Below are 57,671 nucleotides of genomic sequence, written 5' to 3' on the forward strand. Positions count from 1 at the left end.
GGAATTTGATCTAAACCAGTCACAGGGGTTTTTATATTTCTATGAACAAGAAAAGAAAGTGCTCCTGGAATAGGCAACCCTATAACCTGTTCTTTCTCCATGTCTACATAACCAAATCCCCATATAGGGGTATATTCTTCAGTTTTAAATACACCTTCAAAAGCTGCTAACTTAGCGGGCTGATTTTTAGCGACTCCTCTGGCAGTTACATCTGCAGACCAAAGCTGTAAAATTAAGACTATAGCTGCACAAATCGTTGCTAACTTCATTCCTTGTTTAGCAAACTCGTTATGACGTTTTTTCCAGAGATAATAAGCCGATACACCTATAACAAGAAAAATTCCAGAAAGCCAGGTTCCTAAGACTGCATGAATAAAACGGTCTACGGTTGTTGGAGAGAAAACAACTTTCCAAAAGGAAGTTAAAGCAGGAATCAACTTTCCTTTATGCATGGCCATCTCGTAGCCTGAAGGAGTTTGCATCCATGAATTAGCGCAAATAATCCAAAAGGCACTCATATGAGCTCCTAAAGCTACCATACATGTAGAAAAGAAATGCATTTTCTTAGAGACCTTATGACGACCGAATAACAAAATGCCTAAAAACCCCGATTCTAAGAAAAAAGCAAAAATACCTTCACTACCTAACAAGGTACCGAAAATATTTCCTGTATATTCAGAGAAATTTGCCCAATTAGAGCCGAAAGAAAATATCTGCATAATTCCCGTAACAACTCCAAGAACAAACGTTAGAGCAAAAATCCCGATCCAAAACCAAGTCATTTGCTTATAAACTTCCTTTTTTGTGACCAAGTAGAATCCTTCCATAATCACAAGCATCATGCTTAACCCCATACTTAGGGGGACAAAAAGGTAATGAAAAGCTACAAACAATCCGAACTGTATTCTAGATAAGATAATCGCGTCCATAAACTTCCAGAACTGGATATAAAATTAGAAATTGTAATGTGAACGATGAAACAAAGTATTGCAACTATAAAATACTTTGCTGTTAACCTTTTTGTTCGTATGCTAAGATATAGGCTACCTTCCCTAGGACAATAATCGTGCACTTTGTGCAACTTTTTGCAGTATACTACCCAAGGACCTAGTAAAACTATGCCCTTTGATATTACTTATTATACAACCCCTTTGCTCGAAATTATTTTAATTTGGGTAATGCTAAACTACCTATTAAAATTTTTCTGGGGCACCCGGGCTATGGATGTTGTCTTCGGTTTGCTTGCCTTTCTATTTCTATTTGTCCTAGCCGATAAACTACACCTTCCTATCATCCGCAAACTGATGCTCCACGTAGTCAATATCGCAGCTATTGTAGTTTTTATTATTTTTCAACCAGAAATACGCCTTGCCCTATCTCGTATACGGTTTCATGGGAAAAAATTTTTTATAGACAGTCAAGAGCAGTTTGTAGAACAATTAGCTGCAAGTATTTATCAGCTATCAGAACGCCAAATCGGTGCTCTTGTTGTTTTGGAAAATAAAGATTCTTTCGATGAATACCTAAGTTTTTCTTCAGTAAAAATCAATGCAACTTTCTCTGAAGAGCTCCTGGAGACGATTTTCGAGCCTTCATCTCCTTTACACGACGGTGCCGTCATCCTAAGGGGAGACATTCTAGCCTATGCTCGGGTTGTTCTCCCTCTTGCTCATGATACAACGCAGCTGTCTCGGTCTATGGGGACCAGGCATCGAGCAGCTCTAGGAGCTAGCCAACGATCTGATGCACTTATTATCACAGTATCTGAAGAGAACGGAAGTATCTCTTTGTCTAGAGATGGTCTGCTAACACGAGGAGTAAAAATAGATAGATTCAAAGCAGTATTACGCAGTATTCTCTCTCCTAAAGAACACAAGAGAAAACCCTTATTTTCTTGGATTTGGAAACGATGATAAAATTTTTATCTCAACTCTTTATTCGAAATTGGCCTAGAAAAGTTGTTTCCTTAGGTTTTGCTATCATCATTTGGATTCTAGTAGGACAAAGTGTTACGATCACACGAACGCTCACTAACGTCCCTGTTCGTATCGTAGATCTAAATCCAGACCAAACGGTTCTTGGACTACAAAAAAATGGATTTCTTATTAAAAAGGTTTCTTTAACAATCACAGGAAATAAAAATACTGTTCAAGACCTCCGTTCTTCAAATCTAGAAGTTGTAGTCAGCGCAGCAAACCATACAGAAAGTTGGATTGCCACTATAGATAAGCATAATCTTGTAAGTGTAGATCATGAGATCAACCTACGCAAAGACATCCATAGTGTTGATGCTAATGATATTTTTGTCCGACTTACACAATATGTAACTGAAGACATTTTATTAACTATAACGACACCGATAGGGAGTCCCCCAAAAGGATACGAGTATTTAGATGTCTGGCCGAAGTACTTGAATCAAAAAGTCAGCGGTCCCAAAGAATATGTAAATGCTTTGAAAGAGCAGGATCTTGAATTAACTTTTAATTTGAATAAAATTTCATTCGAAGAATTAGAAAGAAACCGCATTGCTCAAGGGAATCATGACGAGATTATTTTCCCTATTCCTAAGGAATGGAAAAAAATTTTGATTCCCTTTGAAAATACTTATGTAGATCTTAACGACCCTCAAGCAGATTTTCTCCGCCTTTTATTTTTAAAACGAGAATGCATTCCTCTAAATTTAAATTTACCAGTTTTTCTATTCTTTCCCGTAACCTTCATCCAAACAATAAATCCTCTAGAATATACCTTAGATCCAGTCCCACCCATTATTTCTAATCATGGAATCTATCAAATAAATATTCCTCTTTATGTTAAGGATGTAAGTAGACAATTCTTAGATGTCGTAAAGAACAATATGGCCTTGACAATCGTGATGCCTTCGCCGCATGACCCTTCTTCGATCAACTGGGCTATAGAATTTTTAGATGAAAAAACTTTAGAAAATACATTCCTTCAGACTATCATAGCCCAGGAACATGGCATTCTACATGATATTGCCTTGATTGATGAAGCTGGAATTCGCCATAGGTTTCGGGAATATTTAAGGAAACTTGCGCTATTTACATCTGATGGCGAATCCCTAAACCTTGTGGCAAAAATCAAAAATAATAAAGTCGTTATTCAAACTAAGTCAAAAGAAACAACTAAACTATACAAAAAAGATAACTAATTCAGTATAATCATAAGATTTACGGAGAAATTTATGTGCGTAGATTGTATTGGACTTGGATTTGAAGCAGCAATCAATACCCTATGTTGTTGTTCCGATGACTCAGTATTCAAAGGGAGAGTAGCAAAAATTTGCGCTGGACTCTTAGCTCTTACTGCCATCGTCTGTTTTATACTTATGATTTTGATTTGCACTGGAGTCATAGGAGCTTCTGGAATGAGTTTCGGAATGAGCAATGTTGCAGCATGCCTGATTTTAGTTGGCGTAGCATTGTTAAGTATTTTTCTTTCTGGCGGATGCTTCGCTGCAAAAAAAGAGATTTCAAAAAACAATTATGTTTAAAATGCTTTGAAAAAGCCAAGTTAACTTGTGGGAAAAAAATTCCATCAGATCAAGAGAGCAATTCTAGAAGCGCCTTTTTATTACCTAGTGTCTGGTGTTATTGCTATATGCAAGCGTATTCCAACATCTTTTTTAACCAGCTTAGGAAAAGGCTTAGGTTTTTTCGCCTTTTATATCATCAGTGATTACCGCAAAACAGCTCTCACCAACTTAGCCCTAGCATTTCCTGAAAAAACTTTTGATGAGCGTTATAAAATAGCTCGTCAATCTTTGCAGCACCTTGTAATTACACTCCTAGAGCTACTGGCAATGGAGAAACTTGTCAGAAATATAGAGCAACTAATTACCATCATCACGTCCTCAACGAATCCCAAGGGATTTTCTCTTGAAGAGCTCATGTCTGATGAAGATTTAGAGCAAACTTTTAAACAGCTAGGGAAGAATCAGGGTCTCATTTTATTTTGTGGCCACCAGGCAAATTGGGAGCTGCCTTTTCTTTACATCACTCGAAATTATCCTGGGATAGCCTTTGCTAAACCTATAAAAAATCAAAGGCTCAGCAAGAAAATCTTTGCTCTTAGAGAGGTCTTTAAAGGCAAGATTGTGCCTCCAAAACACGGAATCCAACAAGGCATAGAAGCTCTGAATCAAGGTAAACTGGTAGGAATTGTTGGAGATCAGGCCTTATTGATATCTCCATACAGCTATCCTCTATTTGGCTCTCCAGCATTCACAACGACATCACCAGCCCTATTAGCTTATAAAACAGGACTTCCTGTTGTTGCTATTAGCGTCTATCGTCAATCTAAAGGCTTCCAAGTGATTCCAAGTGCAAAGCTTTATGCAGATAAAAGCCTTCCTATGAAAGAATCTGTAAATGCCCTCATGGATCAAATGATGGGATTTTTAGAAAAAGGGATTGCGAGTCATCCAGAACAATGGATGTGGATCCATAAAAGGTGGAAACGAAAGATCTCTAATTTAATAAGGAAGAAGTACCGCTATAGCCATATTTTGGTTATTGTGGATCAAATTTCCTCGGATCTTCCCTTCCTCAAATCTCTGGCAACATGCTTTTCAGGAGCAACCCTTAATCTAGCGTTAAAAAACTTTAATAATTTTGAAAAACTTCAAGAAATCTTACCAGGTTACTCCTTTCTGCAACTCCAAAATGATGAGGATATTCTAGCACTACCTAATTGCTATCCTGCTGTTTTTGATCTCAGTAACAACCTAAAACATTTATACAAGCATTTTAGAAAAACAGGTTCTCATGCCATTTACTCTAAAAAATTTTTAGAAAAAACTTTAGATAATCCTAGAGCACCTTTAGAAAATTCTTTAAGAATCTTTTATTCTAAAAACCTTAAACATAAAGAAAAAAAAAGCGTGCGATAAAAAAATATTCAAGGATCTTTCTTTATGAAAAGATCTCTAAATTTTCCACGAATTCAGGAAACTCTTCATTCCAGGCACAAAAACTTTAGGCTCCAGGAAATTCCGACCCAGTTAAAATATCATTCACAATTGTCAACGTGAGGCTATTTGTTTCTTCCATACACGCTCCTCTGCTAAGCACAAGAATTCTATCATAATTAGAAAGAATCCCCTGTTCTATGCCGTAAATGCAAGCCTGATGCCTCCACACAGCTCTATCACTTTCTTGGGTAAGCATAGGATAGACTCCCCATTCCAAAGCTAAGCGATAATACACAGAAACGTTTGGAGTCACTGCAATGATAGGGAATTTCGGACGATATTTAGACAAGAACATCGGAGAGCTTCCTGATTCAGTATAAACAATAAGAGCTTTGGCTTTAGCCCTCTCTGCAATCTGAATGCCCGCCAATCCAATGGCAGAGAGATAAGGGGACACGTGGACAGCGCTGTTGCTATCATCTAATTTTAAGAACAAATCATAGGAAAGATTCTTTTCTGTTTCCAAAATTACAGAGCGCATGATTTTCACTGCAGCTATGGGATGTTCTCCGGACGCAGTTTCTCCTGATAGCATCACTGCTGAGGAGCCATCATAAATTGCATTGGCAATATCAGAGACTTCAGCTCGTGTGGGTAAGACATTACGAATCATAGATTCTAGCATCTGCGTCGCAGTAACACAGAAGCGACCTGTCTCCCTAGAAACTTTAGCCATCATCTTTTGCAAATTCGGAACTTCAACAACAGAAAGCTCAATCCCTAAATCTCCTCTAGCAATCATAATTCCGTCAGCAAGATTAGCAATCTTAGAGAAATTTTCTACTCCCAAACGATTTTCTATCTTTGCAATGATGGGCATCTTAGAACTGCCGAGATCTCCTAAACACTTACGCATAGTTTCAATATCTTCACCATAGCGCACAAAAGATGCAGCAACCACATCCACACCTTCCTCTACCCCAAACTTAAGGTCAGCAATATCTTTTTCTGTCATAAAAGGAAGAGCAACATCAATACCTCTAATACTCACAGACTTGTGAGATTTGAGAATACCGTTGTTCATAAATTCTAACTCCAAACAATCGGTCTCTGAAGAGACAACAACAGCATGGATGTACCCGTCATCTATTAAAACATCAGCACCTTCGGGAACAAAGGGAAATATCCCCTTAGGGTAGAGAGAAACTCCCCCTTGAGGACTCCCATCGATATCGGTATTTACAAGCGTAAGCCTTTGTCCCTGGGAGACTGGAATCGGATTAGGAATATTCCCTAAACGAATTTCAGGACCTTTAGTATCTAGCATAATCGCTAAAGGAACTCGCTTTTGTTCTCTTAACTCTTTTAGCATTTCGATAGTCTGTCGATGAGTTTCATGGGTCCCATGACTAAAATTTAATCTTGCTATATTCATCCCAGCATCTACAAGCTTTGCTAACATCTCTGGACTATTTGTTGCTGGCCCTATAGTGCAAATAATTTTAGTGCGTGTAATCATGCTGTCCTATTGTCTATTCAATGAAATGCTCATTATATAATGAGATATTTTAAATTCTTTTTTGAATAAAAATTTTCTTTTATTCAACTCTAACTCTCAAGAGGAGGGTGCTTGCAGGAATATACAATATTGCGGTTTAATTTGTACTTGAAATCCCAAGACACTGAGGTTACTAACACTCTTTTCACAAGCTTGGACAACACACCTTTCTAAGTTTATTACGAGAATTCTTTATGAAATTACTTCCTGTATATCTTTCTGGTATCACAGTTAGAAATCTTAAAAACATTTCTGTCCACTTTAACTCGGAAGAAATCATTCTACTGACAGGAATTTCTGGATCAGGAAAATCTTCGATAGCCTTTGATACAATATATGCTGCAGGAAGAAAACGTTATATTTCAACACTCCCAACATTCTTTGCTACTACAACAACCCTGCCAAATCCTAAAGTAGAAGAAATTTATGGTCTCTCGCCAACAATAGCAATAAAACAAAATCAATTTTCAAACTATAGTCACGCGACTGTGGGAAGCACTACAGAGCTTTTTTCTCATCTTGCTCTCCTCTTTACCCTAGGAGGACAAGCTCGAGATCCTAAGACACAAGAAATCTTAGATTTCTATAGTAAAGAGAAAATTCTTGCTACCTTTACAGAGCTACCCGAAGGCATCCAGCTCACTCTTTTAGCGCCTCTCATACGTAAAGATATCGCTGCAATCCAAGATTATGTCCAACAGGGATTTACAAAAGTACGTTTGAACAACAGGATCCACCCTATTTATTCGTTCCTAACTTCTGGAATTCCTGAAGACTGTGCTGCTGATATTGTGATCGATACGCTAATCAAAACTGAAAATAACATTGCAAGGCTCAAAGTTAGCCTATTCACAGCTTTGGAATTCGGAGAAGGTCATTGCTCGGTTCTTATTGGTGAAGAACTTATGACATTCTCCACAAAGCAACAGATTCATGGTGTTACCTATACTCCTCTAACTCCACAATTATTTTCTCCCCATACCCTAAGTAGCCGTTGCTCTTGCTGCCAAGGGTCTGGAATCTTTATCTCTATTGATGATCCTCTTCTTATCCACGAAGATCTTTCTATTAAAGAGAATTGCTGTAGTTTTGCTGGAAATTGTTCCTCCTATCTCTATCATACTATATATCAAGCCCTGGCGGATGCTTTAAATTTTAGCTTAGAAACTCGATGGAAAGATCTTCCTTCAGAAATTCAAAATATCTTTCTCCGCGGGAAAAATAACTTAGTTCTTCCCGTACGACTCTTTGATCAAACCTTGGGGAAAAGAAATCTCACCTATAAAGTATGGAGAGGTATACTGAACGATATAGGAGATAAGGTCCGCTATACAGCGAAACCCTCTCGTTATCTCTCTAAAGGGATGTCTGCACATTCCTGTTCCCTATGTAAAGGCACAGGCCTAGGAGACTATGCTTCCGCAGCTATCTGGGAAGGCAAGACATTCGCTGAATTTCAACACATGTCTCTAAAGGCCTTGCATACATTTCTCTCTGAAGTGAAAGCTCCTTCCCCGTCTATTCAAGAAGTCTTGCAAGGTCTAAAGCAAAGACTCTCTTTCCTTATAGACTTAGGTTTAGGCTACCTCAGGCCAAATCGAGCACTGGCAACTCTTTCTGGAGGAGAACAAGAACGTACATCAATAGCAAAACATCTAGGAGGAGAACTTTTTGGAATTACCTATATCTTAGATGAGCCCTCCATAGGACTCCATCCGCAAGACACGGATAAACTAATCGGCGTCATTAAAAAGTTACGAGACCAAGGCAATACGGTTATTCTTGTTGAGCACGATGAGCATATGGTCTCTTTTGCAGATAGGATTATTGACATTGGCCCTGGAGCTGGAATTTTTGGAGGCGAAGTCCTCTTTAACGGGAGTCCTCAGGACTTTCTAACAAATGCACAATCTCTGACAGCAAAATACCTACGCCAAGAGCTTACCATTCCGATTCCAGCATCTCGTGAAGCTCCAACATCGTGGCTCTTGCTAACACAAGCGACGATTCATAATCTTAAGAATCTTTCTATTCGTCTGCCACTAGCTAGGCTAGTCGCAGTTACAGGAGTATCAGGATCAGGAAAATCCTCTTTAATTAATGACACACTGGTGCCTACTATAGAAAGCTTCCTAAAGCAAGAAAACCCTAGAAATTTACATTTTGAAGGCGGTAGCGTAGGCCGGTTGATTCACATTACCCGAGATCTTCCAGGACGTTCGCAACGTTCAGTGCCTTTGACATATATTAAAGCCTTTGATGATATCCGCCAACTCTTTGCTTCTCAACCTCGTAGCATCCGTCAGGGACTTACAAAAGCCCATTTCAGCTTCAACCAGCCCCAAGGAGCTTGTATCACATGTCAAGGGCTAGGAACTACGACAATCTCTGATGACGACACACCAATCCTGTGTTCCGAATGTCAAGGAAAGCGTTATCAACCACAAGTATTGGAAGTCCTCTATGAAGGGAAGAGTATTGCTGATATTTTAGATATGACAGCGTACGAAGCAGAAAAATTTTTCACTTTACTTCCTAAAATTCATGAAAAGATCCATGCTCTATGTTCCCTACGCTTGGATCACCTACCCTTAGGGAGGCCCCTCTCTACATTATCTGGTGGAGAAATCCAAAGGCTAAAACTCGCACATGAGCTTCTATTTTCCTCTCCCAGGCAAACACTATATGTCCTAGATGAACCTACCACAGGCCTTCATACCCATGATATCCAAGCATTGATTGAGGTACTTCTATCGCTAACATATCTAGGTCATACTGTGGTTGTTATCGAGCATAACATGCATGTTGTCAAAGTCTGTGATTATGTTTTGGAATTAGGTCCCGAGGGGGGAGATCTCGGAGGGTACCTACTTGCTTCCTGTCCTCCTATAAATCTTATCCAACTAAATACCCCAACAGCAAAAGCACTGATCCCCTATATACAAGACTCCCTAGCTGTACCTTTAGTAAAGTCGGAACCTACGCCCCCGCCATCTCCTAAATCTTGTGATATCATCATTAAGGATGCCTATCAAAATAATCTCAAACACATAGATCTTTCTCTTCCGAGAAACTCTCTCATAGCAATTGCAGGTCCTGGAGCATCAGGGAAGCACTCTTTAGTCTTTGATATACTCTATGCATCAGGAAATATCTCTTATGCCGAGCTCTTACCTCCTTACATTAGACAAGGTCTGCTTAAGGAGACCCCTTTACCCTCTGTAGGAGAAGTCAAAGGACTTTCTCCCGTAATCTCTGTAAGAAAATGTAACTCTCGCAACCGCTCCCACCATACAATAGCTTCTGCTCTAGGATTAAGCAACGGTCTAGAAAAACTCTTCGCCATATTAGGCGAACCTTTTTCCCCTCTTACAAGAGAAAAACTCTCCAAAACCACCCCCCAAACGATTATCGATAGTCTACTCACAAGCTATAAAAACGACTATGTTACTATAACCTCTCCTATTCCTCCCGATACTGATCTAGAACTCTTCCTTCAAGAAAAACGAAAAGAAGGATTTTTAAAGTTATATTCCGAAGGAAACATCTATGATTTAGACGAGAAACTGCCTAGAAATCTCATAGCACCTGCTATAGTCATACAACATATAAAGGTGTCGCCAAAGAATATTTCTGCGTTATTATCCGCAGTATCGGTAGGTTTTTCTCTATCTTCAGAAATTCGCATCTATATCCTTCAGAAAGGAGAGCCTCTCAAACTGTCGTATTCTTTAGGCTGGAAAGACAGCGAGGGGAGAATCTATCCCGAGATTACCCATGAACTTCTTTCTTCTGATCATCCTGAAGGTCGTTGCCAAACTTGTAGTGGTCATGGCAAAATTCGGAATATCTCTCTAGAGAATCATAAAGAAAGGATTGCTCACTACACTCCTCTAGAATTTTTTAGTTTATTCTTTCCTAAGCGCTCCACCGAATCTCTACAAAAGTTTCTGAAAAAGGAGAAAGTCCCCTCTGCTAAACCGCTAAGCACCTTAACTGTCCAAGCTTTTGAAATGTTTTGCCAAGGTTTCTCAGAATTTCCAGGAATGAATGCCCTACTTATGGAGCAACTGAATAACGAAGCCGACTCTCCCCTTCTAAAGCCTCTTCTTATTCTTACTTCCTGTCCTTTATGTAAGGGCTCAGGCCTAAATGATTATGCAAGCCATGTTCGCATAAAAAAGACTTCTCTTTTGGATATTTATCACCAAGACGCAACATTCCTAGAATCTTTCCTAAAAGATATAAGTACCGAAGATACAAAAAGTATCATCCAAGATCTGATGAATCGGCTAACTTTCATTAGTAAAGTAGGGCTCAACTACATTACCCTTGGACAAAGACAAGAGACTCTGAGTGATGGCGAGAACTACCGCCTATATCTCGCCAAAAAGATCTCCACACATCTAACCAATATTGTCTACTTATTTGAAGAACCTCTTTCTGGACTGCATCCTCAGGATCTCCCTACAATTGTTCGTCTACTTAAAGAACTCGTGGCAAATAATAACACAGTCATTGCTACGAATCGCGCCTATACCCTAGTCCCTTATGCCGACCACACAGTCTTCTTAGGTCCAGGATCTGGACCTAAAGGAGGATTTCTGATTGCTTCTGATATCGAGATTTCTCCTTCTTTAGACCCTCATTCTAACGTTCCCAAAAAGGCACTTCCTTTTACAAGTAAAGCAAACGATAAAATAGAATCTGATGATATTTTAGAGGTCAATCTATCCATACACAATATCCAGAATTTGAAAGTATCCTCTCCCCTACATGCTCTGGTTGCCATTGGAGGCGTTTCGGGATCTGGAAAAACCTCTCTACTTTTAGAAGGTTTCAAAAAACAAGCTGAGATCCTTCTTTCGAAAGGAACCTCAGCATTTTCCAACCTTCTAGTTATCGACTCTCATCCCATACCTTCGTCACAACGTTCTGATATCAGCACATATTTTGATATTGCTCCCTCCTTAAGGTCGTTTTATGCTTCGCTGACACAAGCTAAAGCCTTAAATATTTCCCCCACTATGTTCAGTACAAATACAAAACAAGGACAATGTTCAGATTGCCAAGGACTTGGATATCAATGGATCGATCGAGCTTTTTATGCTTTAGAAAAGCGCCCTTGCCCGACCTGCTCAGGATTTCGCATTCAACCTCTTGCTCAGGAAGTCATTTACGAAGGCAAGCACTTTGGGAAGCTTCTGCAAACTCCTATTGAAACTGTAGCTGCCCTATTCCCTTTTATTAAAAAGATACAAAAACCTCTAAAAGCACTTCTTGAAATAGGCCTTGGATATCTTCCCATCGGCCAACAACTCTCCTCCTTATCTGTAAGTGAAAAAACAGCACTGAAAACGGCATATTTTCTATACCAAACTCCAGAAACTCCCACCCTATTTCTAATTGACGAACTATTTACTTCTTTAGATCTGAAAAGAAAACAACATCTTACAGAAAGACTTCGATCCCTTATAGATAATGGCCACTCGGTAATCTATATAGATCACGATGTGGAGTTATTAAAATCCGCTGACTATCTTATAGAGATAGGCCCTGGATCAGGCAAACAAGGAGGTAAACTTCTTTTTTCAGGATCCCCTAAAAACATTCACACCAGTAAGGACTCGCTACTCAAAACATATATCTACAATGAGTAACTCTATCCTGAATAACTTAGAATCTGAAAGCGTGTCAGACTATCCTAGCCACTACAAATCACTCAAAGCTGAGATTCTTCAGTTAAGAGATGATATATCTTCTGGCACAAATCGCGCTCTTCGTGATTTCCAAGACAATGGAGATAAAGAAACTTTTGTCGCAATAACAAACGCCGCTCTTGATAACTAAGAGAATCTTTGAGGAGACCTAAACGCTTGCAATCTCTAGCCAATAAAGAGGTAGGAAAAATGCGATCTTCATGACAACCATCGAAATGCTGCATTGCGACCTCATAACCCTGTATAAGAGCAAGATAACATCCATAAAGAACGAATACTTCTTCTTGATCATCTTTCAGCTGCCTCTCTTTATAATTTTCAAAAAGTTTTTTTAGCTCGCTCTCATTGCGACTCCAAAGATGAGCTCGAATTTCGTGATTTAGAAAGTAGTCATTATAAAATTTTTTAGAAATTTTCAATCGGATGATATCCAAAGCACGGAAAATAGCATTGCCTTGAGATTCCATAAGAGAATGATTAGCAAAAAGATCGAATATATAAGCCAGGAGTATTGGAGAGAGCTGATCACTAGAGACAAATATTTTGGTCGGGTCTTCCTTTTTAAAGATACTCTGAAGAGCAAAAAGAAATTTTCCTAGCTCCTCAAAAGAGACTCCGACGATCTCTTCTGAAATTTTCTTATTCTGGCTAGACTCTTTAAATATATCGATACAAGAAGAGAGAAATTCCCATTGATGAAGATCACAAGCAACATAGAAAATCTCGACCAAAGCTCGAATATCATTTTGATCCCAAGCTCTATGAAATAAGCTATTAAGATGGAGTGTGAATCCAGACCAATAACTTAAAAATAATTCCATCTTAGAAGAACGAAACTCTAAGACCGTCGGATCAAGGCGACAAAATAACGTAGCACGAGATTTATCCTGTAACCAAAAAAGTAGTTTTTCTTCCTGCCCTGGCGTGATTGCATATGGAGCTACTTGCAATACTAAAATCATAAACACTAAAGCAATGCGATCACGTTTATAAAAGCTTTCATGCAGTCGGTACACGACGTGGTCTTTAAGTCTAAAGATTTCAGGATGCTGTGAATAGCGCTTCAATGCTAATAGCAAGCTTTTGATTTCTTCATTGTATTCGCGAAGTCTCTGATATACGAGAGCCTTTCCAAGATATTCTAAGGGAGCAGCAACACCATCATGTAATTTTGAGAACTCTTCAATAGCTAAAGAAAATTCCTGTTCATTATTATTTGTAGAAGCCTTCTCTAAAACTGTAATTCCTCCTCGAAACCTTGCTTCGTAACCTTCTTTACGTCCTGGGAAAGATTCTGCGATTCTTCGATAAAGAACCAAAGCTCGATCATATAACTTTTCTGCAAGAAAAGCATCGGGAACAGCAAGACAGCTGACCCTCAAAGAACCACTACTTTCAAAAATGCCTATATCTCCCAGAATATCTTCCATATCCCGAACTATGATCGCTAATCGCCCACTACGACTTGGCAAATAATCCATATGGATAAGCCAAGTCGTAGTGTCGATAAACAAGGACAAGCCGTGATTATGCTTTTCTAAAGTTATCAAAAAAGTGTCCTTATCACATTCTAAACCTTGAGAACACTTCTGAATTTCTAGGCTATTTTTCACCAGAGATACAGATAAGATTCCATCTTTAATATGCAACCAAAAGCCATAGCCCTGATAAAAATCTCCTCCTAAAGCATTTTCTGAAGTGGGAAGTAGAATTCCAAAACCCTCATCCAGGCCTTTTTTAGAAAGAGTATATTCTAAACGCATCTCAGAGAAACTCTCAATACTAGAGATTGCTAGACTGTACCATGATGCTGGAGAGACTTCCAACATTGGAAAATACTTAGAAAGTAAAATAGGCTCGTTTAGCTTCCAACTACAGGATTTTTTAGGGGATAACGCCGTTGTTAAAGTCCATCTGGGGCTCCCTCTCAGATGACTCTCTATATCTTCCTTAAGCTCTGTTATTGAAGAATAGCGTTCTTTAGGATCTACAGCTAATGTTCTCATCACTACAGCGGAGAGAAACGGAGGAATTTCTCGATAGGGGGCGACCTCTTGAGGGTTGGGAATCCCCTGACCATCAATAACAATTTTCTTTCCTTTCTTCCTTCTATAAGGGAAGGAAAGAGTGAGCATCTGATAAAGCACCACTCCCAATGCATAGATATCTGTACTTTCAGAAGCAGGATGACCAAGGAGCCTTTCAGGAGCCATATAGTCTGGAGTCCCCACTATTCTCCCTGGAATTGTCATTTTTGAAAAAAGGACCTTCTCTTTTCCGATATCTATGTCAAGAAGGTCATCTTCTTCTCCACGAGCAACTGCTGCTCCCCAATCTAAGATTACAACCTCACTAAAAAGACCTAATAGGATATTGTCGGGTTTAAGATCGCGATGAAGAATGCCCCTAGAATGGACATATTCTATAGTACAGCAAATCTTATGAAATATAGAGAGAAATACTCCTACAGAAGTTTTTTCTGCTAATTCCTTAGAGAGGGGTTCTTTTTGCCAGACACTCTTCAATAAAGTTTTTAGTGTGTATCCCTCTATGTAGGGCATAGTATAGTATACAGGATCTTTCTCACTATAGATAGTGTAGACAGGAACAACACCAGGATGAATAAGGTCAGCAGCAATTCTAGCCTCTCGCAAAAATCTCCTTTTCAATAGAGGATTTTCTGCAAGATCTTCGCGAATTTTTTTAAGAGCTACTTTGCGGGAACATACAGGGTCATAGGCAAGGTATACCTCACCCATTCCTCCCTTTCCAATAATTCTAACAATATCATAGCGCTCCAAAGATGGTCAGTCCTTTCTTTCTAAGAAAACGACGCAAGCTTATCAAGAATGCTTTGTAATTCTATACGATTATTTTTTAAAGCTTCTTCTTTCATACGCACAAGATTAGGATTTGCCTTTTGGCAAAAACTCTTATCACCGAGCAAACGCTCCAAGTTGTCCACAGCTCTTTCTAACCTAACTCTTTCTTTTTCTAAACGCCCTGCTTCCTTGAGAAGATGCTCTTCTGGAACAAAAATTCCAAGGCGAATACTATCCACAGCACCAAAACTATAGAGGCTTTTTTCAGGCTCTTTATCTAAAAGTTGTATAGATTCTAGCCCCCCTAATGCCTGAAGTATGGGAATATATCTCTGTATATCCGTATGTTCACCACAAATAACAAAAGCCTTCAGGTGTAAACGCGGATCCAGTTGCATCTCCCCACGGATATTCCTAATAGTATAGACCAGCCTTTGAGCTAAAGTAAACGATTCTCTAAGATCTTCTGGCATCTTCACATCAAAAGTTGTTGGATATGGAGCCTCCATACAAGCGCGAGAGCGCAGCATATTTAAAGCGTGACGTGTAAATGCATCACCTGCTCCTTTAGGAAGTTCTCCTAATGTATCCTTCATCCTTAAAAATAAAGATTCTGTAATGAAAGGAACTACAGGGTGAAGAACTCCTAACACATTAACAAGAAGAACAGCGAGTAACGTACGTTTGGTCGATTTAGAAGTTTCGTCTCCCTGCTTACCAAAGAGTATGGGTTTAATAATCTCAATATAGGTAGAACAAAGATCGTTATAGAAAAACTTATAAGCTAAAGTTGCTACTTGATCAAAAGCATAGGTTGCATAGGCCTCCTCAAGCTGATGAATAAGCTGATTAAAACTATCCAAGATATAAAAATCTTCAAGGCCTAAAGAGTTCTCATCAATACCTTTAAGAAGGTCCTTTCCCTCGAGATCTGAGATATGACCAAAGATAAACCTTGCGCCGTTCCAGATCTTGTTCGCGAAGTGCTTGTACTCTTCAAATAATCTGTAATCAAGATCGATCTGCTCTCCACGATTTGCACAAGAACACAAAGTCATGCGTACAGCATCTGTACCATAAGTAGCAATCATCTCTAAAGGATCTACAACGTTACCTTTAGATTTAGAAAGCTTTTCCCACTTCGCAACGACATCATTAGGAGGCGCTTCTCCCATATCATAGGCTAGCTTTTCCTTACCAGAAATATAGGACCACTCGCCAAATTCGTTATAGCGCTTATAAGACTTCCCGAATATCAATCCGTGAAGGAAAACCTCAGAAAAAGGTTTGTCTCCTGTCATCGAAGAACATAACAATACCATCCGAGTTACCCAAAAAAATAAAATATCGTGTCCCGTAACTAAGACAGCTGTGGGATAAAATTTCTTCAAATCTGGAGAATCTTCGTCAGGCCATCCCAAGCAGGTCAAGGGCCATAAGCCTGAAGAGAACCAGGTGTCCAGAACATCGGAATCCTGATACCAAGAATCAGGATCTTGAGCTACTTCTTGGGGAATCCCTTCTCCATCATAGCAGAGGATACGTGCGTCATCATCTTTATGATACCAAACAGGAATACGATGCCCCCACCAAAGCTGCCTACTAATGCACCAATCTCGAAGGTGATTGACCCAAGAAAGATAGTTTTTAACAAAATCGTCAGGAAAAATCTTAATATTTTTACTTTCTACAAACTCTCGCAAAACTCCACGGAACTCTGATACGGAGATAAACCACTGTTTAGAAAGATAAGGCTCAATTACAGCTCCAGATCGGTACGAAACACCGATACGAAGTTTATAGGGTTCTTTTCTTAGAAATAACCCTTCTTCCTCTAAGGCAACGAGAATCTCCTCGCGTGCTTTCTCCTTGGTCATCCCAACAAAAGGTCCGCCATTCTCATTAATTCCCCCTGAAGGAGTCAGAATATTGATCATGGGTAAATGATGGTTGATCCCCATAAGGTAATCGTCCTTATCGTGAGCAGGAGTGACTTTTACAGCTCCTGTTCCAAAGGTAGGATCTACAGAAGCATCTCCAATGATAGGAATCTGACGATTTACAAAAGGGACTTCAACACTCGCACCAATCCACGATGCATAGCGTTCATCGCTAGGTGACACTGCAATTGCAGTGTCGCCTAATAAAGTTTCGGGCCTTGTAGTTGCTACAACAATAGACTCTTTAGAACCCACAATACGATAGCTAATGTAATAGAGCCATCCGTCTTTCTCTTCGTATTCCACCTCATCATCAGAGAGGGCTGTTTGGAGGACAGGGTCCCAATTGACAAGGTAGTACCCACGATAAATAGAACCATTTTCAAATAGAGTTTTAAAAGCTTTTTTTACCGCACGATTAGCAAGCGGTTCCATAGTAAAGTGCTTCCTATCCCAATCGCAGGAACAACCCAGCTGTCGCAATTGCGAGAGAATGACTCCTTCGCTTTTTTCTTTCCATGCCCAAACATGCTCTAAAAATTCTTCTCGGCTGTATTCAATACGACGCTTACCTTGAGTAGCTTGGAGATGCCTTTCTACTACAGTCTGGGTAGCAATTCCTGCATGATCAGTTCCTGGAATCCAGCAAACCTCAAATCCTGACATACGCTTGTAACGCACAAGAACATCTTGGAGAGTGTTGACCAAAGCATGACCCATGTGCAAAACCCCAGTGACATTAGGGGGCGGCATGATTACAGAATACGGAGGCTTATCACTCGAAGTCCGCGCCTTAAACATCCCATTCTTTTCCCAAAAAACATACAACTTGGGTTCTATATCTTTAAAATCATATGCTTTTGGAAAATCTTCTGCTTCCATCATTCTTAATCCAAATTTGTGATCTCTACTCAGAAATACTTTATAGGCTTAGCTTACAAAAAATACCTCTGCTTTACCTTCCGTGAAATAAGGTATTGTTTATGATTTGATACTTTTCTATTTAAGGAGCGTCCAGGGAAATGACCTCCATCCAAAGATGATGACGCCTGCTAATAATCTCCTGATTTCCGCTGCATAACGCCACACGATAGGAGATAATTCCCTGAACTTCTTTGTATTCTAGTCCTTTAAGGCAATAAACTCGATAACCTGCACTTTGATTTACTTCATAGGTTAGTTTTTCTACCTTACCACTACCATAATAGACCCAGAGATACAGAGTGACAGGAAGACATTTTCTCATGCGCGAGGGAAGACTCCAAGTAACTATGACTTGCTGTCCATGCACCTCATCAAGACAACTCTGTTCAATATTGAGTTGCGCTGCTGCGGTATACTCTGAACCTATGTACTCTGTAAAAGAAGATAATGAGGGCTCGGAACAACCTAATAAGCAAATTAAACTTATTACTGTTAATAGAAATGCAAGCCCAAATACAATCTTAGAGCAGTAGTAGCGCAAAAACAACAGCAAACAATGAAAATGATTCGACAATTCCAATCGCTGCATAACACTTTCCATATATTGACGAAGATCGAGCATAAGCTTGGATTCCACTTACACAACACTTTCCTTGCATAACAGAAGATATTAAAAGGGCAGCCCCAACAGATAAGCCTATGGCAATCCCTCCTATTGACGATAGTGTTCCATTTTTTATTGCTGCCTGCATAAGCAACATCAAAATAAACCCGTAGATAGACTGAGATGAGGGCATCGCCGACATTCCTATCAATTTACCGTGTCCTTCATCTATCCGAGACATTACTGCATGTGAAGCTACACCAGCAATTCCACATCCTATAGCGCTTCCGATCATAGCTAGACCTAAGACCAAAGCAGGCCCAACAACAGACAAATCAATCATACTTACCTCATGTCCTCCCTTCTGAAATACCTTTAAGATAATTACGAACTTGACAAGATTTCTTTCATGTTCCTTGCTTAAAGACAGGGGAAGTTTATCAAACTATTGAATTATTATCTAAGTGAATCCCTGAAGCTGGAGCATCTTCACGACAGACGACTTTTCTCAGAGGGCGTAACGGACGCCCCCCTCCATCAAAACTATAGTGGTACCATTCAATAAAATTTAACCTAAGTCCGTGAATCACTCCCCCCATAATAGAAAGAATAATATTCACAGAGTGACCAAGAAGAATCACCATGGAACCGAGAAGCATAGGCAATCTTGCCCCCATTTGATTAAAAGTTGCTCCCATCATAGCACCAGCAAGTCCTAAAGCATATATACGGAGATAAGAGAGAACATCAGAAAACACCTGAATCACAGAAATGATTTCCTCAACTCCACGCCAACTTTTCTGTATGACTGCGAGTACAACAGCAAGCCCTATGCCACAAAACATGCCGTAATATCCTATTTGGCCTCCTAATTCATAGGGAACATGGAAAAGATAATGAATCAAGGATACAGCGCCAAGATAAATAGGTACATAAAGATAGGCGCTCACCATAAAGATAATCCACCCAATACCAGCATAACGATAGCGAAGGTAGCGCAACATACCTAAGGAAAGATGAATCACTCCGATAAACAACGCAAGCTCCATAAGGATGTTATCGACAAACTTATCATAGACGATGGAACGAGATTCTATACTTGCGCTTCCTGTTTCGGTTGCTAGCAAGAATGCCTTAGGGTCACGAATAGCCTTCAAAGAGGGATACTCATTAGTTAATTCTTTATAGCTTTTAGGATGAGTCTCTAAGTAGTATTCTGCCTTTTTCAAAGCCAAAATATGAGTCATAGAGTATTCTCTAAACATACTCGTTTTACTAAAGGTAATTCCAAAAAATGATGTTGTTGTCGTTCCCCAACATATACACCCAAGACCTAAAATAGCCGTCATCTTAACTATACGAGAGAGGTGTTTGGAGAATTTCATCTTACGACGATTCTTCCAGGAGAATAAGAACGAGGAAGCTAAAAATAGCAAGCCATAGCCAGCATCATTGACGATCATAGAGAAGAAGAGCACAAAAGCAAAAAATACCCAGGTGGAGGGATCCTTATCTGAATATGCTGGAGTATCATAGATCTGTACCAGGTCCTCTCCTATCATGCCCACGCCTTTATTCTCAAGGTATGTAGGAACGATCTCATCAGGATCGACAGGAACCCTCTCAATGTAAATCTGATAGCGATTACAAAGACTTTGTAATTCTTGTATTTTGTTGACAATGACCCAACCCGTAACAGCAAAGACTTTGCCGTCAAATAAGTCCTCGCAACACTCTTTCGCTTCATAAAGCCGTTTTTCGTTATCATAAGCGCAAAGCCCTTGCAAAACCTTTGTACGATAGGCGCAAAGATCACAAAGACGGTCTACTCTGCTTCTAATCTCGCGCTGAAGACTAGCGAGATCTACTTGCAGCTCATTTACAGATCTTGGTGCTTCTATCTCCGTATAATGCTCTCTAGGGAGATCCACAACTCCGAGAACTAAGTAATAATCAAAATTGTAAGCTGTAGAAAGATAAAAAACGTTAGGAAGATCCTCTTCTAGATCTTGATTAGCTTTATGCGTTCTATAAAAAAATCGTAGAGAAATTCCTGTCTTTTTAGAAAACTCTGTAATTTCTGAAGAAGAAAAAAACCCCAAGGGCTTTACTCTAACAATTTCTTTTCTTAATGCCTTTACAGTTTCCGATAATCCTTTTATCTCCTTATTCAAAGTAAGAACTTCAGTTACAATATCTTCAGCTAAAACATCCTCATCTTGAACAAACTCCAAAGCTTCTAACGAGTATTCTGCCTCTAAATGATCAAAAACTTTTAAGCATTCCACAAAACGATGGCCTTCTTGTGTGACAATAAAACGTTTTTTAGAAATAAATTCTACAACACCAAGCTCTCTACTCGCAGAAAAAAAATCCGCCTTATCGCGTCCAATAAAGAGATACTTATGTATATCTAAACGCACTCATTCCCCCTTATTTTCCGGATTTCTATTTTCTTTTTTGCCATTTTAACTTGACCTACATCTGTGATACTACGGTCACTTAAGAAAACCGAAATCTTCTTGAGTATTTTCGTAGTTTCAGGAATGAGTTTCTTCTCAAATAAATTGACTCGAATTGAAACTGCTCGTAATTCTTCTTCCAGGATCTTTTGACGTTCTTTCGAGACTTCTGCCCTAACTCTGGTGATCACCAGTTCTTTTGATGCCGAGAGCAGCGTGTCTAACCATATAGGCGTCTCTAAAAGAGAGTATGAAACTCGAGATAGTTTTATATTCCAGACTACAGGAACCTCAACACCAGCTATGTTTTCAAAGTCTTTATCTATGCTCTGAATCTCAAAACTCTTCTCCACACAATCCGTCCAGAGGGGAATGCTGAACAATTCCGCAAAAGCATAAAGGCGATCATAAGCCTCAATATAATCCTTTTCACGCTCTGCAGCCTCTTGAACGGCGCTTTGCACCTCAACCTGCAATAAAGCTTTCTTAAGTTTTAATGTTGGAAGATACGTTTGTAACCGTGCTAGTTTCTGTTTTTCTAGTCGAAAGGAGTTCTTTGTTAGCTTTACTTGGACAGACATGCTTTTGGCCAATACTTATTTATTAACAGAGCTTTAATTCCTACTTCCTCAGAAGTGAAACTTTGAGCCAGAATTTTCCAACCAATATCCAAAGCTTCTTCTAAAGGAATATTTACCTCTAAACTCATCAAACGAGTTTCAAAGAGATCGGAAAACAGAAGTAACTTCTTATCCCAACTAGAAAGCTTAAAACCCATAGCCATTCTTTCTGTAGCCTTACGAGAATCAGCATAGAGGCGAATTAAAGCGTTCGCAAGATCCCCGTGATCCTCGCGAGTGACCTTGCCTATGACCAGCTGTTTTAATCGTGAAAGAGAACCAAACGGATCTATGCGATTATCCCTTAAGTAGAATTGCCCTTCTGTAATATATCCTGTATTATCAGGAACAGGATGCGTAATGTCATCACCAGGCATTGTGGTTACAGTAATTAAAGTGATCGAGCCCCCATTTGCAATCTCTACAGCTTTCTCATAGCGCAAAGCTAAGTCAGAATATAAAGAACCAGGGTACCCACGATTCGCGGGGATTTGATCCATAGTTATAGAAATTTCTTTAAGAGCATCAGCAAATGCCGTCATGTCTGTGAGTAAGACTAAAACATTCTTTTTCTCTTCTACAGCAAATTTCTCTGCACAAGCTAAGGCCATATCGGGAACCAAAACGCATTCTACAGGAGCATCTACAGCCTTATGAATAAACATAACACATTTATCCACGAATCCGAGCTTTTTAGACTCTTCAACAAAAAAGCTATAATCTACGAATGTAAGTCCCATCCCACCAATCACAACGATATCAGCATCTGTCTGTGCAGCAATACGCATTAACAAAGCATTATGGTGTTCCCCAGAAGAAGAAAAAATAGGGATCTTCTGAGATTTCACTAAACAGTTGAAAACGTCAATCATAGGAATATTTGTTCGTACCATACTCCTAGGGACAATACGACAAACAGGGTTAAATGTTGGCGTAGCAATCTCTATAGGTTCTCCAAAACATTCCCCTTCATTATCAATAGGCTTTCCTATACCATTTAATCGTCTTCCTAATAACGAATTCCCAAAAGTGACCTCCATAGGTCTCCCTAAGAATGTGACGTGATCCCCTGTAGATAAGCCTGATGTGCCACCAAAAACCTGGAGAGTTACTTTTTTTGCATCAAAACGCAATACCGAGGAATAAGAAAACCTCCCGTCGATTCTTTTGATTGTAGCAAGCTCTCCTAAACGAGCTCCCTCTGCTTCTACAGTGATTAAATTACCTTTGATATCAGTTATTTTTGTATAGATTGTTTGCATGTCTCCTTACGCCATTTGTACCATTGTTTTTTCCAACAGCCTAACTATGACCTCTTTATTCTCGTGGTATTCGTCTGAAAGAAATTTGAGACCATTTAATGTCTTGATCTTGCTTTGCAGCTCAAGGAAAAAACTTCTTGCATCATCAGGCCCATCAAAAACAAATTTAGCATCAAAAATACGACTGATTAACGAGAATAACTCTACCTGCCTCTCAAAAGGACAATAACAGTCCACAGGATCGAAGGCATTTTGCTGAAGATAACAAAAATCATATAGCTCGGCCTTTAAGTAGGTTTCCATATCTTCCATAGAAACCCCCTCTTCACCCACAACTTCCATGCGTTTGCCAATTTCTGAGCCTTTCTCTAGAAAATGTGCTGCTTTTTTCACAGCATCACCCCAGCCTGAAATCTTTTCCCCTAAAATTTGTCCTACCTGATTCAAATATTTCGACCAAGAAATCAAGGGATCTATTGAAGGATATCTACGTGCATCAGCTCGTGCTTTTGAAAGACCACAGAATGCCCCAACTACAGCTAATGTAGATTGAGTTACTGGTTCTTCAAAGTTCCCTCCTGCTGGAGAGACCGCACCACATATAGTTAAAGACCCTTCAGAACCATCTTTCGTCATGATAGCTCCTCCGCGCTCATAAAAAGCAGCTACTCTAGAAGATAGGTACGCGGGAAAGGCTTCTTCTCCTGGGATCTCCTCAAGACGTCCCGAAATCTCTCTAAGTGCCTGTGCCCAGCGGGATGTAGAGTCAGCCAAAAGCAAAATATCCAATCCCATCTGACGATAGTATTCTGCAATCGTTACTCCTAAATAGATAGAGGACTCTCGCGCAGCCACAGGCATAGATGATGTGTTACAAATGATACATGTTCTATGGATTAAAGACTCTCCTGTGTGGGGATCTATAAGATGAGGAAATTCTTGCAATATTTCAACAACCTCACCTGCACGCTCTCCGCACGCACACAAAATAACAATATCCACAGCAGCATACTTAGAAAGATGATGTTGTAAGACTGTTTTCCCTGCACCAAAAGGTCCTGGGGTACAGAAAGTCCCCCCCTTCAATACTGGAATTTGCGTATCCAAGATCCGTAAACCCACGTCCATAATCTTATGAGCAGGAATCTTCTCTCCTTCAATAAAGGCTTGTTTGATTGGCCATCTTTGTATCATAGTAAAGGCATATTCTTTACCCAAAGCATCTCGAGCTTTTGCAACCACAGTTTGAGCATTATATGTTCCTTCAGAAATTATCCAAGTCAGGGTAACTTCTTGAAAACAAGAAAAAGGAACCATGATCTTATGAGTAAATCGGCCTTCGGGTACTGTTCCTAAAAGATCTCCGCGTCTTAAAGTATCCCCGACAGAAGCTACTGGAGTATAATTCCATAAATGTTGATCAGAAATTGCATTGACATACTTGCCTCTCTGTAAGAAAGAACTATCTTCAGCAAGCACCTCTAGGCGATTTTGAAGTCCATCAAAAATTCCCTGAAGCAAGCCAGGGCCTAATTCAGCTTCTAAAAGATGTCCTGAAAAAGTAACAAGAGCTCCTCGACAAGCGCCTTGAGTATCTTCGAATACCTGAATTTTCACTTCTTGATCAACAATTTCGATAACTTCTGCTTTTAACCAGGTATCATCTACATTCACATATGCAACTTCACCTTGTCTAACATGTCCATCAAAGCGTACGCGTAACAAGTTTCCATAAGCTTCTATAACATATCCTTGAGCAGTTTGTTCTGAAACTGTTACCATTTGATTGCCTTTTCTATCCGATTAATAATTTCTCTTCCCTTTTCAATACTTGCTAAACTGTTACGAATAGCAAACATATACGTAGCACATTTTGCCAAAACTACATTTTCATCGAAATATGAGTCACAACAAAATCCCTCAAGTTTATGAAATTGATATAGGGAAAGCGCACGATTCAGTGTCTGAGGCAAGAGGCCATAGTCATCCAAGACCACTTTTAAATCAGAAAACTCTTCAGGAAGCTCATAATTAGGAGAATCTTTTTGCATAAGCACCTTGAGCACAACGGGATCCGAACTATCTTCATCCCGTAGGACATAGGAAACATCCATATCCAAAACTCTTGCGCGAAATCCCGCAAGTACAACACGAAGTTGTTGTTGGAATGTGAAATAATCTTGAAGAAATCTTGAAGAACTCGCTTGATGATAGGAAAGAAACTCCCTCAATAGATCTGAAAAGTGATTCAAACGATCTTCGGAAGTTTTATGATTCATCAGAAAATCCTTAAAGAAATCTTCAAAATCGCTGTCATCAGACCATTGCTGAGAGGAAAGCATCCATCCTACATTCTCCTGAGTTACCTCCCCAAAAGAGAATGGAATAGGTTTGCTAGCCCAGAAGAAGGCAAAATTTTCAAAATCAAAAAAACGCTTAAGAAGAGCGTAATTACAAAGATCTTTTTCTGATAAGTTTAAATAAAGTAGATCGTCCAAGTCCGAAATAGAAAATAGAGGCACGGATTCTGGTAACTGCGTAGGTAAAAATGAAGATAAAAAATAATATTGAGTCATGACGATAACTTTAAACTTTGAGAAGATCCTCGCATGACTTCATTAAAGTCAAGATCCCTGAAAAATCATTTCACGAAAATCTTTTTGCAAATAACGAGTGAAAATCTCGACAAGAGCTGAGGAGCTAAGATCAAGAACCCAGTTCTTTTCCTCGACTTTTAATTGAACACCACCAACAAAGCTTCCAACAACCACACCTTTTTTACATAGTTTTGCTGTTACAGCTTTTCCTAAGAGCCCATTAACAGCTCTAGGACTCACATGTTTGCCTACATAGGCGGTCAAACTTCCTGAAACCCCTTGATTTTCTAAAGCCTGCACTAAAGCTTGAATTAACTTTGTAGTAACTTCAGGATCCGTCGTTACATGCTCTAGCCAGTCTACTAAAGACTCTCTAAAGATTTTATTTTCTACAGCCTGTTTTAGTGCCTCCAAAGCGCGCTTTCCTGCTTGATTTAAAGCAACTTCGCCCTGTTTTATCTTTTGATGTGCTTTCTCTTCCGCCGTCTCTAGGATTTTCTTAGATTCTTCTTGAGCTTCTTGAATAATTCTTTTTGCTTGTTCTTTAGCATTTTGTAATAACGCTGCGGCTTCGTCTTCTGCAGGTTTTAAAGTGTCTAAACGCAAAGCATCACAGATTTGCTTAAGCTTATCATCAGCATTAAGATTCGCCATAATATTTTACCGCTTATTCTTTTAGAAAAGAAATTTCATTAAAAAGATATTATTATGATTCCACTAATCCAACAGTTTAGGTCATTCTCGCATTTAATTCAACTGATCTACAAATAAGAAACGGGTTGCAGAGATGTTCTAGAACAAAACTTCCTTGATATTTTTAAGACAAATCATTCTTTCTTTTCACCCTCAAAGAAAGAATTGCTATATAAACACCAAATCCAAGTGAGGAGAAGCTGGTGTACACCTTTATTTAAAACACTATAGACCTTCTTCTATATCTAAAGATTCCCTATTGGGAATATTTCTCTGAAAACGATACAATCTTGTATAAGGAAAACAAGCTATGATATGTGCTTTGGAGATTCCGCAATCTATCTTATATAAAACTAACTGTATGATTTTCTATGAAATTTCTTATTCTTCTTACCCTCATTTTAGTTCAACTTTCTACTTTCGCCGCTCAGCCAAGATCTAAATCTAACTCAAAGCAAGAAAAAGCAAGAAGACCCTCTAAGATACGATCTTCAGCAGGAGCTCATGCGAGTGTTTCTCGTTATAAAACAAGAGCAGCTACACGTAAAAAAAGAAGTGCGTTCGAAAAAAAACCCTCCCCCTCTACAATTCAATGGGTTCTTTATCCAGGGAAAAGCTATAGCATACGGACACCGTCTTTTTGGCAATGTATTGACGATAAAACACAGCTTCCTGAAAAATTAGACGTTCTCTTAATAGGCAAGGGTAAGGGAACTCTCACCCCAACCATCAATATTGCTCAGGAAATCACTTCCAAGTCTTCAAAAGAATATATTGAGGAAATCTTAGCTTACCATAAAGCCAATGAGATGACTCTAGAATGTGGGATATTCACCCAAATCCAATCCCCAAGTGGAGAGTTTACTATCATCAAAACAGAAAAAAATTCTTCATGGGGACGCGTATTTTGCTTACAAGCCACAACCGTAATCAACCATACGGCCTACATTTTTACAAGCACAGCAACTTTAGATGACTACCCAGAACTGTCACTTACCTTTTTAAAAATAGTCTCTTCTTTCCAAATTAACGGTGGTAAAGAGGCCGCCTCAGGAGATGCAATCCTTGAAAAAGCGCTAGAGGCTCTGCAAAATGAAAAAAAATAAAACCAGGGGTTAAGAAATAGGATTGCTTTCTTGGTGTAAGATACTTTTATTTAAAGCATCAAAGAGAAAGCGAATTGCTATCTTCTTTCCCTCTAAAGAGAGATTTAATACCACAGGGAAACGAGAAAATAGTAGTTGGAAGGGGATATCCATTTGATTATCTTCTACCGATACCGACACAATCGCACTTCCAAGTATAGAATTAGCATCCTGTATTCTTTTACAGAGTGCTACAAATTGGCGAATCTCATTACGTATGACAGAATCAAATGTATAGGTAGAAGAACATATAGCACACGTTAAAACAACGTCTAAATTAAAAACTGAGAAACAAATATTGCCTTTGCAACAACAGGGGCAAGAAAATGCTAATTGCGATTTATAGTCCATCTTACTTATTTTTCATTTGCCTTTAAGGTGGTATCCTCAAAATCGGCTTAATTTATTAAGCAATTACGCACCTTCTGCGGCAATTTGCTTCATAAACTCTGTAATTGCAGTCTCAAGAATTTGAGTATCTCCTGCAAATATCCGAATTCCTTCAGCAAGTTTTTCTGTTGCCATAGCATCCTCATTCATTAAAAAGCGAAAAACACTTTCTGTGAGCTCTATTGGCTGTACATCTAACTTTTTAGCTTCTGCAGGATCCAATTCTTTTTTTACTGGATCCTGAGATTTCTTTAGCTCATCCAGCAACTTGGGAGATATCGTTAAAAGGTCACAACCAGCTAATGCTAATACCTGTTCTTTTGTACGAAAAGAGGCTGCCATAATTTGGGTAGGAATACCAAATTTTTTGTAATACGCATAAATATTTGATACTGAAGCGACCCCTGGATCTGCGTCTATAGAGTAACCCTCATCACCATAAGCAGCAATCCACCAATCATAAATACGGCCGACAAAAGGAGAAATTAAAGTTGCTTTAGCCTTAGCAGCTGTAATCGCTTGAACTAAATTAAAAATCAAAGTGACATTACATGCTATGCCCTTTGCTTCTAAAAACTCAACAGCTCGAATACCTTCCCAAGTTCCAGGAATTTTCACTAACAGGCGCTTTTTATCTCCTCCCATAGCTTCGAAAAGCTGCGAAAGAAATACAGCACGCTGTACCATAGCTTCAACGTTGAAAGAAAGTCTAGCATCAATTTCGATAGAAATTCTACCAGGAATATTTTTGATAATTTCTAAAGCAAAATTAACCTGAATTTTGTCTAAAATAAAGGAGAGGGTCTGAACATCATCGCCATTTTGACGGATTCCCCAAACTACGGCCTCATTCAAAAGTTCTTGAAATTTGGGTTCTTGGGCCACTTTTAAGATCAAAGAGGGATTGGTTGTAGCATCTTGGGATCCTGACGCTTTAACTAGCTCTGGGTCTCCGCTATCACAAACGATAGTGCTCAACTTCTTTAATTGATCAAATTGGTTAGACATAGGCACCCTTGGCATCACTGTTGATCTCTAGGCAAAGTTAACAAAAAAAATTATTCCTATCAAGGAGGTTATGTTTATGACCTCCTTGACAAAATCCTGTATTACCTAGTTAACAAACACACTCTGTTTCACTAACAAAATCAAAAACTAGATCTTCTTGTTCTTTTTCTAGGTACTGCTTAATCCGCTTATGCGTTTCAAAGCCTGTACCACCAGGGATCATATGACCCATGATGACATTTTCCTTAAATCCTAGAAGGTAGTCAGTCTTACTACAACAAGCTGCATCTGTTAAGACACGAGTGGTGTCTTGGAAGGAAGCCGCTGATATAAATGACTCTGTACCCAAAGAAGCTTTAGTAATTCCTAATAGGACAGGGACAGCTTGAGCTGGCTTACCACCATCTTCTTCCGTACGACGATTTTCTTCATAAAACTCTTTCTTATTAACATCTTCACCAAAGAGCAGTGTTGTATCACCTGGATCAGTAATGCGCACTTTTTGTAGCATCTGACGCACAATAATTTCAATATGCTTATCATTGATATCGACCCCTTGGAGACGGTATACCTCTTGCACCTCATTTACAAGGTACTTCTGAAGTTCACGAACTCCGCAAATTTCCAGGATCTCATGAGGAACAACTAAACCGTCGGTAAGCTGTTGCCCCTTCATGACACTATCTCCCCGCTGTACAATTAGATGTTTAGTTAACGGAATAAGATGCTCTTCTTCCATACCTGTAATTTCATCACAGACAACAAGAATACGCTTGTTCTTTTGAATCCCTTTGAAATCAACAACGCCGTCAATTTTCGCAATATCAGCAGCATCTTCAGGCTTACGAGCTTCTACTAACTCAGCAACACGAGGCAAGCCACCAGTAATATCTTTTGTTTTGATAGCTCCACGAGGTAGTCTAGCTAGCAACATACCTGGATCAACCTTCTGTCCCTCTTCTATGGAAATGATCGCTCCTGAAGGAATTGCATAGGTTCCGACAAGTTCTGATAAGTCTGCGTCATCATAAATTGCAATTTGAGGGTGCAGCTCCCCGCGATGTTGTTTCACAATAAGTTCAACAAGTCCTGTATTCTTGTTAACAACCTTTTCGGTAGAGATTCCCTCGACTAAATCTTCGTATTTAACAAAGCCAGGCTTATCACAAATAATAGGAATATTATGTAATTCAACCTCTGCTATTCTTTGTCCTTGAGAAACATGCGTTCCATCAGCAACAAGAATTTTTACTCCTAGTTCTACAGGAAACACCTCTAAGCTTTCTATGGATTTGGTTGAAAGCAACTTCTTATACTCATTCAGAGTACGACCTTCATCACGGACAACATGTAGAGCGCCTTTTTTATTCAAGACAAGATTATGACCTTCTTGCCCTTGAACAACGCGAAGATCCATATAGACTAAGATACCATCACTATTTGTAATAATCTCAGGAGTTGAAGACGTTGCCGCGATACCTCCTAGATGGAAGGTTCTCATTGTCAGCTGAGTTCCTGGCTCTCCAATAGACTGAGCAGCAATAATACCAACAGCTTCACCCATACCAATGAGTCTACCGTTAGCTAAATTGAGACCGTAACATTTCGCACAAACTCCGCGAGAACTTTCACATGTTAATGTGGAACGAATCTTAATCATCTCAATACCAGCATCGTCAATCGCCTCTGCTTGTAAGGAATTGAGTACATCACCAGACTGAGCAAGTAGACGACTTTTATCGCCTGGTTGATAGACATCTTCAGCTACGGTACGTCCATAAATACGATCCTTAAGAAGTAAGAGTTCTTCAGAACCTTGACATATCGCAGAAATCTCAATGTGATTCAACGTACCACAATCTTTCTCTGTAATGATAACATCTTGGGCTACGTCTACAAGTCTACGTGTTAAATATCCAGAGTCTGCAGTTTTTAGGGCTGTATCCGCTAAACCTTTTCTTGCACCGTGTGAGGAGATCGAATACTCTAAAACTGTCAATCCTTCTCTAAAATTCGAAGTAATTGGAGATTCAATGATAGCTCCGTTTGGCTTTGCCATTAACCCCCGCAATGCTCCCAACTGTTTCAATTGGGACTTATTACCTCGTGCTCCAGAATCAATCATCAAGAACAGAGGATTATGTTTGCTGCTTGTTTGTTTACTAATTTCAACATAAAGAGCGTCCGAAAGCTGCTCTGAAACTTCAGTCCAAATACTAATTGTTTTAGAGTGACGCTCTCCTTCTGTAATTATCCCATCATCATATTGTTTCTTGACAATAGCAACCTTATCGTAAGCATCTTGAAGAATATCACTCTTAATGTCGGGAATACGAACATCCTTCAATCCCATAGAGATTGCAGCTTTGGTAGCTTGAATAAATCCAAGATCCTTAAGATCATCCAAAAAACGCACAGTAGCTTCTAAACCGACTTTCTTATAACACTGTAAAATAAGCTCGCTTATACGTTTACTTGGCATGCTGTAATTTTGGAACCCTAGTTCTTTAGGGACGATTCTATTGAACAATACCCTTCCAGGAGTTGTCTCAATGATTTGTCCGTCAATACGTACTTTGATTTTTTCATGAATATGGATACCGCGTCCTGTTTCATCACGACGAGCTCCAAAAACATCATCAATAAATCCACCATTATTTAAAGCCCGCAATACTTCAATTTCGTCTTTAAAGACCTTGGTTTTCCCTCCGTGCTCTTCAGGAAAATAGGTAGGATCTGCCATCAGATAATACAATCCCAAAGTCATATCTTTTGAAGGAATAGCAACAGGCTTTCCTGAGGAAGGAAGAAAGATGTTGTCTGGAGCCATCATTAAAACTTTTGCTTCTAGTTGTGCCTCTACAGACAGAGGAACATGGACGGCCATTTGGTCTCCGTCGAAGTCAGCGTTAAACGCTGCACAAACTAGAGGATGTACACGAATCGCTTTACCTTCTATTAATACGGGTTCAAAAGCCTGTATTCCTAAGCGGTGTAATGTAGGTGCTCGGTTCAAAAGCACTGGATGTCCCTTAATAATCTCTTCAAGAACGTCCCAAACTTCTGGGGCTCCTCGTTGAATCATTTTCTTAGCAGAACGAATTGTATAAACACTGCCTTGATCTTTCAGTCTTTTAATAATAAAGGGTTCAAATAGCTCTAAAGCCATTTCCTTAGGTAATCCGCATTGATTAAATTTCAATTCAGGACCAACAATAATTACAGAACGTCCAGAGTAGTCAACACGTTTCCCCAAAAGATTTTGACGAAAACGTCCATTTTTTCCCTTTAGCATTTCTGACAAGGATTTCAATGGTCGATTTCCAGCGCCCATGACAGGATGACCATGTCGACCGTTATCAAAAAGAGCGTCAACAGCTTCTTGGAGCATACGCTTTTCATTGCGGACGATTACCTCTGGTGTTTTTAAACGTAAGATGGCTTTAAGACGATTGTTACGATTAATTACACGACGGTAGAGATCATTTAGATCAGAGGTTGCGAAACGTCCGCCATCTAAAGGAACAAGAGGACGGAGATCTGGTGGAACTACTGGAATATTTTTTAATACCATCCACTCAGGATGATTGGATGAAGAAACAAACCCTTCGATAATTTTGAGACGTTTGGCTAACTTCATTCGAGCTTGCTGGGATTTTGTTTTCCGTAAACGCTCTTTAAGATCTTTAAGCAAACTTTGGAGATCTTCAGACTTAAGCAAGTCATAAATAGCTTCGCCGCCCATTTTAGCAACAAAGGCATCCTTGCTCCACTTCTCAACAACTTCACGATATTGCGCATCATTAAGAAGTTGTTTTTTAGTTAGATCTGTCTTACCTGGATCAATAACTACATATTCTTCATAATAAATGACTCGCTCAAGATCCGAGGCTGTCATTCCAAGAACATTACCAATTCGTGATGGGGTAGTTTTGAAAAACCAAATATGCACAATAGGAACAGCTAATTCGATATGAGCCATACGTTCACGACGTACTTTTGAAAGAGTGACTTCAACTCCACATCGATCACAAACAATACCTTTATGTTTAATTTTTTTGTATTTTCCGCAACAACACTCCCAATCTTTAGTAGGACCAAAGATCTTTTCACAAAATAGACCACCCTTTTCAGGTTTAAAAGTACGATAATTTATAGTTTCTGGCTTTTTGATTTCTCCACAAGACCATTTATCCCGAATTGTAATATCTGAAGCTATGCCTATCTCTAATTTATCAAATAGTCCTTCTTTAGAAAGGATTCCAATGTCTCGAGAATTTTCTCCGAACATTATTTTCTCCAAAACGTCATTTTTTAAGCGTCTACAACCATAGGACGAACATCAAGTCCTAGGCCCTGCATCTCTTTAATCAGCACATTGAACGACTCAGGCGTTCCTGATCTTAAGAGGTTTTCTCCCTTAACAATAGATTCATAAATCCTTGTTCTTCCTGAGACATCATCAGATTTCACCGTTAAAATTTCTTGAAGCATATGAGCAACTCCGTATGCTTCTAGCGCCCAAACTTCCATTTCCCCGAATCTTTGCCCTCCCATCTGGGCTTTACCGCCAAGAGGTTGTTGCGTGACTAGAGAATATGGCCCTATTGATCTTGCGTGAATCTTATCAGCAATCAAGTGACTGAGCTTTAACATATAGATATAGCCTATAACTACCTTGTTATCAAAGCGTTCGCCAGTCTTGCCATCATATAAAAAGGACTTACCATCTTTTGGTAATCCTTGTTCTATCATCATATCCCAGATACGTTGTTCAGGGAATCCTTCAAATACAGGAGTTTTTACGTAAATATCTGCGGTTTTTGCTACATAACCCAAGTGAGTTTCTAATACCTGTCCAAGGTTCATCCTCGAAGGCACCCCCAACGGGTTCAGGATCATTTGTACAGTTTCTCCATTAGAAAGATAGGGCATATCGGCTTCAGGAACGATTTTGGAAACAACACCTTTATTTCCGTGTCGCCCAGCCATTTTATCTCCAACCTGAAGTTTTCTCTTAGAGGCAACATAGACTTTAACTTGGCGAATTACACCGTGATCTAAATCTGCATCCCCCTCACGAATATGCTCTACTTCTGTCTTATAATTGATTTCTAATCGCTCCAAGGAAGTTTCATAATCCGATAAAAGTCCCTTCAAAACTTCATACATTTCACAATTAGGCATCAAAAGATCAATGAGATCTTCTTGTTCTATCCGTTCTATCGTTTCTTGATCAAAGAGTAGACCTTCGTGAACAACGATTTCTGCCGTACGACGATGAATAATTGCTGCTGGTGCTTTCTCATTTAATAAGAGAGCTCCTAACTTCTCACGATATTCGGTCTTTAACATTGCAACTTGGTTTTTATATCCTTTTTGCAAATCTTTAAGATGAACAGCTTCTTCTACAAGTTCGTCATCACTCTTTGACAACCTATCTTTTCTACTGAAGACTTTAACATCCATAACAACGCCCTCAGTTCCTGGAGGTACTGTTAAAGATGCATCTTTAACATCAGCAGCTTTTTCACCAAAAATAGCACGTAATAAACGCTCCTCTGGAGCTAATTCTGTTTCTGATTTTGGTGTAATCTTACCAACAAGAATATCCCCAGGTTTAACTTCAGCACCGATACGAATAATACCATCCTCACCAAGATTGGCTAACACTTCATCAGATACATTAGGAATATCACGAGTGATCTCTTCTTTTCCTAGTTTCGTATCCCGGGCTGTTAATTCAAACTCTTCAATATAAATAGAGGTGTAGGCATCCTCTCTGATCAATTTTTCAGAGATAATAATCGCATCTTCGAAGTTGTATCCATACCAAGGCATAAAGGCTACAAGGACATTCTTACCTAAAGCAAGTTCACCACGATCAGTTGCGGGTCCATCAGCAATCACATCACCTTTAGTTATGATATCACCGACTGCGCATAAAGGCTGCTGATTAATACAAGTTCCTGAATTAGATCTAAGGAACTTTTTCAGATAATAAGTACGTTTAATTGTAGGATTGTGTTTTGCAGCAACAACAATTTTGTAACCATCAACAAAGTCAACAACACCGTCTTCTTCTGCGACAATAATGGCTCCAGAATCTTTAGCAGCACGACATTCTAATCCTGTACCAACCACAGGAGCTTCAGTTTTAAGTAGAGGCACAGCTTGACGTTGCATATTAGAGCCCATCAAAGCACGGTTCGCATCATCATGTTCTAAGAAAGGGATGAGTCCTGTAACAATAGAAACTAACTGCTTTGGAGAAACATCCATATGCGTTACAGTCTCTGTATCTGCTTCAAAAGCTTCTCCAGCATAACGTACCCAACATACGGGTTCCGTAAACATATTATACTCATCCAAACTTGCTGAAGCCTGTGCAATAACACATTCTTCTTCAACATCAGCTGTCATGTATTCAATTTCATCTGTTACGATTCCATCTCTTACAATTCTATAAGGAGTTTCAATGAATCCAAATTCGTTAATTTTAGCAAAAGACGAAAGAGACGTAATGAGACCGATATTGGGACCTTCGGGAGTTTCAATAGGACAAATGCGTCCATAATGACTCGCATGGACGTCACGAACTTCAAACCCCGCTCGCTCTCTATTCAGCCCCCCTGGACCCAATGCAGAAAGACGTCGTTTGTGAGTTAACTCAGCTACAGGGTTCGTTTGGTCCATAAACTGGGAGAGTTGGGAACGACCAAAGAAATCTTTTAATACGCTAGCAAGACCTTTAGCAGAGACAACTTTTCCTGGAGTCAATGTATCTGAAGAGAAATCAAATAAATTCATTCTTTCTCTAACAATTTTCTCCATTCTAGCAAGTCCTGAACGGCACTGATTTTGAATGAGTTCTCCAACAGAACGGACTCGTCGATTCGCAAGATGGTCAATATCGTCTACGCAAGCTTTCTCATCACCCATTTTTAAACGAATCAGATACTTGAGTGCCCCAATAACATCTTCTTTTCTTAAAGTAACTTGAGATAGGGCTTCTTCATCCATGGAAAAGCCTAGTTTACGATTGAGCTTATAACGCCCTACGCGTCCTAGATTATAACGTTTAGGATCAAAGAACAATCTCATGATAGTAGAACGCGCATTAGCTAGAGTTGCAGGCTCTCCTGGACGTAGTCTACGATAAAAATCTTTTAAGGCAGCTTCGTAAGAATCCGTAGGATCTTTGGCCAACATTTTGATAATAGGATGGTTTTCATCAGCGTCTATCGCAATCTTAACAGAAGAAATTCCAGCATCAAGCATCCGCTTCAACATAGCTGTGCTTAATTTTTCTCCAGCTTTTCCATAAACTAAAGAAGAGACTTCATCAACGATATTATCTGCTAAAATCCTTCCAACAAGAAGGGCAAAGTCTTTCTCGCTTCTAAGAGCGCTTTCCTCTATTGTAAAAAATTCTTCAATGATATCTGCATCAGAAGAATATCCAAGAGCTCGGATAAAGGTTATTGCTAGAATTTTTCTTCGACGTTTTTTTCTATCAATATGGATATAAATTAGGTCATTAATATCGAAAATAGCTTCGAGCCAGCTTCCACGATAAGGAATAATTCTGAAAGAGAATAAAATATTTCCCTTGGAATGCTTTTCTTGTTCAAAGTTAATTCCTGGAGAACGATGAACCTGGGAAACAACGACTCTTTCTGCTCCATTAATAATAAATGTCCCTTTATCAGTCATAAGAGGAATTGTTCCCATATAGACTTCTTCTTCTTTTATTCCTGTTTCATCAGTTAAACGAAAACGGACTTTTAAAGTAACGCTATAGGTAATTCCTCTACGGATACATTCTTCTGGAGAATATTTTGGCACACCCAAATTATATGAAAGGTACTCAAGAACGGTGGCTTCGTTATAAGATTTAATGGGAAAAATTTCCCTAAAAACCTCTTCTAAACCGATATTTTCTCTTTCTTCTGCTAATTTTCCAATTTGAAGAAACTGCTTATAAGACTTAATTTGGATTTCGATAAGATTTGGAAGGTCTAGGATATTTTCCTTTTTTTTAACACTGACCCGTTCAGGGCACTTGAACATGCGAGCTCTCCTGCTATTTTGATGCGACAAAATTTCCCTAAATCAAGCCTACGTATACTTATAAAGGGAGCATTAGGTTTTTTATACATGAAAAGAAAAGAAAAGAAAAATCAATATAATTTTTCTTTTCTATAAATTACAGTCCCTTAAATGAGGCTTTTGCACCAGCGTCTTGTAACTTCTTAACAGTATCTTCAGCATCAGTTTTAGAGGTTTTTTCTTTAACAGTTTTAGGTAAACCTTCTGTCATTTCTTTAGCTTCTTTCAAAGCCAACCCAGTCACTTCTCTAACGACTTTTAAGACGCCGATTTTTTTATCTGCAGGTACATCTTCGAGGGTTACTGCAAATTCTGTAGGTTCGGCAACAGCAGGAGCTTCTCCACCACCAGCAGCAGCAACAGCAACTACGGGAGCAGAAGCAGTAACATCCCACTTCTCTTCTAATAATTTTTTTAATTGAGAGAGTTCTAGTACAGTTAAATTACTTAACTTCTCTACTAAAGTTTCCAAACTTTCTGTTGTCACTTTTGTCACCCTTACTTATTTTGAGAGTTTTGATTTTAATTCCTTAGTTCTTTTCTGCCTTTTGATCCATACAGGAGATCACTCCAGAAAGGGCAGAATTCATAATTCCTACAACTTGAGACATTGGTGCTGCGAATAAACCAACAACCTGCTGTCTAAGTTCTTTAAGAGATGGCAATTTGGCGACAGCCTCTACCTCTGCACCAGAAAGAAACGCATTGTCCATCCTTCCAGCAAGGAAAACCAAAGAGTCTTTACGTTGTTTATTAAAATCCAATACCTGTTTTGCAGCAGAAACGGGATCCCCATAGGAAAAGACTACACCAAGATGTCCATCTGTATCACTACAGTCTATGTTCAAACCTGCAGCTTCTATAGCTTTGAAAAAGATTCTCTTCTTTAAAACTTCAAATTCTGCAGAAACTCCAGAAAGTGAATTTCGAAATTCTCGAGAATAAGCCGCTGTAAATCCAAGGTATCTTAATAAAACGAATCCTTTTGATGCGGAAATTTTGTCTTCTACCTCTTGAAGAAGTAATGTTTTTTCTTGTTTCATTTTCCCTCTTTAAGATCAAGATGCCATTAATTCTCTGGTATCTATAGAAATACCAGGTCCCATAGTGGAGGAAATAGTAAATGAGACTAAATACTGACCCTTAGCTGCAGGAGGTTTAGCCTTAATTAAAGCAGAACTGAGGGCTTCAATATTTTCTTTTATTTGACTACTCTCAAAAGAGAGCTTACCCACACCGACATTACACACACCTGCGCGATCTGCTTTAAATTCAATTTTTCCTTTGCGTAATTCAGCTACGGCCTTAGCAACATCTGTAGTTACCGTCCCTGTTTTAGGTGTAGGCATTAGATTTCTAGGTCCTAAGACTTTTCCTAATTTTCCGACTTCGCGCATCATGTCTGGAGTAGCAACAGCAACATCAAATTCCAGCCACCCAGATTTGATTTTTTCAACAAGATCGTCACTCCCAACAAAGTCTGCACCAGCTTCAATAGCTTCCTTTACTTTGTTTCCAGAAGCAAAAACCAAAACCCTTAAAGTTTTTCCCGTACCGTTAGGTAGAAAAACTGCCCCACGAATTTGTTGGTCGCTCTTTTTAGGATCTATCCCCAACTTGATAGATACGTCTACAGTTTGATCGAAGCGTACTGGAGGACATTGTTTCAAAATATCTATAGCTTCTTGCAAAGAATACGATTTTGAAAAATCATAATTCTTTAAGACACCTCGTATACGTTTTCCATGTTTTGTCATAATTCTACAGCTCTACAAGTAACAATTTATTCTACGTCTATACCCATACTACGGGCAGTGCCTTCCACCATGCGTTTCGCAGATTCTAAAAGGACAATATCCATATCTTTCATTTTTTGTTCAGCAATTGCTTCAACTTGAGCCTGAGTAAGTTTTCCTACTTTATTGCGATTAGGAATTTTGGATCCTGATTCTAAATTTAAAGTTTTCTTTATTAAAGAGGAGACTGGAGGCTGTTTGGTTATGAAAGTAAAAGTTTTATCGGTATAAACAGTGATGACTACTGGAAGTAGGTCTCCAGGTCTATCTTGAGTTGCAGCATTAAATTCCTTACAGAACCCCATAATATTGACTCCAGCAGCACCTAAAGCTGGTCCTATAGGCGGAGCGGGATTTGCTTTACCCCCAGGGATTTGCAACTTAATTATTTTGATTACCTTTTTAACCGACATACTAAACCTTACTTTGCATTGAGACACCTCTTACAAACAGAGGGTAAGAAACAAAAAACTAAAATTATAAGAAGATAGGGAATAAGAATACACAGATTTCAACCTATCTACTCACTTTCTTGTCCTGGTGCCACCTCTTCTACTTGCCAAAATTCTAAGTCATCCACCCTAGTTTCTCTTCCGAAGATAGAAACCATAACACTCAAACGTCCTTTATCATGGAAAACTTCAGAAACCATCCCAATAAAATTGACAAAGACTCCGTCATTAATTTTTACTCTAGAACCAATCTCAAATTGATGTTTTTGAACAACTCCTGATTTCTTTTCTTCTATATCTGTTAGGATGCTTCTTACTTCTTCTTCAGAAAGAGCTACAGGGACTCCTCCTCCAAGAAACTCGACAACACCTGCTGTACTTTTAACATAAAGCCACGACTCGTCTGTCAGATGCATTTTAATTAAGAGGTATCCTGGCCAAATGTATTTTTCAACAACCTTATGTTCCCCCTTCTTCACTTCCATGACATTTTCAATAGGAAGGATAATTTCCTGTATAAAATCAGTCATTCCCGAAGACTCTTTAAAGTCTTCTAAAGCTTTTTTTACTTTCTTTTCTTGAGCTGTAAAAACTTGAACGACATACCATTTATACATGCAATTAACCGAACAAAAAGGTTGTTATACCATCTAAACACGTGATTGACTTACGCAACACTAAATCTACGAAATAAATAGCAAATCCGAAACCAAAAATACTGATAAGAATTACTTTTACGTATTTCTTAAGATCATCTTTGCTTACCCATTCAACTTTTTTAATCTCATCTACAAAACTTCCTGCAAACTTGGCTTGTTTTTTAGCTGTACCAAGCTTACGGGATAAAGCCTCACGATTTTGTTGTTGTTTCATAAAGCAACTTCTAGATTAAAATTAAAAATTTACGGGTGCGAAGGGAGTCGAACCCCCGACCGGCGGCTTTGGAGGCCACTGCTCTACCAGCTAAGCTACACACCCAGAAAATCGCGATGATTTTTATCATCACGACATTCACTTAAGCAATGATTTTTGAAATTGTTCCAGCACCAATAGTACGACCGCCTTCACGAATTGCAAATCTCATTCCTTCTTCAAGGGCCACTGTTCCAATGAGTTCAACATCAAGCTCGACATTATCTCCAGGCATCACCATTTCAACTCCTTCAGGAAGAGTAACGACTCCTGTTACATCTGTAGTGCGGAAGAAAAACTGGGGTCTGTATCCACTAAAGAAAGGCTTATGACGACCTCCCTCTTCTTTTTGCAAAACGTAAACGGCTGATTTAAATTTAGTGTGGGGCTTAACACTATTGGGCTGACAAACTACCATGCCTCTTTCAACATCGTTCTTTCCAATGCCTCTGAGAAGTAAACCAACGTTTTCTCCTGCACGACCTTCTGGAAGTTCTTTTCTGAACATTTCGACACCAGTAACTATAGTTTCTTTAGTGTCTCCTAGTCCTACGATTTGAACTTTATCAGAAACTTTAACGATTCCACGCTCGATCCTTCCTGTAACTACGGTACCACGACCAGAGATTGAAAATACATCCTCGATAGGCATTAAAAAAGGCTTGTCAATTTCTCTTTCTGGTGTAGGGATATTGTCATCCACAGCTTGCATAAGTTCTCGAACTTTCTCAATATAACTTACATCACCTTCAAGAGCTTTCAAAGCAGAACCACGGATAATAGGACAACCTTTGTAGCCTTTCTCTTCAAGAAGCTCACTAAGTTCCATCTCAACAAGATCAATAAGTTCAGCATCTTCTTGGGAGATCATATCTACTTTATTTAAGAAAACAACGATATAAGGAACCCCAACCTGACGCGCTAGCAGGATATGCTCCTTAGTTTGGGGCATAGCACCATCTGTAGCAGAAACTACCAAGATGGCTCCGTCCATTTGAGCTGCACCAGTAATCATATTTTTAACATAGTCAGCGTGACCAGGACAATCTACGTGAGCATAGTGACGATTGGGGGTTTCATATTCAACATGAGAAGCGTTGATAGTAATTCCACGAGCCTTTTCTTCGGGAGTATTGTCAATTGAACTATAGTCACGGAAAGACGCCAATCCATCCCCTGATAATGCGCGTGTGATTGCTGCTGTTAGCGTAGTTTTACCATGGTCAACGTGCCCAATCGTCCCAATGTTGATATGGGGCTTATTACGTTGAAAAGTTTCTTTTGACATTTCAAAATCCTCTTAAAAAATTATTAATTATTCCAACCATATCCTTCTGCCCAGAATAGGAATTGAACCTACGACCGCTTGCTTACCATGCAAGTGCTCTACCACTGAGCTATCTGGGCCTACTTATTATGCATTGCTTCTCAGTATTAAAGAACCGCCTAGTCTATGTCACTTATTTTAAAACATCAATAAAAAACAATTAACGGTGCCTGTAGACAACCCTTGCTTTTGTTAAGTCGTAAGCGGACATTTCAACGGTAACACGGTCTCCAACAAGTAATCGAATATTACTCATGCGCATTTTTCCGCACAAATGAGCGGTAACTGGCATACCGTTTTCTAGTACTACACGGAAATGCATTCCTGGAAGGAGCTCCTCTACCTTACCTTCAAGTACAAGAGTATCTTCTTTTTTCGCCATTGATCAATTATCCTTAACAAAATCTTTTAGGCCTAGGCCTGTGATTGGCTGGCCAGGTGGGTAGATTTAGCCCTAAAAAATAGAACAGTGCTCTTCTATTTCCCCTATTCTATAAACGCATTAGGATTATATTAGTTATTTAGAAAAAGTCAAATCCCTTTCACAAGACCTCATGAATACTACCAATAAAATATTGAGTAAACTAGAGGAGTTATAGAAGCGAAAAAACCTCTGTTTACAAAGAAAAAGTTCTTATTTTAATATATATTTCTTATTGTTTTATTTTTTAACTATCAAATGTCTTTACCACTATCTTCTGAAGGAATTTCACCTTCTGATCAATACCCTATTAACGGACTATTTAATAACAGACAAAGTTCTTCTAGATCAAGCTCTCCTAATTCAATACAATCTCTGACACCACTAAGTCCTCCTATTTCAGTATTAAATCCATTAAGCGAGCTAAAAATAGTACCCTATAATCAGGGTACTTCTTCTTGGACAGCTCGTTTAAAAAATGCTGCTGAAAAAATTGGCTTGTTCGTGCAAAGAAATTGGAAATATATATTACTTTATATTTTAGCTTGGGCATTAATTTTAGTATGCCATCATACGGTCGCTTTAACTTTAACGATTTGGTTAGGGATTGGTCTAGGGATTGGTGTTGTTTTTGGAATCTTTACAGCGACATGCGTAGATAAAGAGAACAAGTATAGGCATGTAAACAGTCTATGGAATTTGATAAACCATGGAATTTTACAATTAGATCCAAACGGGACACGACAAATCCTTCTAGCAACGATTATTGCCTCTATTTCCGCATTGATTTATGCTGTTCCTCAGGCTGTTGGTCTGGTTATAGGCTTTTCGATTGGGAATCAATTAAGCATTAATACCGTCTATGGGGCACGTTTAGGAGACGAAGCTACCTATGCTATTGATCGCAAGGCTCACCAAAAACGGATAGAGAATATTGAGCAGGCAATCAACCAGCATCAAATAGTAAAGCATCAGATGATCACTCAAAAACAGTTGAATGCACTTATAGAGGCGCATCGCAGCAACCAAGTAGATCCTGAGGCGGCGAATGCGTTCACCTCTTTGAAGCTAAACTTAAACCAACCTATGCCCTACAGTTTTTCGATGCCAGAATGTAGTGTACCTAGCACATACCTTGATTTGAATCGCAACACACCCGATGATATTATTGCAAGGGCTGACCAATGCATTATGACCCTATCTCAAACTTTACAGCAAATAAAACAAGAGCCTGATCGTATCATTGAATCAAATCATTGAGAAGTATTTTGGAATTTATCTGTCCTCTTCAGCACGCTAAGTGTTTAAAAAAACAGCATAAAATTATTGAAAAACTATTTTCAGAGCCTTTTCAAAAAGATCACCTTTATCTTAAATTGATGAAAAATAATTCTTCAAATGACTCTTTTGACAAGAAACGGATGTTAAAGGAGAATTTAGTTGTAGGTTGTCAGAGTGATTTATATCTTTACGAGGTATATCAAGACGGGTTTTTATTTTTTTTCACCTATACAGAAGCTTTAATTTCTTCTGGGATAGCTTCTTTATTTACTGAGGTATATTCTGGAGAAACTCCTTCTATAATTTTGACATGTAAACCAATTTTTTTTCAGCGTCTCACGCCCTATCTTTCTTTTGGTAGATTAAATGGCGGAGAATCTCTATTCATGCGTATGAAGCAAATAGCAGTCCAATACTTAAAGCCCGATCAAGCTTAAATACACTTTATTCTGGAGTGGTTATCCCTTGACCATTAGAAAATTATGTGTTAACATCCCTGTCCTAGATTTGGGGCGGTAGCTCAGCGGTTAGAGCTGCGGACTCATAACCCGTAGGTCACAGGTTCAAATCCTGTCCGCCCCAAGTTTTTCTTGCTATCTATTTTCTAAGAAAATTTATGTATAGGCCTCTAATACAAAGAGGGCTCGTTTTATTTTGAGATCTGAGTGGTACCCATACCTAAAATTAGGGAGATCACGAGGCCTCTACGTACTCCACAAGTCACATTAAAAGCTTTTTTAACATACTTTTCCCTCAATTTTAGGTTTTGTATAACTAAAGATATCCTAAATGAAAATAAATCATTATAAATTTAAAAAAACTATTTTTACAGTTAAGAAAGAAAACCTATACTTATATTTAAGAATAATGCAAGAAGTCCTAGGATCTCTCGCCTGTTCTTAATATTGATTTCTATGAAAAATTAGAGGCTGATACGATCTTTACCTTATGCCTAAGAAGGTAGGAGGGTACATAGTTCGAGTGGTTCCTCAATTCATAAGGAAAGCACTTTAAAGGTATTTCAGAATTTGCTGGATAGTCCTGCTCACTGCAGTGACAGCGACACTATTTCCCAATTGTTTCATTGCTTGTGTATTCGACACTGGAAAAGAAAAATCGTTAGGGAACCCCATCATCTTCAGTCCATCTTTTGGTTGCAATCTATAGGGTTTCCCGTCAACAAAATACCCGTCCCAATTCCTTCGATCATTGATTGGTGATCCTCGTCCTCCGACTCGAAGAGTGAATCCTATAGCTTTATTACATGGCTTTCCAAAAATATCGTTCATGGTCATGCTTAAAGATAATTTTTCAGGAAATTGGAATACGATCTTGCGATTTCTAAATCCAACCATAAACAAGCGTGGACGATGTTGAGGAAGCCCAAAATCCGAAGCTTTTATAACCTTATAGAAGAATGAGTATCCGAACCCCTTTAAAGTTTCTTGTATTTTCTCGAAGGTTTCCCCATGATTATGAGATATGATATTCCTAACATTCTCTAAAAAGAATGCTTTCGGCTGTTTTACACGTATGATGTCAGCAATATAGAAAAATAGGGTTCCTCTTATATCTTCAAAACCTCTTTTAAATCCTGCTTGAGAAAAAGGCTGACAGGGAAATCCAGCACATAATAAATCGTGATTAGGAACATCGCTACTGTTTATTGTCCTGATATCTTCAATAAAGTTTGTGACACTATAGTTTGCTCTATACGTTTTTCTAGCAGCTTTATCTATTTCACAAGCCATAACACATGTGCCACCATTTTGGGTTGCGGCTAAATGAAATCCCCCCATTCCAGCGAATAAGTCTATAAAAGTAAATGTGGTTAATATGCGACCCTTCTCTTTATCCACTTGGTTCATCACATAGTTTCCTCAGATTTTCTTATTTAAGTCGTTTTCTTGTGAAAACTGTGCGGCAGTAAGAGTTTTTCTTGTTCTAGAAGAACTCCAAAGAATCCTTTTAATTAGTGTACAAACATTTAATTAAAAAGTTATTTTTTCTTTATATATCTAAAACAATAGTATAAAGAAAAAACATTGTTTTCAGTATTCTATCAATAAGGATATTCTAACAAGAATTTATTGAAAGAAGATAGCAAAACCCCCTTCAAATCACAGATTTTTCTGCTCATGACCTGTTGTCAAAGATTTTTGTATTTAATGAATTTTGATAAAAAATGTTTTTAGATTTTAAAAATCATCAAAAATATGAATAAAAAAAAGAATTGCTAATTATTTTTCTTATTTGCAAATTTCTTTTGTATTTTGATTTTTGTATTTCTATAATGCCTTTAAATTCGATTTATTAAATTAATTACTTTAGAGTTTTATGATTAAGAAATTTTTTATTTATAGTTTAATTTTCTCCTGTAGTTTCTCTGGTCACCTAAAAGGAGTCTGCAACGAGGTTGTCGCTTCTCCATCGAGAACCGAGGAGAATCCAGAAATGTTAATAACGCAACTAAGTGGGTTGCTCGAAACCCTAATAGAAGAGGGCAAAGAGATATGTAACGAACTGCATACAATTTGCAATGAGCAAGAAAATTCGGAGCAGACTGAGGAAAATTGTAGTACTTCTTCTGATTCAGAGATTCGTTCTGAAGAGACCCCTCAGGAATACGTTATGAATTTTTTAAATAGCATGGTTCAAAGATTAGAAGATATTTCTAGAGTGTGTCAATCTGGACAAGTTTCTCAGATTATAGATTGTTTTAACCGTGAATTCGACATACGAAATCGAGAATTAGAACTAAAAAATCGAGAATTAGAGCTCCGAGAGAGGGATTTAGAATTCAAGAAGTCTATTTTAGCTTGGAAAAAAGAAAAAACAACCCGTGAACTAGAGTTTCAACGTGAACAAGATGTTAAGCAAACTCTTATGCTATTAAAAAAATAAAGTAGAAAGAAAATGTTCCACAGAATCTTCGAACATTTTCTTTACCTCTTTTCTTTTTTTCTCTTAATGGAGTTTAGCTCCCTGTATTGCGAAAGAGAGTTTTTATTTTCAAAAGATGTCTCTGGTGCCCCTGCTATCATACTCAAGACATGCTCTTCCAGAAAACTAAAGCCGCGCGATAAGAAAGAAAATCGTTTTGTATCGTAAGACTTGGGATCTTTCTTAATAAAGCTGCGATCTCTACCCTCAGATTGTAGTAAACCTAGGATAAAACAAAATCATCCGAAAAAGTTATCATAGTCACTTCTATTTGGAGATGCTGTAGTGTCTTGTTGTTCAAGAAAACCATCACCAAGGTCCTCCGTTTTCAGCAGATTATAAATAGGAATGAAGGCCCATGGGTAACAACAAGTATCTTTGTCCTTATTAGCATAAATACTAGCAAGCTTTCTTACATTAAATATCTGACGATAGAGCTGGCGGGTTTGGTTAAAGGCTAGGCGAGCATAGTAACAAGAATGTCCTGGAGTGAAAAAATCCTTCTGACTGCGATTACGTCTCAGGTTAAGGTAACTTACTAGGATTTGTTTTGCTCCCGCTCTAAACAGTGTTAAATATCCGTCATACACTGGTGTATAAGCAAGAAAAAATGTCGCCAGATCTCTATTAGAAAAAAGAAAAAAGGCTTTTCGCCTCAGTTCCTCCTCCTTTTTTTTAAAGAGACTTTCATATTTGAGGGGAGACCTAAGATGATTAGTAAGTTCATTTACAAGCATTGGTAATTTTGGCACAGCTGCCTCAATTAATAAATAGGAACCAACCACAGTACGTATTAACAATTCCTCTTGTGCGTTTACATCAGGAAAGGTAGACGGACCCCAATCTTTAAAAAAGAAAATATTTTTATTAGCATCATAAATTTCTGTTAACGTGGGGCTGTTTCGTACTGTGTAACAAGAGTTATTAAACGCTTCTAATGGATTACACTGAGACTCAGTAATGTTTCTTCCAAAATGATCTGGGTCTTCTTTCTCCTTTTGAAGATCTATATTTTTTCTTTCTTTGAACCACATAACAATTTCTTCTTTATGTGAAATAGGACTAGGAATAGAGAAAACCGCAAATACTACACACGCCAGAGCAGTAAGCAGTAAAAGAGCCGCTAAAACTAAATAGGGAACAAAAGCCAAAATAGCAGTCACTGTTAAAGCTAAAAGGACAACCCCAGCAACAAAAGTCACAACAGCTACCGCTATAGCTAGAATTCTACACCTAAAGGAATCTTTAAATTGTTTATTTATTAAGACTTCTTGAGAATCTTGAATTAAGATTTGAGAACTATTCTCTATTCTTCCTGTCGCCATAGGTTACCTTTTGTAAGGATACCCTAAATCTTTCAATTAAATTTCAGAATCAGGGTTAAAAAAAATTGGTGCATTCTAACAAACTAGATCAAATAAAGTCACATATTTTTCTTTATTTAAGGTCAATAAGATGGGTTTAAGAATAGAAAAATACCTGTCCTAGAACAATGATTCCAGAGCTATACAAACTTGGGATTAATCAAAAAGCTCAGGGACTTGGACACTTCACCCACCTATAAATGCCATTGCTAAATCTATTATTTTTCCATTCCTGAGGTCGATAGGCTTTTAGAAAGCATTAGAAAACAAGGGAAAGCAGAACATCCCTTTAGAAGGGTTCCCCCTTAAACAACTTAACATACAGTAGAAAAAGTATCTCCGTATGATTTCTTTTTACTTTTGGTGTCTAAGGGGAAGGATTCCTACAAGTTTTTAGCGATGAGGTCTACGATGCAAATGCCTTCGCACTGATCTCACAAAGGAAAAGGTATTTACGACTAATAGAAGCATGCAAAACAAGAAGTTTATAGTCTGTCCTACAGCCAAAATGTCTCCAGAGTGCCACGCCTCATTTGCGGTCTGGTTTAGATCGTAAACAGAAGGGTTATTGGGCCTGACGATAACTCGTGGAACCTGAATAAGCAGCTGGTTAAAAACACCTATTATGATAGGCATAAAAATTCCACCGTGGAATACAGTCAAAGCACTTTGAGAAAATCTTATAGATTCCATGTGTTCTACACGAACCCTTCCCAAAGGTAGATTTCTTCCTGTTAATCTTCTTTGAACAAAAAACTGAACGCGCGAACGCAAGTTCGTGAAAAACATCCTTGTTATGTCTACATAAATGAAACTACCTGTTGCAAAGGTAGCAACAGAAAATATTGCTGATATTAGAGATGGTTGACGATGGACTCTCCGTGCTACATTGATATGATCAAGCAATACAGTCAGAAATCCCAAGGGTTGCATCCCTAAAACTCCCAATCTTAAGGCACGCAAATGTCGCCGACATCCTGGGCGATTTGTCAGTAAAAGGAAAAAATAGCGCAAGGTCATTGTAGAATATCCTGTAACAATAGCATATGAGACTAGAACGTCAACGCCATAAGTCACCGAAAGCACTAGAATTTCTTGGAGTAAACTGGAGATCCTTGCTGTAGCATATAGTGCAGTCAATGCAATATCACGACAATGATTTGGTTGGGGGTTAAATTCTCTAACAGTATAAGAATCCCCTTCATTTATCCATTCAACAAGACGAGTCATGGCACTGGGGTCCCGATTTAAATCTACTAATAGGGATATTTCTAAAGGAGGACTTAAGGGGGGGACAAAAATTTGTTCGTTATAATCTGAGATCAAACATTGTTCTCCATAACGCAATGCCCACTGATATGAGGGACAGCGTATCGAAGGGTTAAAGATTCCTTCAGCAGAATCTGCATAAGGCAACGTCGTAGTGTTTTCTGCTGTTGCCCCTCGATAATCCAGGAGCGTCACCCAATCCCCTGGCAAACGGTAGTTTTGAACACGGTAATCTCCTTGGATATAATAACTGCTTCCAATGCCAACACAAAGAATACGACTAGAGTATATGGAATTGTCTAATGCTACTTGGAGATAGAGACCTCCGTTACCAAAGAAAAATACGATGTATTCTCGATTTAAATTTTCGCTGGAACTAAAAAATTCATTCCAGCGCGCTTGTATCGCCTGGGAAATACGATTCTCAGTATGGGGAAGGCTATGTCTATTCCCTAAGAAGCAGCACCCTAAACCTTCCCCATCATTGTATATCAACCTGACTGCTTCTCCTCGTAGTTCACTAATGTTCATAGCCTCAATAACAGCCTCAGGGCATGTTCTACTATCGCTATTAACATACATAACTCTAACTTCATGATCTCTAAGATCAGAATTCTCTTGGTTTGTTGCACAGATAGCATCGTAAACTTCTAAAGAGCTAAGAAGTTCCTCTCCCGTGTTTCTAGAGCCCCCCTCAATAAAAAGAGAAACCTCCTCAGCAGTAGTAGAAACAGATGACGGAGGAGGTTCGTTAGAAGAAGTCTCAATACTGAGTACTGGAAGTTCTTGAAGCTCTATTTCTTCTATATTTACCTCTGGACTCGGTGGTCGTGACTGTGTAGGATTTGCCATACAAGCTCCTTAACTTATTTATTTTGGCAAGTAGGTTTGTGAATAAAAAAATAGATTTCAAGAAATAAAAATTTCCATTCGCGACCTATTGACTGGGAATAAATTGCTTATGGAACCAAGAAGCAGACTGGGTCCGAGGCATAAATTACAATGAAAATATAGTAAAAAAATAGATTAAGGACCCTAAAGGTCCTGTCTAGAAAGAGCCACCAAAAAGAGCTCTCAATTGATATTGGATACTACTCCTCAAGACCTTCTGTTGCATCGGAAGCCCCTTTGCTTATCATCCGTAGAATACGGTTTTGAAGTTCAACGATTCGTTCTAGGTAACTGGTAACTTTTTCTCGTGCTTGTTGGAGGTGCATATAAAACTGTATCTCGGATTCCTGAATGTCTAAGAGCTGCCGGTCGGAATAGATAACATTCCCAGAATATTCGCCTACAGGGTTTCTCCATTTTCGGATACTTGCCAGTTGCTCTTCTAGCAATTCACTCTTCTTTTGGAGTGCTTTTAAGACTGGATCAATACCATATTTTAACAATGACTCTTCTCTTGAATCGGATATCAGAGTTGAAATAGGTTCTGCTCGAGAATCTGGTTCCATTTCCTTTTTAGGAATCCAAGGTGGAAATCTAGGATCACTAATATCTTCATCACCTAGATTATAAATCTTATGTATATCCTTGGGTGAAGCTCGACGTAATTCTGCAAACATCTTACCTTTAGTAAAAATAGAATCTTTATCGGAGTCCTTAGACTCTTTAGTGGGTACATAAAGTCTTCCAGAATTCACCTCTTTTTCTAGGATCTCTATATCCTTTTCCATTTTTTTCGTTTGGTTATCGATCTCCTGCAATGTGTTTCTAAGCTCTTCCTGTAATTTTGTTTCTACTGGTATATTCGCTAAGTATCGCGTATACCAATCTTGGCCACCTAAAGAGATCTCTTCTTCTTCCTTGAGCACACCTTTTAAAGTTTCAAAGAGGAATCTCTGTAAGGATGTCATCTCGCTAATAAGATCTAGATCTACGGTTTTTACAAAATCTTTATAGAAATCCTGACGATTACGTTTTGTTTTACTCAAAATCTGGCGTAGCACGTAGGAAAGCCCTACCACAATAACCCCTGCGTTAATACCGACAGCTAAAAGTAAAGGAAGTGCAAAAATTCCTCCTGGAACTAAAGCTGCCACCGCCATAACAGAAGCAACCGCACCTAAAGCCAAAATTACACTTACCGTTATGTGAATTGCTGACATACGAGAGCTTAACATTGAAAATTTTAAAGAAAAAACACCACCAGCTTTAGTAAGCTTATCCGTAATCCTTGAGAGGGTTGACATCACAACTTTGTTTCTATGAGTGAGACTCTGCAAGGGCCTTGTCTCTTCATATGCGGTTTCTTCTTTAAGGAGTTCCTGACGATACTCTAGGAGTTTCACGCATGCCTCATAATCTTTCGAAATTAAGTCAGCGTATTCCCCTAGAGAAGATCCATCACTAAGCATTACCTGATCTAAAACTTTTCTTTCGGTCGGAGACACACCGAGGTTCAACTTTTTAAACTGTTGAACAATAGAATTATGTGTAGCCCAGCTCTTTTTCAGATCTTCAGAATCTAAAGATTCTAAGTCCTTTTGTCGAAGCAAAGATTGAGAGAGTTTCTTTTGATTAATTTGATTAGTGGCATGCCTATGTCTATTTTGCAATATCATAGCAATCGTACCACTAGCAAATAAGGCCCCTCCAGCAGCAAAAAGACATCCACCTAAGATCATACTTATAGGAGCGCCAAAAGGGATTCCTATAATGAGCGCTATACCCAATAAGAGGGCAAGTACACCTAAAACTACAGCTGTAAGTTGAACTACCCGTGCCGCTTTAGGATGCTTCTCAGAAAAGTTGAGATTTACTTTAATGGGGTTAAGTTTTGGGTCTGTGAAATTAATAGGAAGATTTGACATATATAAATTTTTTGGAAAAACATCTTATATTTATAATAATCATATAAAAATCTAATCAAAAGAAATATTTTTTTAATTAAATTTATTAATGGTCTTAAATAATTTGCAAAAAAAAAAATCTTATTAAGCATTAAGATGTTAGGTCTATAACTCCAGATCACAACCTTCCTTTTAGAAAAAATAAAACTAGGGGAAAGGTGTAGTGGATATCAAAAACTCAACTAAAACAAGAAGCTCCTAAATATAAACCCTCCTAATAGCCATAAATACGTTAAAACAAAGGCTGTTAGATGAGGAAAGCCTAGAAATCAGACTATAAAAGTTACAACAATAACCAAATAAGGGCAACACGGTGTCTCGCAACCAGAGGAAGAAGCAGAGTAAATAGAAATACTAGAATAAGAATAACTTACAATGAAAAACAAGATGTCACAAGGTGTGTTTAATCTAAAACGACAATCCCAAAATTTTGTGAAATTCTTAAAAAAGAGGGACCTTGCCTAGGAGCTGAGGCTTCCTTAGCACAGTTGCATCTATAATGCTGAGAATTTATGCGAATAACAAATAGGTACTCTAAATCATGAAGGGCTACTTTTGAAAAGACTATTGATACATGAGAGGTAAAAGTCTCAAAAACTCTTACCTCTCAGAAAGCAATATAATTACGGAGTGGGGGTAGGGGCTGGATCTGGTGTTTTTTGAGATTCGGTAGCGTTGGCTATAATCAAGGCACCTACAATCATTGCGATTACAGTAACCACCATTGTACATACGGATATACTATTGTGTGTTCTGCGCTTAGAGACGCAGGAAGAACACGGCCAATCTGTTTCTTCAGAATTACAGCTGTACTGATTAGCTGCAAGATAGGTATCTATGTTTGTATTTGCAGCATTTCGGTAAAAGTTCCGAGAATTATTTGCAACCTGGGATCTGGCTTGAGGAGTTTTTCCCGCAGGTCCCACAACAGCTTGTTTTTCTTCTTTAGAAGCATCTTCAGTAGGAGCTATGTTGCCTTGCTTACCATTAGCGCGAGCATCTCTTTTACAAGATGAACATTTTTGTTCACGTGCTTCAAGACTTACTTTGCAATTGCGCCTACTTTTGATTTCTGCAGCTTTTTCTGGATCATATCGTAAAGTAGAGGTTATAGAACCGCCTCTAGGAACTTGTTTAGTTATATAACGAGATTCAAGAGCTTCCCTTGAAGACTTTCTTCTACATTGTTTGCGTTCAGCAACAAGTTCTTTTAATAAAATCTCTTTTTGCCTTTGCACTGACACCTCAGGCTTAGGACGCACTAAGATAGGCAGACTAGCACCTTGGGCTAGCTCGCGCAATGATTCATCGGTTCCTTCGGATCTTTTACCCAAGGCTTGCGATGCCAGCTGTCTAGTTTTCTTAGCATCTTCTTGTTGATAGTGCGCCTGCATTTGCACTACGGGAACATAAATTCTATCATCTTGACGTTCTGTAGCCTTCTCTGCAGGAGCTTGAACTATTTCTGTTTCTAAAAATATTGAAGGCGAACCAGAAGATGGTGTGCAGTAACGTTTTCGGCCTGAGCTAAGCCGAGACTCCCTAACAAATATAGAGCCTGCTTTTTCTTTCTCATGAATATAAACTTTTTGTCTTGGAGGAAGTTTAGGAGAAAGCTCGTTCAAATTTAGGTTAGAGGGAGCTGAGGATTCTTTTCTACCAATTTCCTTTAGGGAACGCTCTTTCAGAAGCTTTATTTTTCTTGCACGGGACATATTTTCGTATTTTGGTCCAAAAGCCACTTGAGAAGAGGATTTTCTAGCCCGGTGAGTTCTCGCTGAAAGAGCTCTTGCAAAAGGACGAAAGCACCATTTGGAATGAGAACTACGAGACACTTCTTGTGTCCCACTCTCCTCTGATCTCTTCTGGTGGCTATGTACAGCCTTAGGTTCAACACAGACCGTGGTGAGGCCTACGGGCGGATTCGTATTTGCCAACCCTATAGAATGAGTGAACGTTAATAAAATTGAAAGCACCGCTATTTTCGAGGTACGCTTAGAGCTCATCATGCGACTACAATCTCCTAGAAGCCTATGAGGATCACCATAGCAACAAAAGGATTTTTTTCACAACTTGGACTTAAAAATCTTTTTAAACTCTAGCTGTTAATGAGTTTGGGACTCCCATTCCTTAACATATGCTAAAAGTTGATCTTTACTCGGATAATTTTTAAAGAAGCTTCGGGCATTTAAAGACATCCCCAGGTGAACTATCTTGTTCACTAAATTTAAGTGACTTTTATCCTGGCAAGCAAAAAGAAAGAAAAGAATACTGACAGGTTTTCCATCCAAAGCACCGTATTCTATGGGTTTTGCAAGAAACATAGGAACAACAATGTCGTAGTAAGCGTTAATCAAAAAGTCTTTAGCGTGGGGTAAGGCAAGTCCTTCTCCTATACCTGTAGACATGAGATTTTCCCTATGGAAGAGCATTTCAAAAAGTACACTTTCGTCTAATTGAAATTTTTGAGCGATGTATTTAGAAGCGTATTGGAGAGCTTCCTCCTTACTATGAACAACAACATCGCATAAAACACCACCACGATGAATAGCTTTATAGAGACTATATTTTAAAGAAAGATCTCTAAGTGCTTCCTTATCTTCTCCACGCTCTTGGGTCATTAAAGCTTGGTTATGCAAAAGCCAATCTTCAATTTCTTCACGACTAAAGCGATATTCATTGTTCATACTATAGCTTGGAATAGCTCCTTCTTTAAGCCATTGAAGCACTGTATGCTCAGAAACATCTAACAAAGAGGCAACTTCATCTAACTTTAAATCCATTTTTACATCCCCACAAACACGTTCATGACTTCTTCAATCGTCTTTACCTGTAACAATTGTTGACGACGAGACTCTTCTCTTAAAGATAAAGTCAAAGTAGATAATAACTTGAGATATTCGGCTTGAGCATTTTCTGGACCGCCAATCAAAAAAACGAGCCGTACGAGTGCTCCATCAATCGCATCCCATAAAATGCCTTGCGTATGGATTCCTATAGCAATAAAAAAATTAGAGCAACTTTCGAGTTTTCCGTGAGGAATAGCAACTCCCATCCCAATCCCTGTGGACATAATATTTTCACGACGGACAAGAGCATCAAAAAAGGCTTGCTTGTCTTCAAGGATACCTGCAGCATCAACAAGATCTGTAAGATCTTGAAGAATTTCATCTCGAGAATGTTTACCTAAGAACATCACAAGCCTAGGAGACAGGAAAGAGAATAAAGAAAAATCTTGTTGATCTTGACAATACAAAGGCATCTTAGTTTGCTCCAGTATGCCCAAAACCTCCACTTCCTCGCGCAGTTTCTGCTAAGCTTTCTTGCTTAACAACAAACTTTGCCTGTACTACAGGAGATAAAACAGCTTGAGCTATCCGCATCTTAGGTTCGATAATAAATGTACTGTCACCAAAGTTGATTAAGACCACACAAATTTCTCCCCTATAATCTGAATCGATAGTTCCTGGAGAATTTAAAACAGTAATGCCGTACTTTAAAGCCAAACCACTTCGGGGACGGATCTGCAACTCGTGATTCTCAGGAATCTCTGCTTTTATTCCTGTAGGAACCAAAAGACGCTGCCCAGGCAACAAGGCGATGGGTTCTTTAATGTTTGCTCTAAGGTCAGCACCAGCAGCTCCTGGCGTAGCATAATCAGGAAGTTCTCCTCCTGAATCTAATTCACAAAATACAGTCATAGGGATAGCGTTACAGATAATATTATTGTTGCAAGATGCGGCATGATGTTTTATTCATTGTCATCTGTCAACAAAAAAATCTCTTTAAGCCTTTTTGAAAGATCTCTAGGAGCTTTACTTTTTCCGCCAGTGTATTCCTGAGCTAGAAAGTAATCAAGTAAAGTCTGAAGCATGGTTTTTAATTCCTTACGTTCCACAATTTTATCGATCATACCATGTTCGAGGAGGAATTCAGATTTCTGCGCACCCTCGGGCAAATCCTCGCCTATCACCTGAGCTACGACTCGAGGTCCTGCAAAACAAATAAGAGCTTTAGGCTCTGCAATAATAACGTCACCAAGAGCAGCAAAAGAGGCTGTTACTCCACCTGAAGTGGGGTTGGTGAGAACGGAAATATAGGGTAGACCCGCTTCGTGCAGCTTAGCAAGAGCTGCTGAGGTCTTCACCATCTGCATCAAAGAAAACACTGACTCCTGCATGCGGGCGCCTCCAGAAGCACTGACAATAATTACAGGAAGCCTAGTCTCAATCGCTTCCTCTATCAATCGGGTCAGTTTCTCTCCTACAACAGCACCCATAGATCCTGCCATAAAATTGAAATCCATAACAGCAAGGGCTACAGGGTGGAGGCCTATAGTACATATCCCTACAATAGCGCCTTCACTTTCAGTAGTATTTTTTCGAGCTTTTTCTAAGCGATTCGTATAGGTATCAGTATCTATAAATTCCAAGGGATCTTGGGATTTCAGATCCGCATAAAGAGAATGCCAGGAGTCTTTGTCTGCAAGTAAATTGACCCTTTCCATCGCAGTAATGCGGTAGTGATAGGAACACTTGGGACAACAATTATAATTTTGTCCCAACTCGTTTACGTGAATCATCTCGTGACAATGATTACACTTGAGCCAACCACTAAAACCATCTGCCTTGATTTTTTGCACTTTAATCTTGGGTTTGTCGTAAGAAAATAGACGCACAAGCCACCTAATCTAGGTTTTGTTAGGAAGCAATTTTAAATTAATGTTATTAACACTGCAATTAAAATCACCAAATTCAATTTATTTAGATGATATTATTTCCGAAAATCTATTTTCTATATATCCCCAATTAATTATTTGAGGAAAGGCTTTTAAATAATCCATTCTAACATTTTTATATTGCAGGTAATAGGCGTGCTCCCAAACATCCACGCCAAGGAGAGGGAGTTTCCGCGTGAGTGGCTCTAAAGGATCTTGATTTGCTGTTGTCTGTAGGACAAGCTCTTGTTTTGTAGGACAAAACCCTAGCCAGGCCCAACCAGAGCCTTGAACTCCAGCAGCAGCTTCAATTAATTTTTTTAAAAAGTTGTCCATAGTCCCCCAAAATCTTTCAATGAGCGAGAGAAGCTCATGTTTTGGAGGCCGCCCTCCTCCCTGATCTACAGGAGCAAGAGTTTCCCAAAAGAGAGAGTGGTTGATATGCCCTCCCCCATTGAAACGAAGGGTAGGTTCTAAAGCAATTAGCTCAGTAAGGTTTTGTTGTGCTTCCGCAGTATCCAGTCTCTTCAATGCGTCATTAAGATTATTGATATAGGCCTGATGATGTTTTTGATGGTGTAGAATCATAATTTCAGAAGAAATTAAAGGCTCAAGAGCATCATAATCATAGGGTAATTCTGGTAAAGAATAGGGAACAAAATTCATAACAACATACCTGTTTAGTATTCAACCTCTTTAACTTAAGTTCAGAGAGCCTTGTTAGGGAAGCAGATAACACCTCTACCACCTTGTTTTGATTAAAATCGAGGACCTTATAAGAAGACCTAATTCTGAAAGAGATTTAACCCAAGTGTAGATAGCTTTAGGATATTCTCCAAGAGGATTTTTCCAATCATAGGCTGGAAAATTTTTCTTTAAAATCAAAAATAAAGTTATCTAAATATAGAGAACTCTCTACTTCACGCTGTTTTTGTATTTCTTTATCCACAACCCGCTCTGGATAGCGATTAGATATTTCAAAATAGAACTTAATTTTAGGTTCTGTTCCTGATGGCCGTATGATTACCCGACCTCCCCCACTAAAATAGTAACATAGCATCGATGTCTTAGGCAGGGTTAGGACATACTGATCATTCGACAGAATATCGAAACCTATCCCCTGGTTGTAGTTTTCAAATTTCTCTAATTGATATTTCCCTGAGAAAAAATTAGCCGAACTTATTTCCTCAAGGTATAAGAGTTTTTTTCTTATCTCTTGTTCATCAGTCTCCGTAGAGAAAAGTACTGATTCAGTTTTGTTCGCAAAGTATCCATAAGTTTCATAAAGAGAAAGGAGAGCATCACGCAGAGTTCTTCCTTGTAATTTTTGTTGTAGCGCTGCTTCTGCAATCAATGCTGAGGCAATAATGGCATCCTTATCTTCAACCTGAGTGCCATAGAGATAGCCGTAAGATTCTTCGGCTCCAAATACAAACCTATTTGGGGAATCTCTCCAAGATTCAATTTTCGCTCCGATGTATTTAAATCCTGTGCCGACATTAATAAGGTCAACATGATAGTGTTTCGCGATAGCAGCAAGCATT

44 protein-coding genes and 3 tRNA genes (2 of these 47 cut by a window edge) are annotated in these 57,671 nt (G+C 38.8%); 10 read left to right on the top strand and 37 right to left on the bottom strand.

Going from position 1 to position 57,671, the window contains the following annotated elements; all coding sequences use genetic code 11:
• A protein-coding gene (locus tag CMV32_RS00535) for a cytochrome ubiquinol oxidase subunit I (protein ID WP_100934004.1) crosses the window boundary here: on the bottom strand, positions 1-929 show its 5' portion. 418 nt of this gene lie to the left of the window's left edge; the window shows 929 of its 1,347 coding nt (coding positions 1-929); its start codon is at positions 927-929; the stop codon falls past the left edge of the window.
• Between the two features lie 189 nt (positions 930-1,118).
• Here CMV32_RS00535 and cdaA point away from each other — a divergent pair, with 189 nt between their 5' ends.
• The 4 genes from cdaA to CMV32_RS00555 are packed head-to-tail and all read left to right on the top strand — an operon-like array spanning position 1,119 to position 4,912.
• On the top strand, positions 1,119-1,913 hold the full coding sequence (gene cdaA, locus CMV32_RS00540; protein WP_100934005.1) for a diadenylate cyclase CdaA: 795 nt from the start codon (positions 1,119-1,121) through the stop codon (positions 1,911-1,913).
• Positions 1,910-3,172: a CdaR family protein gene (locus CMV32_RS00545; RefSeq protein ID WP_100934006.1), complete on the top strand. Its 1,263-nt coding sequence runs from the start codon at positions 1,910-1,912 to the stop codon at positions 3,170-3,172. The genes cdaA and CMV32_RS00545 overlap by 4 nt, the downstream gene beginning before the upstream one ends.
• Before the next feature lie 33 nt (positions 3,173-3,205).
• A complete protein-coding gene (locus CMV32_RS00550) occupies positions 3,206-3,514 on the top strand; it encodes a hypothetical protein (RefSeq protein ID WP_100934007.1) in 309 nt (102 codons plus the stop codon).
• A 27-nt stretch (positions 3,515-3,541) separates the two neighbouring features.
• A complete protein-coding gene (locus CMV32_RS00555) occupies positions 3,542-4,912 on the top strand; it encodes an LpxL/LpxP family acyltransferase (protein WP_100934008.1) in 1,371 nt (456 codons plus the stop codon).
• 85 nt (positions 4,913-4,997) lie between these two features.
• On the opposite strand, the gene pyk is transcribed toward CMV32_RS00555, so the two are convergent.
• Positions 4,998-6,452, bottom strand: a complete 1,455-nt coding sequence (gene pyk, locus CMV32_RS00560; protein WP_100934009.1) for a pyruvate kinase — start codon at positions 6,450-6,452, stop codon at positions 4,998-5,000.
• A 233-nt stretch (positions 6,453-6,685) separates the two neighbouring features.
• Here pyk and uvrA point away from each other — a divergent pair, with 233 nt between their 5' ends.
• Complete coding sequence (uvrA, locus tag CMV32_RS00565; protein ID WP_100934010.1) at positions 6,686-12,151, top strand: excinuclease ABC subunit UvrA; 5,466 nt, start codon at positions 6,686-6,688, stop codon at positions 12,149-12,151.
• Between the two features lie 62 nt (positions 12,152-12,213).
• Here uvrA and pknD read toward each other — a convergent pair whose 3' ends face one another.
• The 10 genes from pknD to CMV32_RS00615 form a co-directional block, all read right to left on the bottom strand.
• Complete coding sequence (pknD, locus tag CMV32_RS00570; protein WP_100934011.1) at positions 12,214-15,012, bottom strand: serine/threonine-protein kinase PknD; 2,799 nt, start codon at positions 15,010-15,012, stop codon at positions 12,214-12,216.
• Positions 15,013-15,032: 20 nt separating this feature from the next.
• Positions 15,033-17,855, bottom strand: coding sequence for a valine--tRNA ligase (locus tag CMV32_RS00575; RefSeq protein WP_100934012.1), 2,823 nt, complete (start codon positions 17,853-17,855; stop codon positions 15,033-15,035).
• Positions 17,856-17,976: 121 nt separating this feature from the next.
• Positions 17,977-18,486, bottom strand: coding sequence for an acyl-CoA dehydrogenase (locus CMV32_RS00580; RefSeq protein ID WP_100934013.1), 510 nt, complete (start codon positions 18,484-18,486; stop codon positions 17,977-17,979).
• The gene (locus CMV32_RS00585) at positions 18,419-18,844 is read right to left on the bottom strand and encodes an ATP synthase subunit C (RefSeq protein ID WP_100934014.1); all 426 of its coding nucleotides are present in this window, start codon (positions 18,842-18,844) and stop codon (positions 18,419-18,421) included. Before CMV32_RS00585 ends, CMV32_RS00580 begins: the two co-directional genes overlap by 68 nt.
• Positions 18,845-18,941: 97 nt before the next feature.
• Positions 18,942-20,924 carry a V-type ATP synthase subunit I gene (locus tag CMV32_RS00590; RefSeq protein ID WP_100934015.1) on the bottom strand — a complete coding sequence of 661 codons (1,983 nt, stop codon included), beginning with the start codon at positions 20,922-20,924 and terminating at the stop codon, positions 18,942-18,944.
• On the bottom strand, positions 20,915-21,544 hold the full coding sequence (locus tag CMV32_RS00595) for a V-type ATP synthase subunit D (protein ID WP_100934016.1): 630 nt from the start codon (positions 21,542-21,544) through the stop codon (positions 20,915-20,917). The genes CMV32_RS00590 and CMV32_RS00595 overlap by 10 nt, the downstream gene beginning before the upstream one ends.
• The gene (locus tag CMV32_RS00600) at positions 21,529-22,845 is read right to left on the bottom strand and encodes a V-type ATP synthase subunit B (RefSeq protein ID WP_100934017.1); all 1,317 of its coding nucleotides are present in this window, start codon (positions 22,843-22,845) and stop codon (positions 21,529-21,531) included. The genes CMV32_RS00595 and CMV32_RS00600 overlap by 16 nt, the downstream gene beginning before the upstream one ends.
• Positions 22,846-22,851: 6 nt before the next feature.
• Positions 22,852-24,627, bottom strand: a complete 1,776-nt coding sequence (locus CMV32_RS00605) for a V-type ATP synthase subunit A (protein ID WP_100934018.1) — start codon at positions 24,625-24,627, stop codon at positions 22,852-22,854.
• On the bottom strand, positions 24,621-25,421 hold the full coding sequence (locus CMV32_RS00610; protein ID WP_100934019.1) for a DUF2764 family protein: 801 nt from the start codon (positions 25,419-25,421) through the stop codon (positions 24,621-24,623). Before CMV32_RS00610 ends, CMV32_RS00605 begins: the two co-directional genes overlap by 7 nt.
• Before the next feature lie 48 nt (positions 25,422-25,469).
• Positions 25,470-26,096 (bottom strand): V-type ATP synthase subunit E, encoded by a 627-nt coding sequence (locus CMV32_RS00615; RefSeq protein ID WP_100934020.1) that lies wholly within the window; start codon positions 26,094-26,096, stop codon positions 25,470-25,472.
• A gap of 410 nt (positions 26,097-26,506) precedes the next feature.
• Between CMV32_RS00615 and CMV32_RS00620 the strand changes: the two genes are divergently transcribed.
• A complete protein-coding gene (locus tag CMV32_RS00620; protein ID WP_100934021.1) occupies positions 26,507-27,241 on the top strand; it encodes a hypothetical protein in 735 nt (244 codons plus the stop codon).
• 9 nt (positions 27,242-27,250) lie between these two features.
• On the opposite strand, the gene CMV32_RS00625 is transcribed toward CMV32_RS00620, so the two are convergent.
• From CMV32_RS00625 to infA, 14 genes are all read right to left on the bottom strand, one after another.
• Positions 27,251-27,631: a ferredoxin gene (locus CMV32_RS00625; protein WP_100934022.1), complete on the bottom strand. Its 381-nt coding sequence runs from the start codon at positions 27,629-27,631 to the stop codon at positions 27,251-27,253.
• Positions 27,632-27,694: 63 nt separating this feature from the next.
• Complete coding sequence (tal, locus tag CMV32_RS00630; RefSeq protein ID WP_100934023.1) at positions 27,695-28,678, bottom strand: transaldolase; 984 nt, start codon at positions 28,676-28,678, stop codon at positions 27,695-27,697.
• Positions 28,679-28,787: 109 nt separating this feature from the next.
• Positions 28,788-32,969 carry a DNA-directed RNA polymerase subunit beta' gene (rpoC, locus tag CMV32_RS00635; protein WP_100934024.1) on the bottom strand — a complete coding sequence of 1,394 codons (4,182 nt, stop codon included), beginning with the start codon at positions 32,967-32,969 and terminating at the stop codon, positions 28,788-28,790.
• A gap of 23 nt (positions 32,970-32,992) precedes the next feature.
• Positions 32,993-36,751, bottom strand: coding sequence for a DNA-directed RNA polymerase subunit beta (gene rpoB, locus CMV32_RS00640; protein ID WP_100934025.1), 3,759 nt, complete (start codon positions 36,749-36,751; stop codon positions 32,993-32,995).
• A gap of 136 nt (positions 36,752-36,887) precedes the next feature.
• A complete protein-coding gene (gene rplL / locus CMV32_RS00645) occupies positions 36,888-37,277 on the bottom strand; it encodes a 50S ribosomal protein L7/L12 (RefSeq protein WP_100934333.1) in 390 nt (129 codons plus the stop codon).
• Positions 37,278-37,320: 43 nt separating this feature from the next.
• Positions 37,321-37,833, bottom strand: a complete 513-nt coding sequence (gene rplJ, locus CMV32_RS00650) for a 50S ribosomal protein L10 (protein WP_100934026.1) — start codon at positions 37,831-37,833, stop codon at positions 37,321-37,323.
• 15 nt (positions 37,834-37,848) lie between these two features.
• Positions 37,849-38,547 carry a 50S ribosomal protein L1 gene (gene rplA, locus CMV32_RS00655; protein WP_100934027.1) on the bottom strand — a complete coding sequence of 233 codons (699 nt, stop codon included), beginning with the start codon at positions 38,545-38,547 and terminating at the stop codon, positions 37,849-37,851.
• A gap of 26 nt (positions 38,548-38,573) precedes the next feature.
• The gene (gene rplK / locus CMV32_RS00660) at positions 38,574-38,999 is read right to left on the bottom strand and encodes a 50S ribosomal protein L11 (protein WP_100934028.1); all 426 of its coding nucleotides are present in this window, start codon (positions 38,997-38,999) and stop codon (positions 38,574-38,576) included.
• Between the two features lie 107 nt (positions 39,000-39,106).
• A complete protein-coding gene (gene nusG, locus CMV32_RS00665) occupies positions 39,107-39,655 on the bottom strand; it encodes a transcription termination/antitermination protein NusG (protein WP_100934029.1) in 549 nt (182 codons plus the stop codon).
• Between the two features lie 4 nt (positions 39,656-39,659).
• Positions 39,660-39,911, bottom strand: coding sequence for a preprotein translocase subunit SecE (gene secE, locus CMV32_RS00670; protein ID WP_100934030.1), 252 nt, complete (start codon positions 39,909-39,911; stop codon positions 39,660-39,662).
• A gap of 32 nt (positions 39,912-39,943) precedes the next feature.
• Positions 39,944-40,016: transfer RNA gene (locus tag CMV32_RS00675), tRNA-Trp, on the bottom strand.
• Between the two features lie 37 nt (positions 40,017-40,053).
• Positions 40,054-41,238 carry an elongation factor Tu gene (tuf, locus tag CMV32_RS00680; protein WP_100934031.1) on the bottom strand — a complete coding sequence of 395 codons (1,185 nt, stop codon included), beginning with the start codon at positions 41,236-41,238 and terminating at the stop codon, positions 40,054-40,056.
• Between the two features lie 47 nt (positions 41,239-41,285).
• Positions 41,286-41,357: transfer RNA gene (locus CMV32_RS00685), tRNA-Thr, on the bottom strand.
• 80 nt (positions 41,358-41,437) lie between these two features.
• Entirely contained in the window at positions 41,438-41,659 is a 222-nt protein-coding gene (gene infA, locus CMV32_RS00690) for a translation initiation factor IF-1 (protein WP_100934032.1), read from the bottom strand.
• 297 nt (positions 41,660-41,956) lie between these two features.
• Here infA and CMV32_RS00695 point away from each other — a divergent pair, with 297 nt between their 5' ends.
• The 3 genes from CMV32_RS00695 (at position 41,957) to CMV32_RS00705 (ending at position 43,561) form a co-directional block, all read left to right on the top strand.
• A complete protein-coding gene (locus CMV32_RS00695; protein WP_100934033.1) occupies positions 41,957-42,958 on the top strand; it encodes a hypothetical protein in 1,002 nt (333 codons plus the stop codon).
• An 8-nt stretch (positions 42,959-42,966) separates the two neighbouring features.
• Entirely contained in the window at positions 42,967-43,416 is a 450-nt protein-coding gene (locus CMV32_RS00700) for a SufE family protein (RefSeq protein ID WP_100934334.1), read from the top strand.
• Between the two features lie 72 nt (positions 43,417-43,488).
• Positions 43,489-43,561: transfer RNA gene (locus tag CMV32_RS00705), tRNA-Ile, on the top strand.
• Between the two features lie 428 nt (positions 43,562-43,989).
• Here the strand turns inward: CMV32_RS00705 and CMV32_RS00710 are convergent.
• Positions 43,990-44,847, bottom strand: coding sequence for a DNA cytosine methyltransferase (locus CMV32_RS00710; RefSeq protein ID WP_100934034.1), 858 nt, complete (start codon positions 44,845-44,847; stop codon positions 43,990-43,992).
• A 586-nt stretch (positions 44,848-45,433) separates the two neighbouring features.
• Here CMV32_RS00710 and CMV32_RS00715 point away from each other — a divergent pair.
• Positions 45,434-45,883, top strand: coding sequence for a hypothetical protein (locus CMV32_RS00715; RefSeq protein WP_239923121.1), 450 nt, complete (start codon positions 45,434-45,436; stop codon positions 45,881-45,883).
• Between the two features lie 278 nt (positions 45,884-46,161).
• On the opposite strand, the gene CMV32_RS00725 is transcribed toward CMV32_RS00715, so the two are convergent.
• From CMV32_RS00725 to CMV32_RS00770, 10 genes are all read right to left on the bottom strand, one after another.
• Positions 46,162-47,247 carry a hypothetical protein gene (locus tag CMV32_RS00725; protein ID WP_100934037.1) on the bottom strand — a complete coding sequence of 362 codons (1,086 nt, stop codon included), beginning with the start codon at positions 47,245-47,247 and terminating at the stop codon, positions 46,162-46,164.
• A gap of 432 nt (positions 47,248-47,679) precedes the next feature.
• Positions 47,680-49,407, bottom strand: coding sequence for a DUF687 domain-containing protein (locus CMV32_RS00730; protein ID WP_100934038.1), 1,728 nt, complete (start codon positions 49,405-49,407; stop codon positions 47,680-47,682).
• A 239-nt stretch (positions 49,408-49,646) separates the two neighbouring features.
• Positions 49,647-51,371, bottom strand: a complete 1,725-nt coding sequence (locus CMV32_RS00735) for an IncA family protein (protein WP_100934039.1) — start codon at positions 51,369-51,371, stop codon at positions 49,647-49,649.
• 662 nt (positions 51,372-52,033) lie between these two features.
• Positions 52,034-53,419 (bottom strand): hypothetical protein, encoded by a 1,386-nt coding sequence (locus tag CMV32_RS00740; protein ID WP_100934040.1) that lies wholly within the window; start codon positions 53,417-53,419, stop codon positions 52,034-52,036.
• Positions 53,420-53,515: 96 nt separating this feature from the next.
• Complete coding sequence (locus tag CMV32_RS00745) at positions 53,516-54,193, bottom strand: PTS sugar transporter subunit IIA (protein ID WP_100934041.1); 678 nt, start codon at positions 54,191-54,193, stop codon at positions 53,516-53,518.
• A 2-nt stretch (positions 54,194-54,195) separates the two neighbouring features.
• Positions 54,196-54,672, bottom strand: a complete 477-nt coding sequence (locus CMV32_RS00750) for a PTS sugar transporter subunit IIA (RefSeq protein WP_100934042.1) — start codon at positions 54,670-54,672, stop codon at positions 54,196-54,198.
• A gap of 1 nt (position 54,673) precedes the next feature.
• Positions 54,674-55,111 carry a dUTP diphosphatase gene (gene dut / locus CMV32_RS00755; protein ID WP_100934043.1) on the bottom strand — a complete coding sequence of 146 codons (438 nt, stop codon included), beginning with the start codon at positions 55,109-55,111 and terminating at the stop codon, positions 54,674-54,676.
• 50 nt (positions 55,112-55,161) lie between these two features.
• Positions 55,162-56,088, bottom strand: a complete 927-nt coding sequence (gene accD, locus CMV32_RS00760) for an acetyl-CoA carboxylase, carboxyltransferase subunit beta (protein ID WP_100934044.1) — start codon at positions 56,086-56,088, stop codon at positions 55,162-55,164.
• An 81-nt stretch (positions 56,089-56,169) separates the two neighbouring features.
• Complete coding sequence (locus CMV32_RS00765; protein ID WP_100934045.1) at positions 56,170-56,793, bottom strand: superoxide dismutase; 624 nt, start codon at positions 56,791-56,793, stop codon at positions 56,170-56,172.
• Between the two features lie 187 nt (positions 56,794-56,980).
• Positions 56,981-57,671, bottom strand: partial view of a phospho-sugar mutase gene (locus CMV32_RS00770; protein ID WP_100934046.1) — the 3' end only. Its footprint extends 1,106 nt past the window's final position; only the last 691 of its 1,797 coding nucleotides appear in the window; the start codon falls outside the window, past its right edge; it ends in the stop codon at positions 56,981-56,983.

It is taken from the genome of Candidatus Chlamydia corallus (assembly GCF_002817655.1).
Taxonomy (GTDB): domain Bacteria; phylum Chlamydiota; class Chlamydiia; order Chlamydiales; family Chlamydiaceae; genus Chlamydia; species Chlamydia corallus.

Excerpts from the sequence above, each read along its gene's own strand:
- cdaA (WP_100934005.1), top strand. The coding sequence starts at position 1,119 with ATGCCCTTTGATATTACTTATTATACAACCCCTTTGCTCGAAATTATT.
- CMV32_RS00545 (WP_100934006.1), top strand. The coding sequence starts at position 1,910 with ATGATAAAATTTTTATCTCAACTCTTTATTCGAAATTGGCCTAGAAAA.
- CMV32_RS00550 (WP_100934007.1), top strand. The coding sequence starts at position 3,206 with ATGTGCGTAGATTGTATTGGACTTGGATTTGAAGCAGCAATCAATACC.
- pyk (WP_100934009.1), bottom strand. The coding sequence starts at position 6,452 with ATGATTACACGCACTAAAATTATTTGCACTATAGGGCCAGCAACAAAT.
- uvrA (WP_100934010.1), top strand. The coding sequence starts at position 6,686 with ATGAAATTACTTCCTGTATATCTTTCTGGTATCACAGTTAGAAATCTT.
- CMV32_RS00575 (WP_100934012.1), bottom strand. The coding sequence starts at position 17,855 with ATGGAAGCAGAAGATTTTCCAAAAGCATATGATTTTAAAGATATAGAA.
- CMV32_RS00580 (WP_100934013.1), bottom strand. The coding sequence starts at position 18,486 with ATGCAGCGATTGGAATTGTCGAATCATTTTCATTGTTTGCTGTTGTTT.
- CMV32_RS00585 (WP_100934014.1), bottom strand. The coding sequence starts at position 18,844 with ATGATTGATTTGTCTGTTGTTGGGCCTGCTTTGGTCTTAGGTCTAGCT.
- CMV32_RS00595 (WP_100934016.1), bottom strand. The coding sequence starts at position 21,544 with ATGTCTGTCCAAGTAAAGCTAACAAAGAACTCCTTTCGACTAGAAAAA.
- CMV32_RS00600 (WP_100934017.1), bottom strand. The coding sequence starts at position 22,845 with ATGCAAACAATCTATACAAAAATAACTGATATCAAAGGTAATTTAATC.
- CMV32_RS00605 (WP_100934018.1), bottom strand. The coding sequence starts at position 24,627 with ATGGTAACAGTTTCAGAACAAACTGCTCAAGGATATGTTATAGAAGCT.
- CMV32_RS00610 (WP_100934019.1), bottom strand. The coding sequence starts at position 25,421 with ATGACTCAATATTATTTTTTATCTTCATTTTTACCTACGCAGTTACCA.
- CMV32_RS00615 (WP_100934020.1), bottom strand. The coding sequence starts at position 26,096 with ATGGCGAATCTTAATGCTGATGATAAGCTTAAGCAAATCTGTGATGCT.
- CMV32_RS00620 (WP_100934021.1), top strand. The coding sequence starts at position 26,507 with ATGAAATTTCTTATTCTTCTTACCCTCATTTTAGTTCAACTTTCTACT.
- CMV32_RS00625 (WP_100934022.1), bottom strand. The coding sequence starts at position 27,631 with ATGGACTATAAATCGCAATTAGCATTTTCTTGCCCCTGTTGTTGCAAA.
- tal (WP_100934023.1), bottom strand. The coding sequence starts at position 28,678 with ATGTCTAACCAATTTGATCAATTAAAGAAGTTGAGCACTATCGTTTGT.
- rpoC (WP_100934024.1), bottom strand. The coding sequence starts at position 32,969 with ATGTTCGGAGAAAATTCTCGAGACATTGGAATCCTTTCTAAAGAAGGA.
- rpoB (WP_100934025.1), bottom strand. The coding sequence starts at position 36,751 with ATGTTCAAGTGCCCTGAACGGGTCAGTGTTAAAAAAAAGGAAAATATC.
- rplJ (WP_100934026.1), bottom strand. The coding sequence starts at position 37,833 with ATGAAACAAGAAAAAACATTACTTCTTCAAGAGGTAGAAGACAAAATT.
- rplA (WP_100934027.1), bottom strand. The coding sequence starts at position 38,547 with ATGACAAAACATGGAAAACGTATACGAGGTGTCTTAAAGAATTATGAT.
- rplK (WP_100934028.1), bottom strand. The coding sequence starts at position 38,999 with ATGTCGGTTAAAAAGGTAATCAAAATAATTAAGTTGCAAATCCCTGGG.
- nusG (WP_100934029.1), bottom strand. The coding sequence starts at position 39,655 with ATGTATAAATGGTATGTCGTTCAAGTTTTTACAGCTCAAGAAAAGAAA.
- secE (WP_100934030.1), bottom strand. The coding sequence starts at position 39,911 with ATGAAACAACAACAAAATCGTGAGGCTTTATCCCGTAAGCTTGGTACA.
- tuf (WP_100934031.1), bottom strand. The coding sequence starts at position 41,238 with ATGTCAAAAGAAACTTTTCAACGTAATAAGCCCCATATCAACATTGGG.
- infA (WP_100934032.1), bottom strand. The coding sequence starts at position 41,659 with ATGGCGAAAAAAGAAGATACTCTTGTACTTGAAGGTAAGGTAGAGGAG.
- CMV32_RS00695 (WP_100934033.1), top strand. The coding sequence starts at position 41,957 with ATGTCTTTACCACTATCTTCTGAAGGAATTTCACCTTCTGATCAATAC.
- CMV32_RS00710 (WP_100934034.1), bottom strand. The coding sequence starts at position 44,847 with ATGAACCAAGTGGATAAAGAGAAGGGTCGCATATTAACCACATTTACT.
- CMV32_RS00715 (WP_239923121.1), top strand. The coding sequence starts at position 45,434 with ATGTTAATAACGCAACTAAGTGGGTTGCTCGAAACCCTAATAGAAGAG.
- CMV32_RS00725 (WP_100934037.1), bottom strand. The coding sequence starts at position 47,247 with ATGGCGACAGGAAGAATAGAGAATAGTTCTCAAATCTTAATTCAAGAT.
- CMV32_RS00730 (WP_100934038.1), bottom strand. The coding sequence starts at position 49,407 with ATGGCAAATCCTACACAGTCACGACCACCGAGTCCAGAGGTAAATATA.
- CMV32_RS00735 (WP_100934039.1), bottom strand. The coding sequence starts at position 51,371 with ATGTCAAATCTTCCTATTAATTTCACAGACCCAAAACTTAACCCCATT.
- CMV32_RS00740 (WP_100934040.1), bottom strand. The coding sequence starts at position 53,419 with ATGATGAGCTCTAAGCGTACCTCGAAAATAGCGGTGCTTTCAATTTTA.
- CMV32_RS00745 (WP_100934041.1), bottom strand. The coding sequence starts at position 54,193 with ATGGATTTAAAGTTAGATGAAGTTGCCTCTTTGTTAGATGTTTCTGAG.
- CMV32_RS00750 (WP_100934042.1), bottom strand. The coding sequence starts at position 54,672 with ATGCCTTTGTATTGTCAAGATCAACAAGATTTTTCTTTATTCTCTTTC.
- dut (WP_100934043.1), bottom strand. The coding sequence starts at position 55,111 with ATGACTGTATTTTGTGAATTAGATTCAGGAGGAGAACTTCCTGATTAT.
- CMV32_RS00765 (WP_100934045.1), bottom strand. The coding sequence starts at position 56,793 with ATGAATTTTGTTCCCTATTCTTTACCAGAATTACCCTATGATTATGAT.